Annotated in this window: 50 protein-coding genes, 6 tRNA genes and 1 pseudogene; 31 read left to right on the forward strand and 26 right to left on the reverse strand. The window is 57.9% G+C overall.

The annotated features are described in order from the left end of the window. From NOM06_RS08145 to cmoM, 9 genes and pseudogenes are all read right to left on the reverse strand, one after another. A pseudogene (locus tag NOM06_RS08145) lies at positions 1 to 507 on the reverse strand (hypothetical protein); the annotation flags it as partial. A 49-nt stretch (positions 508 to 556) separates the two neighbouring features. Continuing rightward, positions 557 to 1060 carry a peptide deformylase gene (def, locus tag NOM06_RS08150; protein WP_245132615.1) on the reverse strand — a complete coding sequence of 168 codons (504 nt, stop codon included), beginning with the start codon at positions 1058 to 1060 and terminating at the stop codon, positions 557 to 559. Beyond that, complete coding sequence (locus NOM06_RS08155) at positions 1060 to 1542, reverse strand: N-acetyltransferase (RefSeq protein ID WP_245132613.1); 483 nt, start codon at positions 1540 to 1542, stop codon at positions 1060 to 1062. Before NOM06_RS08155 ends, def begins: the two co-directional genes overlap by 1 nt. 306 nt (positions 1543 to 1848) lie before the next feature. Next, positions 1849 to 2160, reverse strand: coding sequence for a putative quinol monooxygenase (locus NOM06_RS08160; protein ID WP_255911008.1), 312 nt, complete (start codon positions 2158 to 2160; stop codon positions 1849 to 1851). A gap of 139 nt (positions 2161 to 2299) precedes the next feature. Beyond that, the gene (locus tag NOM06_RS08165; protein WP_255911010.1) at positions 2300 to 2686 is read right to left on the reverse strand and encodes a septal ring lytic transglycosylase RlpA family protein; all 387 of its coding nucleotides are present in this window, start codon (positions 2684 to 2686) and stop codon (positions 2300 to 2302) included. A gap of 260 nt (positions 2687 to 2946) precedes the next feature. Then, a complete protein-coding gene (gene mukB, locus NOM06_RS08170) occupies positions 2947 to 7374 on the reverse strand; it encodes a chromosome partition protein MukB (RefSeq protein ID WP_255911012.1) in 4428 nt (1475 codons plus the stop codon). Between the two features lie 3 nt (positions 7375 to 7377). Continuing rightward, a complete protein-coding gene (gene mukE, locus NOM06_RS08175; RefSeq protein ID WP_005345759.1) occupies positions 7378 to 8097 on the reverse strand; it encodes a chromosome partition protein MukE in 720 nt (239 codons plus the stop codon). After that, a complete protein-coding gene (gene mukF, locus NOM06_RS08180) occupies positions 8078 to 9412 on the reverse strand; it encodes a chromosome partition protein MukF (RefSeq protein ID WP_064335976.1) in 1335 nt (444 codons plus the stop codon). Before mukF ends, mukE begins: the two co-directional genes overlap by 20 nt. Positions 9413 to 9512: 100 nt before the next feature. Then, the gene (cmoM, locus tag NOM06_RS08185) at positions 9513 to 10289 is read right to left on the reverse strand and encodes a tRNA uridine 5-oxyacetic acid(34) methyltransferase CmoM (protein ID WP_151285951.1); all 777 of its coding nucleotides are present in this window, start codon (positions 10287 to 10289) and stop codon (positions 9513 to 9515) included. Positions 10290 to 10390: 101 nt separating this feature from the next. Here cmoM and elyC point away from each other — a divergent pair, with 101 nt between their 5' ends. From elyC to pfkA, 3 genes are all read left to right on the forward strand, one after another. Continuing rightward, a complete protein-coding gene (gene elyC / locus NOM06_RS08190; RefSeq protein ID WP_255911014.1) occupies positions 10391 to 11161 on the forward strand; it encodes an envelope biogenesis factor ElyC in 771 nt (256 codons plus the stop codon). A gap of 135 nt (positions 11162 to 11296) precedes the next feature. Next, positions 11297 to 12052 carry a triose-phosphate isomerase gene (gene tpiA / locus NOM06_RS08195; protein ID WP_255911016.1) on the forward strand — a complete coding sequence of 252 codons (756 nt, stop codon included), beginning with the start codon at positions 11297 to 11299 and terminating at the stop codon, positions 12050 to 12052. Between the two features lie 149 nt (positions 12053 to 12201). Next, complete coding sequence (gene pfkA, locus NOM06_RS08200) at positions 12202 to 13173, forward strand: 6-phosphofructokinase (RefSeq protein WP_005336840.1); 972 nt, start codon at positions 12202 to 12204, stop codon at positions 13171 to 13173. Positions 13174 to 14809: 1636 nt separating this feature from the next. Here the strand turns inward: pfkA and NOM06_RS08205 are convergent. Continuing rightward, positions 14810 to 16051, reverse strand: a complete 1242-nt coding sequence (locus tag NOM06_RS08205) for a dicarboxylate/amino acid:cation symporter (RefSeq protein WP_005352303.1) — start codon at positions 16049 to 16051, stop codon at positions 14810 to 14812. 270 nt (positions 16052 to 16321) lie between these two features. Here NOM06_RS08205 and NOM06_RS08210 point away from each other — a divergent pair, with 270 nt between their 5' ends. From NOM06_RS08210 to NOM06_RS08220, 3 genes are all read left to right on the forward strand, one after another. Further along, a complete protein-coding gene (locus NOM06_RS08210; protein WP_167556500.1) occupies positions 16322 to 16606 on the forward strand; it encodes a pyrimidine/purine nucleoside phosphorylase in 285 nt (94 codons plus the stop codon). A 151-nt stretch (positions 16607 to 16757) separates the two neighbouring features. Then, positions 16758 to 18143, forward strand: a complete 1386-nt coding sequence (locus tag NOM06_RS08215) for an L-serine ammonia-lyase (RefSeq protein ID WP_108541206.1) — start codon at positions 16758 to 16760, stop codon at positions 18141 to 18143. Positions 18144 to 18418: 275 nt separating this feature from the next. Then, positions 18419 to 19789, forward strand: a complete 1371-nt coding sequence (locus tag NOM06_RS08220) for an L-serine ammonia-lyase (protein WP_005336844.1) — start codon at positions 18419 to 18421, stop codon at positions 19787 to 19789. A gap of 855 nt (positions 19790 to 20644) precedes the next feature. On the opposite strand, the gene NOM06_RS08225 is transcribed toward NOM06_RS08220, so the two are convergent. Next, positions 20645 to 20923 carry a YcgL domain-containing protein gene (locus tag NOM06_RS08225; RefSeq protein ID WP_255911018.1) on the reverse strand — a complete coding sequence of 93 codons (279 nt, stop codon included), beginning with the start codon at positions 20921 to 20923 and terminating at the stop codon, positions 20645 to 20647. A gap of 107 nt (positions 20924 to 21030) precedes the next feature. Here NOM06_RS08225 and minC point away from each other — a divergent pair, with 107 nt between their 5' ends. The 5 genes from minC (at position 21031) to mtgA (ending at position 24149) form a co-directional block, all read left to right on the forward strand. Further along, the gene (gene minC / locus NOM06_RS08230) at positions 21031 to 21750 is read left to right on the forward strand and encodes a septum site-determining protein MinC (protein WP_255911020.1); all 720 of its coding nucleotides are present in this window, start codon (positions 21031 to 21033) and stop codon (positions 21748 to 21750) included. Positions 21751 to 21768: 18 nt separating this feature from the next. Next, a complete protein-coding gene (gene minD / locus NOM06_RS08235; RefSeq protein ID WP_005336847.1) occupies positions 21769 to 22581 on the forward strand; it encodes a septum site-determining protein MinD in 813 nt (270 codons plus the stop codon). 2 nt (positions 22582 to 22583) lie between these two features. After that, the gene (gene minE / locus NOM06_RS08240; protein WP_005336848.1) at positions 22584 to 22850 is read left to right on the forward strand and encodes a cell division topological specificity factor MinE; all 267 of its coding nucleotides are present in this window, start codon (positions 22584 to 22586) and stop codon (positions 22848 to 22850) included. 196 nt (positions 22851 to 23046) lie between these two features. Continuing rightward, positions 23047 to 23373 carry an HI1450 family dsDNA-mimic protein gene (locus tag NOM06_RS08245; protein ID WP_255911022.1) on the forward strand — a complete coding sequence of 109 codons (327 nt, stop codon included), beginning with the start codon at positions 23047 to 23049 and terminating at the stop codon, positions 23371 to 23373. Then, positions 23358 to 24149, forward strand: coding sequence for a monofunctional biosynthetic peptidoglycan transglycosylase (gene mtgA, locus NOM06_RS08250; protein ID WP_255911024.1), 792 nt, complete (start codon positions 23358 to 23360; stop codon positions 24147 to 24149). The genes NOM06_RS08245 and mtgA overlap by 16 nt, the downstream gene beginning before the upstream one ends. Before the next feature lie 3 nt (positions 24150 to 24152). Here the strand turns inward: mtgA and NOM06_RS08255 are convergent, their stop codons facing one another. Beyond that, complete coding sequence (locus NOM06_RS08255; RefSeq protein WP_019445852.1) at positions 24153 to 24281, reverse strand: hypothetical protein; 129 nt, start codon at positions 24279 to 24281, stop codon at positions 24153 to 24155. Positions 24282 to 24428: 147 nt separating this feature from the next. Here NOM06_RS08255 and NOM06_RS08260 point away from each other — a divergent pair, with 147 nt between their 5' ends. Continuing rightward, positions 24429 to 24752 carry an HI1450 family dsDNA-mimic protein gene (locus tag NOM06_RS08260; protein ID WP_005336851.1) on the forward strand — a complete coding sequence of 108 codons (324 nt, stop codon included), beginning with the start codon at positions 24429 to 24431 and terminating at the stop codon, positions 24750 to 24752. Between the two features lie 55 nt (positions 24753 to 24807). On the opposite strand, the gene NOM06_RS08265 is transcribed toward NOM06_RS08260, so the two are convergent. Together NOM06_RS08265 and NOM06_RS08270 are read right to left on the reverse strand one after the other, a co-directional pair. Continuing rightward, on the reverse strand, positions 24808 to 25119 hold the full coding sequence (locus NOM06_RS08265; RefSeq protein WP_108614012.1) for a DUF1289 domain-containing protein: 312 nt from the start codon (positions 25117 to 25119) through the stop codon (positions 24808 to 24810). Position 25120: 1 nt separating this feature from the next. Continuing rightward, positions 25121 to 25999 carry a S1 RNA-binding domain-containing protein gene (locus NOM06_RS08270; RefSeq protein WP_255911026.1) on the reverse strand — a complete coding sequence of 293 codons (879 nt, stop codon included), beginning with the start codon at positions 25997 to 25999 and terminating at the stop codon, positions 25121 to 25123. A gap of 231 nt (positions 26000 to 26230) precedes the next feature. On the opposite strand from NOM06_RS08270, the gene NOM06_RS08275 reads away from it, so the two are divergent. From NOM06_RS08275 to NOM06_RS08290, 4 genes are all read left to right on the forward strand, one after another. After that, a complete protein-coding gene (locus NOM06_RS08275; RefSeq protein WP_255911028.1) occupies positions 26231 to 27445 on the forward strand; it encodes a UPF0149 family protein in 1215 nt (404 codons plus the stop codon). Between the two features lie 170 nt (positions 27446 to 27615). After that, a complete protein-coding gene (locus tag NOM06_RS08280; protein ID WP_005336856.1) occupies positions 27616 to 28080 on the forward strand; it encodes a MarR family winged helix-turn-helix transcriptional regulator in 465 nt (154 codons plus the stop codon). Positions 28081 to 28082: 2 nt separating this feature from the next. Beyond that, positions 28083 to 28271: a DUF4250 domain-containing protein gene (locus tag NOM06_RS08285; RefSeq protein ID WP_019445848.1), complete on the forward strand. Its 189-nt coding sequence runs from the start codon at positions 28083 to 28085 to the stop codon at positions 28269 to 28271. A gap of 163 nt (positions 28272 to 28434) precedes the next feature. Continuing rightward, the gene (locus NOM06_RS08290; protein ID WP_043820293.1) at positions 28435 to 28614 is read left to right on the forward strand and encodes a hypothetical protein; all 180 of its coding nucleotides are present in this window, start codon (positions 28435 to 28437) and stop codon (positions 28612 to 28614) included. A 182-nt stretch (positions 28615 to 28796) separates the two neighbouring features. On the opposite strand, the gene NOM06_RS08295 is transcribed toward NOM06_RS08290, so the two are convergent. Further along, complete coding sequence (locus tag NOM06_RS08295; protein WP_005352326.1) at positions 28797 to 29384, reverse strand: FMN-dependent NADH-azoreductase; 588 nt, start codon at positions 29382 to 29384, stop codon at positions 28797 to 28799. Between the two features lie 226 nt (positions 29385 to 29610). On the opposite strand from NOM06_RS08295, the gene NOM06_RS08300 reads away from it, so the two are divergent. The 4 genes from NOM06_RS08300 (at position 29611) to NOM06_RS08315 (ending at position 33026) form a co-directional block, all read left to right on the forward strand. Continuing rightward, the gene (locus tag NOM06_RS08300; protein WP_101530832.1) at positions 29611 to 30501 is read left to right on the forward strand and encodes a DMT family transporter; all 891 of its coding nucleotides are present in this window, start codon (positions 29611 to 29613) and stop codon (positions 30499 to 30501) included. 85 nt (positions 30502 to 30586) lie between these two features. Next, a complete protein-coding gene (gene purT, locus NOM06_RS08305) occupies positions 30587 to 31765 on the forward strand; it encodes a formate-dependent phosphoribosylglycinamide formyltransferase (RefSeq protein WP_255911030.1) in 1179 nt (392 codons plus the stop codon). 126 nt (positions 31766 to 31891) lie between these two features. Further along, positions 31892 to 32551 (forward strand): hexitol phosphatase HxpB, encoded by a 660-nt coding sequence (gene hxpB, locus NOM06_RS08310; protein ID WP_255911032.1) that lies wholly within the window; start codon positions 31892 to 31894, stop codon positions 32549 to 32551. 271 nt (positions 32552 to 32822) lie between these two features. After that, positions 32823 to 33026 (forward strand): CPXCG motif-containing cysteine-rich protein, encoded by a 204-nt coding sequence (locus NOM06_RS08315; RefSeq protein ID WP_005336871.1) that lies wholly within the window; start codon positions 32823 to 32825, stop codon positions 33024 to 33026. 174 nt (positions 33027 to 33200) lie between these two features. On the opposite strand, the gene NOM06_RS08320 is transcribed toward NOM06_RS08315, so the two are convergent. Next, complete coding sequence (locus tag NOM06_RS08320) at positions 33201 to 33818, reverse strand: riboflavin synthase subunit alpha (RefSeq protein WP_255911035.1); 618 nt, start codon at positions 33816 to 33818, stop codon at positions 33201 to 33203. Positions 33819 to 33950: 132 nt separating this feature from the next. Here NOM06_RS08320 and NOM06_RS08325 point away from each other — a divergent pair, with 132 nt between their 5' ends. From NOM06_RS08325 to NOM06_RS08355, 7 genes are all read left to right on the forward strand, one after another. Further along, positions 33951 to 34157: a YaeP family protein gene (locus tag NOM06_RS08325; RefSeq protein ID WP_005345813.1), complete on the forward strand. Its 207-nt coding sequence runs from the start codon at positions 33951 to 33953 to the stop codon at positions 34155 to 34157. 150 nt (positions 34158 to 34307) lie between these two features. Beyond that, on the forward strand, positions 34308 to 35687 hold the full coding sequence (locus tag NOM06_RS08330; RefSeq protein WP_255911037.1) for an MATE family efflux transporter: 1380 nt from the start codon (positions 34308 to 34310) through the stop codon (positions 35685 to 35687). A gap of 218 nt (positions 35688 to 35905) precedes the next feature. Continuing rightward, positions 35906 to 35982, forward strand: a tRNA-Val gene (locus tag NOM06_RS08335). A gap of 12 nt (positions 35983 to 35994) precedes the next feature. Further along, positions 35995 to 36071: transfer RNA gene (locus tag NOM06_RS08340), tRNA-Val, on the forward strand. Between the two features lie 18 nt (positions 36072 to 36089). Then, a tRNA-Val gene (locus NOM06_RS08345) sits at positions 36090 to 36166 on the forward strand. A 34-nt stretch (positions 36167 to 36200) separates the two neighbouring features. Continuing rightward, positions 36201 to 36277: transfer RNA gene (locus NOM06_RS08350), tRNA-Val, on the forward strand. Positions 36278 to 36315: 38 nt separating this feature from the next. After that, positions 36316 to 36392 (forward strand) — tRNA-Val (locus tag NOM06_RS08355). A 170-nt stretch (positions 36393 to 36562) separates the two neighbouring features. On the opposite strand, the gene NOM06_RS08360 is transcribed toward NOM06_RS08355, so the two are convergent. The 6 genes from NOM06_RS08360 to fadR all read right to left on the reverse strand — a co-directional run bounded on the left by NOM06_RS08360 (position 36563) and on the right by fadR (position 42083). Beyond that, positions 36563 to 38398, reverse strand: a complete 1836-nt coding sequence (locus tag NOM06_RS08360; RefSeq protein WP_255911039.1) for a sigma 54-interacting transcriptional regulator — start codon at positions 38396 to 38398, stop codon at positions 36563 to 36565. A gap of 283 nt (positions 38399 to 38681) precedes the next feature. Next, complete coding sequence (locus NOM06_RS08365; protein WP_042080858.1) at positions 38682 to 39146, reverse strand: hypothetical protein; 465 nt, start codon at positions 39144 to 39146, stop codon at positions 38682 to 38684. 175 nt (positions 39147 to 39321) lie between these two features. Next, positions 39322 to 40206, reverse strand: a complete 885-nt coding sequence (locus tag NOM06_RS08370; protein ID WP_255911041.1) for an AEC family transporter — start codon at positions 40204 to 40206, stop codon at positions 39322 to 39324. 12 nt (positions 40207 to 40218) lie between these two features. Beyond that, positions 40219 to 40776 carry a YaeQ family protein gene (locus NOM06_RS08375; RefSeq protein ID WP_005336887.1) on the reverse strand — a complete coding sequence of 186 codons (558 nt, stop codon included), beginning with the start codon at positions 40774 to 40776 and terminating at the stop codon, positions 40219 to 40221. Positions 40777 to 40963: 187 nt separating this feature from the next. After that, positions 40964 to 41104: a TIGR02808 family protein gene (locus tag NOM06_RS08380; protein ID WP_005345965.1), complete on the reverse strand. Its 141-nt coding sequence runs from the start codon at positions 41102 to 41104 to the stop codon at positions 40964 to 40966. Between the two features lie 265 nt (positions 41105 to 41369). Next, positions 41370 to 42083 carry a fatty acid metabolism transcriptional regulator FadR gene (fadR, locus tag NOM06_RS08385; protein ID WP_026034983.1) on the reverse strand — a complete coding sequence of 238 codons (714 nt, stop codon included), beginning with the start codon at positions 42081 to 42083 and terminating at the stop codon, positions 41370 to 41372. Positions 42084 to 42416: 333 nt separating this feature from the next. Between fadR and nhaB the strand changes: the two genes are divergently transcribed. Together nhaB and dsbB are read left to right on the forward strand one after the other, a co-directional pair. Then, positions 42417 to 43997, forward strand: coding sequence for a Na(+)/H(+) antiporter NhaB (gene nhaB, locus NOM06_RS08390; RefSeq protein WP_255911043.1), 1581 nt, complete (start codon positions 42417 to 42419; stop codon positions 43995 to 43997). 98 nt (positions 43998 to 44095) lie between these two features. Next, positions 44096 to 44617 (forward strand): disulfide bond formation protein DsbB, encoded by a 522-nt coding sequence (gene dsbB / locus NOM06_RS08395; RefSeq protein WP_005336895.1) that lies wholly within the window; start codon positions 44096 to 44098, stop codon positions 44615 to 44617. Positions 44618 to 44696: 79 nt separating this feature from the next. Here dsbB and NOM06_RS08400 read toward each other — a convergent pair whose 3' ends face one another. The 3 genes from NOM06_RS08400 to uvrB all read right to left on the reverse strand — a co-directional run bounded on the left by NOM06_RS08400 (position 44697) and on the right by uvrB (position 47790). After that, positions 44697 to 45344, reverse strand: coding sequence for a DedA family protein (locus NOM06_RS08400; protein WP_040069761.1), 648 nt, complete (start codon positions 45342 to 45344; stop codon positions 44697 to 44699). A gap of 179 nt (positions 45345 to 45523) precedes the next feature. Then, positions 45524 to 45781: a YkvA family protein gene (locus tag NOM06_RS08405; RefSeq protein ID WP_139410420.1), complete on the reverse strand. Its 258-nt coding sequence runs from the start codon at positions 45779 to 45781 to the stop codon at positions 45524 to 45526. Next, a complete protein-coding gene (gene uvrB / locus NOM06_RS08410) occupies positions 45778 to 47790 on the reverse strand; it encodes an excinuclease ABC subunit UvrB (protein ID WP_255911045.1) in 2013 nt (670 codons plus the stop codon). Before uvrB ends, NOM06_RS08405 begins: the two co-directional genes overlap by 4 nt. A 132-nt stretch (positions 47791 to 47922) precedes the next feature. Here uvrB and NOM06_RS08415 point away from each other — a divergent pair. Beyond that, a tRNA-Asn gene (locus tag NOM06_RS08415) sits at positions 47923 to 47998 on the forward strand. Between the two features lie 138 nt (positions 47999 to 48136). Here the strand turns inward: NOM06_RS08415 and NOM06_RS08420 are convergent. Continuing rightward, on the reverse strand, positions 48137 to 48634 hold the full coding sequence (locus NOM06_RS08420) for a hypothetical protein (RefSeq protein ID WP_255911047.1): 498 nt from the start codon (positions 48632 to 48634) through the stop codon (positions 48137 to 48139). Between the two features lie 137 nt (positions 48635 to 48771). On the opposite strand from NOM06_RS08420, the gene NOM06_RS08425 reads away from it, so the two are divergent. After that, positions 48772 to 50457: an aspartate:alanine antiporter gene (locus NOM06_RS08425; protein WP_005336899.1), complete on the forward strand. Its 1686-nt coding sequence runs from the start codon at positions 48772 to 48774 to the stop codon at positions 50455 to 50457. The last annotated feature ends 174 nt before the right edge of the window (positions 50458 to 50631 follow it).

Here is a 50631-nt window from a genome sequence, read left to right on the forward strand (position 1 = left end):
TCCACCTTGCGTTACTGACGCTGGCTTGCGCCGTGATCTGCTCGCGCTTCGCTGAGAGGTTTTGTTAGCGGCTCTAATACCGATCACCTTGCCATCAAAATCCATCCAGACCTCGCCACTGCCCAGCATGATGCCGCGCCAGCCCATGGTCTGCCAATCCTGCCCGACCCGGGATGTAGCGATGCTTGTTAAAATGACGTCATCAAATACCTCGTCAAAACGGGTCAGCATCTCCGCCGGGGTTTTGATGGCAGGAATGGGATACTCCTGCTTGAAGGGATACTTCATCTGGTTGGCAAGGGCCTGATGATCCCGGGCTTCTGCCGCATCGACCAACTGCTGCACAAAGGGGCGATATTCGGCCGGCAACTGCTCCTCATCGGCTGATACGGGAAGTGCGACCCACAATGTTCCCAGCAGCAACGCAGCCCATAAGCCATAACGCCCCTGCTCTCCTTTGTTATTGCGGCTAAACAGTGCCCTGACATTCCATTTTGCCACTTTCATTCTGCCTGCTCCCCACATAACTAAAACGGCCAGCCACTATCCGCAAACATTAGCTGGCGGACTTGAGAGATTTTTTAACGTGTTTGAGTGCCATCTGCCGCTTGAGCGGTGACAGGTAATCAATGAACAGGTTGCCATCCAGATGATCAATTTCATGCTGCATGACAATGGCCAAAAAATCGCTGCTCTCGATGGTGATCGGATTGCCTTTTCGATCCAGTGCAGATACCACCACCGAGCTGTAACGCTCGACATCCGCGTAATAATCCGGCACGGAGAGACAACCCTCTTGTCCAAGCACCTTTTCAGTACCGCTTATCACTTGTGGATTAATCAAAACCAGCGGCTGATCCCTGCTCTCGGACAAGTCGATAATAACGACTGCTTCTTTGCGCCCGACTTGAGTCGCGGCCAAGCCAATCCCGTTTTCCGTCGCATACAGGGTCTCCAGCATGTCATCGATCAGCCCCTGTACGGCAGCGATATCCTCAACCCGCTCGGCCTTGAGCCTCAATTTGGGGTCGGGAGCCGTCAAAATATTCAAAATTGCCATCACAACTCTCCATTAACCACTTTTTTCAATCCGAGGTCACAGCCCAACGGCCGGGACATGGAGACAAACTCTTGATCCTCTTCGACCACGTTGTAACCAAGGCGCTCATAAAACCGTATCGCCCTACGGTTCTCTGTGAAGCTGGACAAGGTGACCCGGCATTTGCCCTCACGCTCAGCCTCCTGATGCAGCCGTTCCATCACGGCAGCGCCAAGATGTCGCCCCTGATACTGAGGGAAAATGATCAGCAGATGAACATGCTGGGCATCCTCATATGGCTTGCTACATAACAGACCAATTCGCTCTCCCCCATGCTGGATCCACGAAAACCATTGCGGCAGATAGGAGCTGGCTAGCCGTTCGCGTTGAAATTGGTCATCCCAGCCAAAGAGCGACTCAACATAGGGAAAAATCCCCTGTTTCACGGCAGTAAAGACCTGCTCAAATTCACTCTGCGGTACATCTACAAGCTCAATACCCATTCTCGTCCTCCCTGCCCACCTCATATCGACGCGCTGATGGTCAGCACCATCGTTTGGTATGCCTTCCTGCGATAGCAGGTTATACCACTACCACTGAACTTGAGCCCAAATTAAATTCTCATTTGGATATCTTATCCGTTAACAGGAAGATGAAAACATCTTGGATATAAAGAGGAGAGATTAATTAAAAATCAGAGGATTAGTAGATGCAGGCTGGCAAAAGACTGGCGTGATAACTTGCTTGAAACGCATCTTATCTCGCACTTGAGATATGAATAAAAAATCGGCCCCCCTGGCCCGAATGGATTAAGAGTAGCTGACCTCATCCAGGAAAATAAGCTGCAGTGGCTCTGCAAGCAGAGACTCAGCCTGCGCGGCAAAGGCCTGAAAATAGTCAGTCTGACAATGGCTATCCAACGCGGCTTGGCTGACGAATGCCTCACGCATGTAAAAGGTGCCTGGCTCATCCCGCGATTCAAACAGCACATAGTCCAAGTTACCCGGTTCGTGCCGAGTAGGCTCAATAAGCTTGATCAACTCCCGGCGCAGCTGCTCCCTCATACCGGCTCTAGCTTTAAGCACTGCGATGGACACCAGTTTCTCTTCATTCATCTTCATCTGCTCCGTTATCAGATCAACCATTCAAGTATTTCGATTGGGTGTACCTCTTGGATACGGAGCAGTGTAAGAGGGCAGACTTGCAGGATATAGCCATACAGAACGGACACTCTGTTCACGCCACTGAACAAGTGGACTGCTAGAGCACCTCTATTTTTACTTTGATAATCCCGTCGCTAATATTGCCGATGGTGCTAAAGGCCGATTTGGAGAGATCGATAATACGCCCTTTTTTAAAGGCGCCACGATCATTGACCTTGACTACCACGCTCTTGCCGTTGGCGAGGTTGGTGACCCGCACCATGGAGCCAAAGGGCAATTCCATATGGGCGGCGCTATTGAGGTTGTTGCGATAGAGCTCGCCGCTGGCGGTCTTTTTGCCGTGATAACGGTCGGCATAATAGCTGGCATAGCCGGTCTCGCTATAGCCGCGCCAGCTGCCGACGTGGCTCTCGTCATAACGGCTGCTACAGGCCGCCAACAGCAGGCAAAGAGATAACAGCAGCCCTTTCTGGATATGTTGCACCTTTCCCCCCTCTCCTCTCTTCTTCTTTCCACTCTGCGCAATTTTTCTTCTTCGATACGGCCGGTGACGCTGGCGACACACTTGCAGGCGGGAGCTCTCACCTTGCCATAGCTCCAAGGCACTCACCATGTTACTCGCCTTGTTGTCAGGCAGCAGCGACGGTGCGGCTACTTTGCCATATCTTCCATGTAAAAAGGGAGGCAAATGCCTCCCTTTCAACTAGTTACCGGTCATCCCGTGTCGGATGGGCCAGAGACTTCTCAGGCAATCAGCTTGTCATCGGCAAAGCCGAAGCCACGCAGGCCGACCACATGCACATGCTCGTGCTTGCCCTGTACCTTGCGGATGAGCTTGTAGGTGGTGCCCTTCTCGGGACTGATGTTCTCGGGCGCCGCGATAAGCAGCTGCATATCCTGCCGCTCGCACAGCTCGAACAGGGTGGCGATGGATTTGCCATCCAGACGAGCCGCTTCGTCGAGGAACAACAGGCGGCACGGGGCGATATCCTTGCCGCGCAGACGGCGGGACTCCTCCTCCCAGCTGATCAGCACCATCAGAAGGATGGCCTGACCGGTACCGATCGCCTCGCCGGTGGAGAGCGCACCGCTCTCGGCACGCAGCCAGCCATCGGCCCCGCGCTGCACCTCGATCTCCAGCTCCAGATAGTTGCGATAGTCGAGCAGTACGTCGCCCATCACCTGATAGCTGCGATCCCCCTGCTCTACTTGCGGGTTCAGGCGCTGGAACAGCTTGGCCATCGCCTCGGAGAAGCTGAGCTCCTTGTCGGCGAACAGATCGTTGTGCATGGCAGTTTGATCGGCCAGCGCTGTCAGCAGACGGGTATGGGCCTCGCGGATATTGACGTTGAGGCGCACACCGCGCACCAGACCAAAGGCGATATTCTGCAAGCCCTGGTTGAGCACCCGGATGCGGTTCTGCTCGCGGCGGATGATGTTGGTGATCTTGGCCGCCACCTCGTGGGAGGAGAGCGACAGGTGGGTTTCCCGCTGCTTGAGCTCGTCAGCCAGACGCGCCAACTCGATCTCCATCTCCTCGATCGCCTCAACCGGATCATCGGAGCGGATGATGTCGTTGCGGATGCGATCCTTGAGGTAACGGTAGACCTGCACGTAGAAGGCCACTTTCTGCTCGGTGCTGCGATTGCCCTCGGAGAGACGCAGCGCATCGCGCAGGGCCTCGTCGTGCGCCACCGCCACCCGCAGGGCGCCGAGGGCCTTGTCCGACATGGAGCGCAGCTCGTCGCTGTCCAGATACGCCAGCTCGCGCTTATTTAAACGCTTCTCGACGTCGGTCTCCCGCGCCAGCCGCACCACCCGCGACCAGCTCGCCTTGTGGCCCACCAGGGATTTACGGGCGCTGAAGTAATCCTTGCCTTCCAGCTTGAGACGACCACCGAGGGATTCGATCTCGCGCTTGGTCACCTGCAACTGGGCCTCGGCGCTGGTGCGACGGGAACGGGTGCGGATCAGCAGCTCTTCAATCTCTTTCTTGTGGGCGCGCGCCTTCTCTTCCATATCGTCAGACAGGGTCAGCCCCATGGCCGCCAGCTCCTGCTCGAACTCGGTCAGGGTCTGGCGCTTCGCCTCGACGCTGGAGTTCAGCGCGGTGCGCAGTTGCAACGCCTCGGTGTGACGCTGGGCAATCTGCTTGTGCTGCTCGCCGGCAGTGCGGGCAGCCAGCTCGGCCGCCTTAAGCTTCTCTTTGAGCCGCTCGCTCATCTCGGACGCCTTGCCCAGCAGGTCTTGCGCATCCTGATAGGCAAAGTGCGGCAGGCGGGCCACCAGCTGATCGAGAGCGTAGCAACGGCGCTTCTGCTCGGCCAGCAGGTCGCTCACCTCATCATAGGCAGCCTGCAGCGCGGCCAGATCCTGCGGATCCTGACGCAGCACCTGCACCATGGTTTCCAGTTTTTCCAGCGATTTCCCGTGTTTGGCGATAAAGGCTTCGGCCTGCTTCAGCGCTTCCACATCGGCGTGTGCCGCCTCGAGGCGAGCCGCCAAATCGGCTTCGGCAAACAGGTGGGCAAACGGCAGCATCCCCTGCACCAGCTGGATATGGCGGGTCAACTGGGCGGCCGCAGCTTTGGCTTCAGCCAGCTGCTTGTCGCACTCACCGATGGCCCCTTGCAGCGCGCGCAGTTCGGCCTGCTTGGCCTGCACTTCGGCTTCGGGGTCGGGGCGGAAGGCGATATCCAGATGCTGGCCGATAAAGTCGCGGAAGTGACCGTAGAGACGGTGGTACTTCTGCTGCTCGAAGGCCGCCTTGGCGTAACCCTCGATCAGCCCTTCGCGTTCAAGGTCGAGCTGCTCGATCCGCTTTTCCCGGGCGGCGCGACCAAACAGCGGCAGTTCGGGGTAGCGGGAGAAGCGCACCTGACGCTTGCTGGTGCGCACCAGCACGGCGTCCCCCAGCTCGTCCGCTTCCACCAGATCCTCGTCAAAGGAGTCGGGGTTGCCCTGAATCAGGTAGATATCTTCCGGGCAATCTTCCAGCTTTTTCAGCCGCTCGATGGCGCCTTCGAGGTCGAGCACCACCAGGGCGCTGCGAGCCGGGCCGTAGAGCGCGGAGTAGTAAGGGGCATCGTCGATGGATATATCGTCATAGACATCGGAGAGCAGCACGCCCCCCACCTGCTCGGCGATGCGGGCAAGACGGGGATCCGCCTCGCCGGCCCCCAGCTGCAGATTGCGAATTTGCAGCTCCAGCGCCTGTTTCTGCGCCGCGATGCGATTGCTCTCCTGCTCGAACTCGCGCTCCTTGTCGAGCACAGTCTGCATACCGGCCGAAAGCTCTTCGGCGGTGGCGAGCGGCAGCCCACTCTGCTCGCGCAATTGCTCGAGTTTTTCAAAGGATTTGAGCCAGCGCGGGGCAAGCTTGGTGAGCTCCGCGATATCGCGGCCGAGCTGAGTGCCCTGATGCTCGAGGCTGGCGCGGCGCTGATTGACTTCAGCCTGCTGCTCGGAGAGCTCCTCCTGACGGGAGCGCTGAGCTTCGAGGAAGATCTCCAGCTCATCGCTGCTGGCAATCAGCTGGCCAGAGGCCTGCTGCAGCTCGTCACGCAACTTGAAGAGACTCTTCTGGCTTTCGCTCTCTTTCTCGAGGCGAGCCAGCGCGGCGCGCAGCCCCTGCCCCTGGGCGATACGGGCCTTGTCTTCGATATGACGCTTGAGCAGCGCCTGCGCGGTGGGCCAGGCGGCCTCGCGCACTGTTTCCGGAGCGATGCTGAGCAGCAGTGCCAGTGCCGCTTCGTGCTCGGCCACTGCCGCCTTGGCCAGTGCCAGCTGTTGCTCGGCCCCCAGCACTCGGCTGGTGAGGCTCTGCTCGGCTGCGCGGAACTGATGCAGGGTGTCGCTCGCCTGTTCGGCGGTGAGCCCCGGCAGCTCGCACTGCTCTCGGGCTGCATCGAGGGCCAGCACCGCCTGACGGTACTGGATGGCGCGGGTCTGCTGGATATCGAGCGCCTGCTGATAGTCGGCCAGCTGGGTCTTGAGGCTGTCGACTTCTGCCTGCGCCAACTCCTTGCGCTCTTCCACCTCCAGCAGCTGGCTGTGGATCTCTTCCACTACCGCCTGCTGCTGCTCGAGTTTGTCAGAGAGATCCGCCAGATCGGCGCGGTACATCTCGATCTTCTTCTGCAAGCTGACAGCCGCCATCACCTTGGCCAGATGCTCGGAGGCAGACTCCAGCTCGTCGGTCAGCAATTTTTCGCGGTTGGTGAGCTGCTCCACCTCGTCGGCCAGATAGATGGCGCGCTGTTTCTCTTCGGCCAGAATACGGCGCTTGTCGGCCAGCTCCTGGCGCGCCTTGAGGGCCAGCTCGGAGAGGCGGCTCTTCTCGGCGGCATTGCGCACATAGTCAGCGGCCACATAGTGGGTGGTCTCGGTGATCAGGTTCTTGAACAGATCCCGCTGACCCTGGGTCTCCTTGATGGCCTCCAGCGTGCGGCGGTTTTCATAGATGGCCGCCTCCATGTCTGCAAACGCCTTGCGCACCCCGGAGTTCTCCGGCAGCAGGTATTCACGCAGAGAACGGCTGATGGACGAGGAGATGCCGCCGTAGAGGGATGCCTCGATCAGGCGATAGAACTTGCCGCGATCTTTTTGATCACGCAGTTTCTTCGGGGTGATGCCGAACTCGAACATGAAGTTGTGATAGTCGGTCACCGTATTGAACTTGGCGACTTTCAGCGCCCCCAGCTCGGCGGCCGCCCCTTTCAGGTCGGTAAAGGCGCGCACCCGCCCCTTGCCGCCATCGAGCTTCTCCAGCAGCAGATCGGTCGGAGCCAGATTTTCCGGCACATCCACCAGCGCAAACGGGGTGATGTTGACCTTGTTGTCGCGGTTGGCCACCTGCTCGAGGTGGACGCCGACCCAGATCCGCTGTTCGCGGCTGTTCATCACTTCCAGCAGGGAATAGCAGTGGCCGCGCTGCAGCTTGCCGTAGAGTCCCTTGTCACGGGAGGCGCTGCTCGATCCCGCTTCCGTGGTATTGCGGAAATGGAGCAGTGACTGGTCGGGGATGAGCGCCGCGATAAAGGCCGCCATGGTGGTGGACTTGCCCGCGCCGTTGCCGCCAGAAAGGGTAGTGACCAGCTGGTCGAGATCGAAGGTCCGGGCAAAGAAGCCGTTCCAGTTGACCATGGTCAGGGATTTGAACTTGCCTCGCACCGGTTATACCTCCAGATCCAGTTGTTCTTCATCGAGATCCGCCTCGATGTCATCAAAGAGCGAGTCGCTGCTCGGCATTTCGTCGTCGTGGAAGATGGCTTCACCCTCCTGGATCATCCGCAGCTGAACGGCGCGCGGATCTTCATCGGAACGCACGTCGGCGGCGAAACGGAACACCGATTCGTTGACCCGGAATTTATCTCCGTTGCCAAGAGCGGTGATCATGCCAAGGCGGCGCAGACGGCGCATGGAGGTACGGATCTTTTCGAGCAACTTCTTCTTGTCGAGATCGGTACCGCCGGAGCGGCTGTTGACCATCCGCAGCAGCTGCTTCTCGTCGGCGAGGCTCAGCACCTCTTCCTGCAGCTCGGCCATGGCGAATACCCCTTCCGAAGCCAGACGATCCGGGCTCAGGTAGAGGTAGCAGAGCACCTTGCCCACCAGCATATCGAGCTCGGAGAGCACAGTGGTGCCGATGTCGGAGCTCGGGCGCGGACGCAGGTAGAAGAAGCCTTCCGGCGCCTTGATCAGCTCCACCTGATAGCGGCCGTAGAAGATCTCCAGCTCGCTGTGATATTCGACCAACGCCGAATGCTGCTCGAACTCGTCGGCACTGATGTGGCGACCGGAGCGCAAGGCGGTGTCGATGCGCGGAAACAAGGGGTTGGCAATCGCCTCTGCAAGGCGCAGCGGCAAGGGAAACTCAGTATTGATCAATGACATAGGCCTGAACCTTGGATCCAGCTTGGTTAATGGGTTTCCATGCGGGTTGGCGATGCAGCTCGCGCTCGCCGCTGGCATGGCCCAGGCGCACGGCCTGGTCGATCAGAAGACGCGCCACATCGAAGTGGGCATGGGCCGGGTAGTCCAGCAGGTATTCGCGCAGCACATCGGCCAAGTCCAGCTGTTGCCCCTGCTCGGGGTAGCGGGCCAGATAGCGCTCGATGCGCTCGGCCAGCTCCTGGTTGATGTCCACCATCTCGACGTACTCCATCTCGAGGGGCACCTCACCGGTCACCTCCTCGTCGTGGATGGCGATGGTCTCGTCGCGCAACTCCAGCAGACGGGGCTCTTCGGCCACCCGCAGCTGCCAGTTGTGCTGCTCGAAATTGCGGATGGACTCGCGCAGCCGCTGGCTGAAGGCACGGTTCTTGTCCATGTCGATGGCGTTGCGGATAAATTTGTGGACGTGTCTGTCGTAGCGGGACCAGAGCTCGATGCACTGCTGACCCCAGCTGGTGATGACGTCAAGGCGCCCCTGCAAGGCGTGAGTCAGCTCCTCGACGTGAAACAGGTCATCGCGCCCCTGCGCCGCTTCCTGAATGTTGAGCAGCCCCGCCTGCAGGCGGTGGCCGGCAGCGTCCAGGGTATCCTGCAGCTCGCGCAGGGTCTGGCCGGTCTCGTGCAGCAGCTTTTCGCAACTGTGAATGGCATCGACCCAGTTCTGGGTCAGCAGGGCCGCAATCTCGCTTTTGACCTGATTCTGCTGCTCATCCATGGCGCGCTGGGTGAGATCGATCCGCCCCAGCGTCTCTTCCAGCGAGAAGGTGAGGCGCGGCAGCACCTCGGCATCCCACTGCTCGCGGGTGTTGGTCTCGAGCGCCGCCTTGCGGGCGGTGTCGAGCTCGGAAGCCAGGTGCTCGAGCAGAATGGAGAGCTTGATGGAGTCAACCTGACGCTGATCCATAAAGAAGTCGACGATGCTCACGCCCAGGCGAGACAGGCGGTAGAGGCTCTCCCCCGCCACCATGTCGGTGTTGAAGCGCGACAGCAGCTGCTGGCGAATGAGATCGTTGATGGCGTTGTTGGCGCGACCGGTGAGGGTCTCGTCCATCTGGCCGAAGGCGCTGCTGACATAGCCGAAGGCATCGTGCAGCGCCGCTTCCGACAGGTCCGACTCATCTTCGGACAGGGTCTTGATTGCAATCAGAAAGGCCAGCCGGTCGGTTGGCAGGCTCAACGCCAACCCCTCCTGCCTGACCCACCCTACTAGCTCCGGCAAAGAACGCTCTGGCAGGGTACGGGATGTACTCATCATGATGTTGTCATCTCGTTGTTGTATTGGGCGCAAAATCGTGCCCGCGGCTACATCCGGTAGCATCGAAAACATGGTTCACATCGACGTGAACAGCGAGCAATCAGCTGGCCGGCTTCTGGGCCATCACATGGATATAGCGACCGAGGGAGACAAAAGGCTCCTGACGGCAATATTGCTGCTCCATGGCCAGCAGATCGTCGAACTTCTCCACCTGATCCTGCTTGTGACGCATATAGTCGTGGATCACCCGCACCCCGGTCTTGCCGATGATGCGCAGCCCCCCGCGACCAATCCAGTCATAGACCTGCTCCGGCAGCTGCGGGTTGGTGGGCGTAAGCGCAGTCTGGCGCTTCTTGCGAAGGCCAAGGCGCACATAGTCAAAATTGCCCACCACCAGGCTCTGGAACAGCAAACCATGACGGTTGTAGAAAAGCAGCGACAGTATGCCCCCGGCATTGACGAAAGGGAACAGACCCAGCAAGGTCTGGCGCGGCTCGGCAAGCCACTCCAGCACCGCATGGCAGAGCACCAGATCAAAGGTCCCGGTCACGTGTTGCTTCAGATCCTGAATGGGGCAATGGATGAGACGGATTTTGTCTTCCAGCCCCTTCTCGGCGATCTGGCTGCGGGCCAGGTCCAGCATTTCTGCTGACAGATCGCACAGCTCCACCTGATGGCCCATGGCCGCCAGCTTCTGGGCGAAATAGCCAAAACCGCCCCCCGCATCGAGGATGCGCAGCGGTCGGTTGCCAAGGCGGGCCAGGCAGGCTTCGATGTCGCTCCAGACAATGGTGGTGCGGATGCGCCCCTTGGTGGAGTCGTAAATGTTGCGGGCGAACTTGTCCGCGCGCCCGTCAAAACTCTGATCGTGCTTCAAGGAGAAACTCAACATTAGCGCCACAGGGTTGTGGCCATCCCAAAAAAGAGAGGTATTCTGTCACATCCCGAATTTGCTGAAAACTCAAGGAAGTGTCTGCCGTGTTTGTGCTCAAAAAGTGGCTTGGTCAACTGTTGATGCCGCTCCCCTTCTCCCTCTCCCTGCTGCTGATCGCCCTGCTGCTGCTCTGGTTCACCCGTTTTCAGAAAGCCGGCAAGCTGCTGGCCACTCTCTCGCTGCTCATTGTGGCGCTGATGGGGATGCGGCCGATGAGCTATGAACTGGCCCGCGGCCTGGAGCAGACCTTCCCGCCATTCGAGGTAAGCCAGCATCCAAACATCGACGCCATCGTGGTGCTCGGCAATGGCCATGTCAGCGATCCGGCGGTGCCCGAGCGCTCCTGGCAAAACAATATCTCGCTGGCACGGACTCTCGAAGGGGTTCGCCTCGCCCAGGCCTATCCCGAAGCCGAACTTGTTTTCTCCGGCTATGTGTCGGGGGATACCCTCTCCAATGCCGAGGTCAATGCCCGGATGGCCGAGAGCCTCGGCATTCCCCGTTCGCGGATGACGTTGTTTGAAAACAACAAAGACACTCATGATGAGGCGGTCAGTATCAGTCGTCACCTAAAGGGAAAAGAGGTGGCGCTGGTCAGTTCTGCCACCCACCTGCCACGCGCCATGGCCCTCTATCAGGGTCAGGGACTCAAGGCCGTGCCGGCCCCCACCGATTACACCGCCAAGCAGAGCCAGGTACCCCAGCCGCTCTACAGTTATTTACCCAAAGGGCGTTATTTGATGTATTCCGAAGCTGCCATCCACGAATGGATTGGGGTATGGTGGGCTCGCTTGCGGGGGCAGGTTAACGAATGAGCGATCAAGCGTTTCATTCCTGATTTGGATCAGGAAAGCGAAAAAAAATTACGTCATTTGCCGCCGGGTCAGCTATCTTGGGCTCGGTTCAATTCATATAATGTCGCGCAATCAAATGCCTAGGAGATATACAAGATGAGACAGCACCTGGTAATGGGTAACTGGAAACTGAACGGCACCAAAGCTTCTGTAGAAGCTCTGATCAAAGGACTGACCCCGGCTGCTGCCGCTCATCCTTCTGTGCAAGTCGCCGTCTGCCCGCCGGTTATCTTTTTGGGTCTGGTTGAGCAACTGACCGCTGGCAGCACGATTGCCTACGGTGCCCAGAACGCTGACGTTCACGAGTCTGGTGCCTTCACCGGCGAAAACGCCCCCTCCATGCTGAAAGCCTTTGGTTGCACCTACTCTCTGGTCGGCCACAGCGAGCGTCGTACCCTGCACGCAGAGACTGACGACGTGGTTGCTGCCAAGTACGAAGCGATCCAGAAAGGCGGCCTGATCCCGGTTCTGTGCATCGGTGAAACTCTGGAGCAGTTCGAAGCCGGCGTGACCAAGAACGTAGTTGAGACCCAGCTGAAAGCTGTTATCGACCGTTGCGGCATCGCCTCCTTCAACAACGCCGTTATCGCTTACGAGCCGGTATGGGCCATCGGTACTGGCAAGACTGCCACTCCGGAGATCGCTCAGTCCGTTCACGCTCACATCCGTCAGTACCTGGCCGGTTTTGATGCCGCCGTTGCTGCCAAAGTACAGATCCTGTACGGCGGTTCCGTCACTGGCGCCACTGCTGCCGACCTGTTCGGTCAGCCGGACATCGACGGTGGCCTGGTCGGTGGTGCGTCCCTGAAAGTGGACGACTTCTCCCAGATCATCGCTGGCGCTGCCAAGTAATCGCTGATTACGGCAAAGAGAGGGGCTCGTCCCCTCTCTTGTATCGCTTTTCCTATGGTGGCCCCCGCATCCCATATGAAAGCCGATATAGTAAAAGTGGCTTGTCTATTTAAACATTCGTATTTGACAACTCAGATCCAGAGGCACTCATGACCAAACAAATCAAACGTATTGGTGTTTTGACCAGTGGTGGCGACGCACCGGGTATGAACGCAGCCATTCGCGCCGTGGTTCGCGCCGGTTTGCATCATGGCCTGGAAGTTTACGGTATTTATGATGGCTACCTCGGTCTGCACCAGGATCGCATCGTCAAGCTGGAGCGTCACAGCGTCTCCGACGTGGTGAACCGTGGTGGTACTTTCCTCGGCTCCGCCCGTTTCCCTGCTTTCAAAGACCCCGCAGTGCGCGCCGAAGCGATCGAAAACCTGAAAAAGCACGGTATCGATGCGCTGGTCGTCATCGGTGGTGACGGCTCCTACATGGGTGCCAAGAAGCTGACCGAAGAGGGTTTCCCCTGCATCGGCCTGCCGGGCACCATCGACAACGACATCGCCGGTACCGACTTCACCATCGGTTTTGATACCGCTCTGAACGTGGTGGTTGACGCCATCGACCGTCTGCGCGACACCTGCAGCTCCCACCACCGTATCTCAGTGGTCGAGATCATGGGCCGCCACTGTGGCGATCTGGCCATGTCTGCCGCCGTTGCCGGTGGTGCCGAGTATGTGATCGTGCCGGAAGTAGCCTTCGACAAAGAGAAGCTGCTCAAGCAGATCAAGGAAGGCGAAGCCAAGGGCAAGAAGCACGCCATCATCACCATCTGCGAGCATGTGACCGACGTGAACGCTCTGGCCAAGGACATCGAAGCCCTGACCGGTCGTGAAACCCGCGCCACCATCCTGGGCCACATCCAGCGTGGCGGAGCACCGACTGCTCGTGACCGCATCATGTCCAGCCGTATGGGGGCTTACGCCGTTGAGCAGCTGCTGGCTGGTCACGGTGGTCGCTGCGTCGGTATCCAGCGCAACGAGCTGGTACACCACGACATCATCGACTGCATCGAGAATATGAAGCGTCCGTTCGATCAGGAGCTGTACAACCTCTCCACCACCCTGTTCTAAGCCTCGCGGCTTTTTACCGGCTGTTGATGACAAAAACCCTCCATCGGAGGGTTTTTTAATATCTTGCAAAAACTGGTGCATCCTCACGCTGTGTGCCCCTCACCATACGGGTTGCCTGATTCCCAACCCTTGCGCCATCAGACAGATCACTAGCCTTCCCCTCCTCACACCAACCGGCATCAGCCTACGACTACGAACAGAGTTCCGGTATCGTCGTGGATGTGTTTTATTACTGCGAACCGGATTGCGTTGACCTGCGCTCTGTCGCCCCTGAAACGAGCTTGTTCAGCCTCCTCGTCATACGCCGCTTTTTATATCTCAATCTTGCAGAAGGGATTCAGATATCTTCCCCAACCATGCTCCGGCCCTGCTTTCGTATTACAAGCACATGACTCACGCAGATTCACCGGCTACACAAATCGCTACTCGCGCCCAGCCCAGCCCAGCCCAGCCCAGCCCAGCCCAGCCCAGCCAGAGAGTACGCCTCTGGCCTATTGCGCACCTCACTCTTGCTGCGGCCATGTCTATTCCGAGACCGACGGGAAAATTGGCGGTGATAAAACAGCCAGCTGCTACTCTGTATCACCCCGATGCACGGCTCTCCTCCCTATGAACCCATTGTAATGCTGTAAAAATGCGGAGAATCCGGACTGATAAAGTGATGGTACGACAAGGGTTGGCAACCAGATTGTCTCCATAGACTTCTATTGGATGGGCTATCTACGTCAGGAATCGTCAAATCATTGCCTCACACACTTTTTATGACCTTAATGACGCTATTACGAGGAGGAAAACTTATAAAATGCCATTTGAGCCCCATACAAAACCCATTACCAAGCCAACCGATAACACACCAACCAATTGAATTTAAATGAAATATTCATAAAAACAGAATCTTGAATGCCTAACATGCCATAGCAGGTGATAAAATCAGCTCAACATTACAAAAATAGCCATCTCAACCAACCTAACAAACAAAGAAGCTGTTTTATCAACTTACACCTTGTTTTACCCCCTTGTTATGGTATCTTGACTACATCAACCAACAACTTAGGGAGAGAAAAATGAAAGAGTTTGTCGTTACTGCCGTTTTTACGGTGTTTTTCACCCTGGTTGCTGTCTCTCTGCCCTCACTGTCACAGTTCTGAGCCGGATAGAGAGGCATCAATCCGGACCGACCCTCTTTGTCATGTCTGTTTAATCGCCACCAACTGGCGCTTTTCAGTAATAATGCCGAGATGGTCAACATAGATATGATTTCATCACGTTGACGCTGTTTCTTTCGCCACAAGGGTGTAACCAGGATGGTTTAACCATATGGCCTGATGGAGTAGAACCAGCAGCAGATCATATCCGAGGGGAGCAAGGCTCCCCTTTTTGTTACCCCCCGTTTGACAATCCCCTACCCCGACATCTACGACAGGCCGGTTGACGCCACACGGCCCATGCCCACAACTGATGTTTTCCCCTCCTGTACTCTCCATTCAACACAGGTAAATCCGTCAGCAATCTCTTGTGCACACCTTTGCTCTGATACTTGTCTGGCAGATATAAAAAAGCCCCCGCCATCATGGCAGGGGCTCGCGTTACGCAGTGTCAGCTTAGGGCTGTTACATCTCAGCCCAGTTCAAAGCAGTTATGCCTTGTTCCAACGCTGTGGGTCATATTCCGGGCTGAAGCGGTCAACAATGACAGCACAGGCCGCATCGCCGGTGATATTGAGGGAGGTGCGGATCATATCGAACAGTCGATCCAGCGCGAACAGCAGCGGCAACCCTTCGATGGGGATCCCGGCCGCCAGCAGCACTGCAACCACCAGGAAGCTTGGGCCCGGCACACCGGCCTGGCCGATCGCCCCCAGAGTGGAGGTCACAATGATGGCTGCCCAGGCACCGACGCTCAGATCGATGTTGTAAACCTGCGCGAAGAAGATGGCGACCAGACCGTAATAGATGGCGTTGCCACTCATGTTGATGGTGGCACCCAGCGGCAACACGAAGGAAGCGGTCGCGTTGGTCACTTTCAGATCATGCTCGCAGGTCTCCATATTGACCGGCAGGGTCGCCATGGAAGAGGCGGTGGAGAAGGCCACGATCTGTGGCTTCTTCATGGCAGAGAGGTACTTCATTACCGGCGTGTTGGAGAACATCATCACCAGCAGCGGGTAGACCACAAAGCCGAAGATGAGAATGGCAGCCACATAAACCACGAACAGCTTGAGCACCAGGGTCAGCACATCGAAGCCATAGGTACCGATGGCTTCCGCCATCAGACCGAACACCCCGAGCGGCGCGATGATCATCACCTTGTTGATCATCCAGACGAAGGCATCCACCAGGGTATTGAGCCCATCGACCAGTGGCTTGGCCCGCTCGCGCGGCTGTTTGGCCAGCGCAATGCCGAGGAACATGCAGAACACCAGGATCTGCAGGATGTTAGCCTCGTTGAGGGAGTTGAAGACGTTGGTGGGGATCATGCCAAGCAAGGTGGCGACTGCATCCGGCAGCGCCCCTTTATCGGCGTAGTCACCACCAAACATGGAGGCGACGGAAGCGAAATCGACCCCGACACCCGGTTTGAAGATCTGCCCCATCACCAGTGCCAGCAACACGGCCAACGCTGAGGTCACGAGGAAGAAAGCCAGCGTAGCCGCACCGATCTTGCCCGCAGCCGGGCTGGCGCCCAGATTGGCGGCGCCGGAGAGGATGGCAACCGCCACCAGCGGGATCACCAGCATCTTGATCAGCTGGATAAACAGGGTACCGAGCGGTGCAAACACGGTGGCTTGTTCACCCATGAACGCGCCGACCACTGCGCCCAGTACCATGGCGACCACAACCTGGAAGCCGATGTTTTTAATGAGTCCTTTAGTTAACACAATATGTTCCTTTATGTAGCAAAATTCACACTTTTCCCAGTGCAATTAACCAAACAGGGGAATGAGCGGCTGCCCATTCCCCTGTTTGCGCGTGTTATCTCACATTTAATTGCTGTTTTAAATCAGCAAATCATTAACCTTGGCTATTAATAAGTTTGCGAAAAAGTGAAGATTCAAAGCGGTCTCGGCGATTTTTACCTCATCCCCCATGACAACTGGCAAAAGATTGTGCTAGTTTGGCTGCACAAACGTACACACAGGGATGTAAAGATGCTGAAAGTTAACGAGTATTTCGACGGAAATGTAAAATCCATCGGTTTTGAGCAAAAAGGCGAGAAATCAACCGTCGGGGTGATGAACGTCGGTGACTACCTGTTCAACACCGCCGCCCCCGAACGGATGACAGTGATCAAGGGCGCCCTCACCATCCAGCTGGCTGATGAAGATGAGTGGCACACCTACAGCCAGGGTGAATCCTTCCTGGTGGCCGGTCACTCCTCCTTCAAACTGGAAGTGAAAACCCCCACAGCTTATCTGTGCGAATTTCTCGACTGATCAGGCCGGTTGAAGGGGATCAGCCCCTTCAACCTTATTGGCCCCCCAGCCCCATTATCTGTGTCCATGTCACAGCACCGCACATCCCCGCTTCCTATCCATGGCAAAAATCCTAGAATAAACAGACATAAACCATCACCGGATTGATGTCATGATCAGCGTGTTTGACCTGTTTTCCATCGGAATTGGCCCCTCCTCTTCCCATACCGTCGGCCCCATGCGTGCCTCTTATGCCTTCGTCCAGCAGCTCAAGCTTCAAGGGCATCTGCCACAGGTCACGCGGGTCGAAGTGGAGTGTTACGGCTCGCTGGGCCAGACCGGCAAAGGACACGGCACTGGCAAGGCGATCATTCTGGGGTTGTCGGGCTTTGAACCGGAATCGGTCGATATCGATGCGATTCCCGCCATTCTGGCTCAAGTGGAAAATGAGCAGAGCCTGCAGTTGGCAGGCGAGCAACCAAGCCATTTTCCCCGCACCGGTGCCATCATTTTCAACCGTCGCAAAACCTTGCCGGCCCACACCAACGGCATGACTCTGCGGGCCTTTGATAAAGAGGAAAACCTGCGCTTCAGCCAGACCTACTACTCCATCGGGGGCGGCTTCATCATTGAAGAGAGCCACTTTGCCACCGCCAAAGAAGAGGCTGCCAAGTCCGATGCCGAGCACCCTGTCCCCTACCCGTTCGACAGCGGGGCCCAACTGCTGGCCCACTGTCAGGAGAGCGGCCTCTCCATCTCGGGGCTGATCCTCGCCAATGAGCGGGTATTTCGTAGCGATGAGCAGATAAAAGCGGGGCTGCGCAAGATCTGGCAGGCGATGCAGGGCTGCGTCGAGCGAGGCTGCAAGAGCGAAGGGGTGCTGCCGGGCGGCCTCAAGGTTCGGCGCCGCGCCCCGGGGCTGTTCCGCCAGCTAAGCTGCGAGACCAACTTCAACAAGGATCCGCTGATGGTGATGGAGTGGGTCGACTTGTTTGCGCTGGCCGTCAACGAGGAGAACGCCGCCGGTGGCCGGGTGGTGACCGCCCCCACCAATGGCGCCGCGGGCATCATTCCCGCCGTGCTGCACTACTACGATCGCTTCGTCCACAAGGTGGATGACGAGACGCTGATCCGCTACTTCCTCACCGCGGCTGCCATCGGCATCTTATATAAGAAGAACGCCTCCCTCTCCGGCGCCGAAGTGGGTTGTCAGGGAGAAGTGGGAGTCGCCTGTTCCATGGCGGCTGGCGCGCTGACCGAACTGCTGGGTGGCAGCCCGGCCATGGTGGAGAACGCCGCCGAAATAGGCATGGAGCACAATCTCGGCCTCACCTGCGATCCCATCGGCGGACTGGTGCAGGTGCCCTGCATCGAGCGCAACGCCATGGGGGCGGTCAAGGCGATCAATGCCGCCCGCCTCGCCCTGCGCGGCACCGGCGAGCACAAGGTGTCGCTCGACAAGGTGATCAAGACCATGTGGGAGACCGGCAACGACATGAAGACCAAATACAAGGAGACAGCCCGTGGCGGCCTCGCCGTTAACATTACCGAATGTTAAAAAACGGCAAATGACTCCATTTGGTTCCGAAATGCCCGGCATCGCCGGGTATTTTTATGGGCAAACGCTTAACAAAATGGATAAGCACAAAAATAAATTTTATACTCGCGCCTCAGATTCAACAAAAATAGATCTATTTCAACTTTTTTTAGGTCTGGAGCCGTTACACTACGGTTATCTGGTTCTGTGACCTGCGCTGACAAGCGCGTTCCATGGATCTCCCAAATTTCTGTGAGTGGGCATGCCGCCCCCTTCTACCCTGAGGTAATAGTGACATGATCAGCGTTTTTGATATCTTCAAAATCGGTGTAGGCCCCTCTTCTTCCCACACTGTTGGCCCGATGAAAGCGGCCAAACAGTTTGTTGACGAGCTGCGCGCGGGCGGCAAGATCCGCGATGTAACCCGGATCAATGTCGATGTCTACGGCTCCCTCTCCTGGACTGGCAAAGGCCACCATACCGACACTGCCATCATCATGGGCCTGGCTGGCAACCTGCCGGAAAATGTCGATATCGATGCCATCCCCGAGTTTATCTCCCGTGTTGAGCAGACCGAGCGCCTGCCGATCGGCCTGCACTGCCACACCGTCAGCTTCCCGCGTGACGCCATGGTATTCCACGACGAAGCCCTGCCGCTGCACGAAAACGGCATGAAGCTGACTGCCCTGATCGAAGATGAAGTGGTTTACAGCAAGACCTACTACTCCATCGGTGGTGGCTTTATCGTTGACGAAGAGAACTTCGGCAAGGCTGACAGCGGCGACATGTCCGTACGCTATCCGTTCAAGAGCGCCGCTGAGCTGGTTGCCCATTGCAGCCAGACAGGTCTCTCCATCTCTGCCCTGATGATGGAAAACGAGAAGTGCTTCAACACTCCGGAAGAGATCTACAAGAAGTTCGGCAAGATCTGGAACACCATGCGCGAAGGTATCGAGCGCGGCTGCCGTACCGAAGGTGTTCTCTCCGGCCCGCTGCGCGTCCCCCGTCGTGCCGCGCCGCTCTACCGTCAGCTCAACACCAACGAGAACCTCTCGAGCGATCCGATGAACATCGTTGACTGGGTCAACATGTTCGCTCTGGCCGTGAGTGAAGAGAACGCTGCCGGTGGCCGCGTGGTCACTGCACCGACCAACGGCGCTGCCGGTATCATCCCAGCCGTACTGGCTTACTACGACAAGTTCATCCAGCCGGTTGGCCGCGACGAGTACACCCGTTTCTATCTGGCTGCAGGTGCCGTCGGTATCCTCTACAAGATGAACGCCTCCATCTCCGGCGCCGAAGTGGGCTGTCAGGGTGAAGTGGGTGTCTCCTGCTCCATGGCCGCTGCCGGTCTGACCGAGCTGATGGGCGGTAGCCCGGAGCACGTCTGCGAAGCCGCCGAAATCGGCATGGAGCACAACCTGGGTCTGACCTGTGATCCGGTTGCCGGTCAGGTACAGGTGCCTTGCATCGAGCGTAACGCCATCGCAGCCATGAAGGCAGTCAACGCCTCCCGTATGGCCCTGCGTCGTACCTCCAAGCCGCGCGTCTCTCTGGACAAGGTGATCGAGACCATGTACATCACCGGCAAGGACATGGACTCCAAGTACCGTGAAACCTCCCGTGGCGGTCTGGCCATCAAGGTGATGCAGGTTGCTTGCGAATAAATAAGGGTTGCGACCCTCATCTGAACAAAGGCGGGATATCCCGCCTTTTTTATTGCCCGAATGGGATGCAGGGCACTTATACCGGCATACCGACCATTTCACTGTAGGGCGTTGCTGATATACCCCTGCTACGCCACCACAATGCGGATTGCCTTGTCTAAATGCCTCTCTAATTACATCCCTTGATTAACTCTTCTCAATGCATTGAAAGGGACATTACGCCCCAACATGAAACCTTTACCCGCTATCTTGCCCCGGTCACGATTCCACAACTAATCGATATCGAGATGGCCCCTCAGCTCAATCCCCTCCACTTTGGGCATACCCTTGTTTGGCAAGACGCGGTTACCACTCCCCCTGCGGATTATCACGCCGCCACATTGATTTCCACCTATGTGGCACTTTCGTGATCAGGGCAAACAATCAAGCACACAAACAGGGGGTTAGCTCATCATTTTGGCCACAGCGCATCGCACAAACTGGTTTTAGCATCGTTATCACCGCCCTCTTTACGCGCCCTTTGATGGACAACTCATCACGCAGTGGAGGCCAAAAAAGCGCCCAAGGAAGAGGCTGAAAATAATCGATGAATGAGCCAATAGCGTTGAAATGGAGGATATGAGCGGGCGCCACTCGCTATTTTTGTGAGCGCCAGCAAAGGTTGAGGATATGGTGTTGGGAGCAGATTGACTTTCTATTTAAACAGCGAAAAGTGAATATCACCAAAGGGAGGGTTTAATTTGGCCAGATCCTGTCACGGGATTATCGCAAGCTACCTCACCGGGGCCGGAATGCGTCATGCAGAGTCACAAAGAATTAGCCCCGCTGGGCAGAACGCACCACGGGGCTGGATATTCAGGATGGTTTTTTCAGGCTGGCCTTGTGCTGCTCCAGCAAATTCTCAGGGGGCGGCGGCACCTGCAGGTAGAACCCCTGCTTGGTCAGCGCGGCCATCACCTTGCCGGCATCAGCCAGCCCCAAGGGCTTGGCCGGATCCAGCTTGGTCATCAGCACCAGCTCGGGACGCCCGAATGCGCTCAGCAGTGGCTCGGGAACGCGGGAGAAATCCTCTCTTTTTTCAACAAAAAGGTAGGTCTCGGCTTTTTTGCGACTTTTATAGACTGCACACAACATGGAAATTGATATAATCCGACGAGTTTATTGCCTCTGATGGGGGCAAACTATAACATCAGGAATTGAATAACAATAACGGATTAGCATCTCTGCCTCGGGGAAGATTCATGGTTGAGCGCGATAACGAATTGAAAGGGACCACCTTCACTATTTCTGTGTTGCATATCAGCGATGGCGAGCCTGAGCGGATACGTCAGTTGTTGGCCGAAAAAGTGGCCCAGGCACCCTACTTTTTTAATTGTGCGCCGCTGGTGATCAATGTTTCCCGACTGGAACATATTCCCGATTTCGAACAGCTCAAGGAGCTGGTGGAGTCCGAAGAGTTTGTGCTGGTCGGCATCACGGGGGCGCGCAGTGAAGAGATGAAGACGGCCGCCAAGGCGGTGGGACTGGCCGTGATGGCCTCGGGCAAGAGTCGCAAGAGCGAACCGGAACCCGAGCCTGCCCCCGCGCCAGCCGCCCCTGAGGTGGTTCCCGAGCCCGAACCCGCCCCCTTGATCCCGAGCAAGGTACATGTGGGACCGGTTCGTTCCGGCCAGCAGATTTACGCCGCCGGCACCTCGCTGGTGGTGCTGGGGTCCGTCAGTCCGGGAGCCGAAGTGCTCGCCGACGACAGCATTCATATTTATGGCACCCTGCGTGGCAGAGCCATTGCCGGTGCCCGGGGCAACACCCAGGCCCGGATCTATTGCCAGCAATTACAGGCCGAGCTGCTCTCCATCGCGGGCACATTCCAGCTGAGCGATGCATTGCCGGCAGACCTGATCCAGCAACCGGTACACGTCCGGCTGGACAACGAACAACTCCGAATAGACCGTATCAAATAGAGTTACAAGGAAGCGAGAATGGCGCGAATCATAGTCGTTACATCGGGTAAAGGTGGCGTTGGCAAGACCACAACCAGTGCGGCCCTGAGCACCGGCTTAGCCCAGCGTGGTCACAAGACAGTGGTCATTGACTTTGACATCGGTCTGAGAAACCTGGATCTCATCATGGGCTGCGAGCGGCGCGTGGTGTATGACTTCGTCAACGTCATCAATGGGGAAGCAAACCTCAATCAGGCGCTGATCAAGGACAAACGCTCGGAAAATCTGTTTATCCTGCCCGCCTCCCAGACCCGGGACAAAGATGCCCTCACCCGTGAGGGGGTCGAGAAGATCCTGGATCAACTGGCGGAGATGAAGTTCGATTACATCGTCTGCGACTCCCCGGCGGGGATCGAGGCGGGCGCGCTGATGGCGCTCTATTTTGCCGATGAAGCGATCGTCACCACCAACCCGGAAGTCTCTTCCGTGCGTGACTCCGACCGCATCCTTGGCATCCTGGCCTCCAAGTCCCGCCGCGCCGAGCGTGGCGAAGACCCCATCAAGGAGCACCTGCTGCTGACCCGCTACTGCCCGACCCGCGTCAACCGCGGCGACATGCTGAGCGTGCAGGATGTGCAGGAGATCCTGGCCATCCCGCTGCTCGGGGTGATCCCGGAGTCCCAGGCGGTGCTGCGCGCCTCCAACTCCGGCGAACCGGTCATTCTGGACAAGGAGTCCGATGCCGGTCAGGCCTACGAAGATGCGGTGTCCCGCCTGCTGGGCGATGCCAAGGAATTTCGTTTTCTGGAAGAAGAGAAGAAGGGCTTCTTTAGCCGACTGTTCGGGAGTTAAACATGTCATTATTGGATTATTTTCGTTCCAACAAGAAACAGAACACCGCACAACTGGCCAAAGAGCGGTTGCAGATCATTGTTGCTCACGAGCGTTCATCCAGAGGGGGGCCGGATTACCTGCCCCAGCTCAAGCAGGATATCCTCGATGTGATCCGCAAATACGTCAACATTGATCCGGAGAAGATAACCGTCCAACTGGATCAGAAGAGTGATGAGCTGTCGGTACTGGAGCTCAACATCACCTTCGCCGATGACAAGAAGGGATGAGCTGACGCCCTATGCGTGACCCCTTCCCCCAATGAAGACCGGATCCTGTCACTGGATCCGGTTTTTTATTGGCACAAAAACAGGTCACAGCGGCTCGCCTCATCTCGCCAAGGGGTCTGCCGACCGCTAGAATAGCGCCGCCCCGCAGGCAGTGATCTGCGCGGCACCTTTTTCTCTTTTCTGGAACAGACCGCTTATGTCTATGAATGACGAAATGCACAGCGTCGAGGAACTGCTCGATACCGCCCTCGAACTCTTTATGGAGCTGGCCTCTGACAACCTGCCGGAGCAGGAGATCATCCGCTTCAATCAGGAGTTCAACGATCGCGGCCTGCTGGCCGAAACCGATCCGGCCGATGACTGGGAAGCGGACGTGGGTTTTGCGGTGAGCGACACCGACTATGCCGAGATCTGGGTCGGCCTTGGCAACGAAGAAGAAGAGTATGAGCACCTGTTTGCCCGCATGCTGCTCTCCCGCCGTGTTGACGAGAAGTTCTGCCACATCGAATGGCTGCCCCAATAATTCCGGATCCCGATGATCCCAGCCACTATCAGTGGGAGTCTGACCCTGACGCCGTGGCCCCTGAGCGTCCATCTGCATCGTTTGGGCGCCGGGTGTTGAGGTGGGCAGGCAAGATCGCGCTGGCCGGGCTGCTCTGCTCGGTCGGCTCGGTCGCCTTGCTACGTTTTATCGATCCGCCGATGTGGAGCTGGCGTATCGAGCGGGCCCTCTTTCCGCCCGCCAAGATCACCCAGGTGCGCCATCAATGGGTAGATCTGGAGTCCATCTCCAAGGAGCTGCAACTGGCGGTGATTGCCGCCGAGGATCAGCGCTTTGCCGATCACAACGGCTTTGACATGGATGCCATCAACGCCGCGCTCAAGCACAACCAGCACAGCGAACGGGTGCGCGGTGCCAGCACCCTCAGCCAGCAGACCGCCAAGAACCTCTTTATGTGGAGTGATCGCAGCTTCCTGCGCAAGGGGCTGGAGGCCTGGTTTACCCTGCTGATGGAGCTGGGCTGGGACAAGGCCCGCATTCTCGAGGTCTATCTCAATATCGTGGAGTTCGGCCCCGGCATCTATGGCGCCGAAGCCGCGGCCCGCACCTACTTTGGCAAACCGGCCAGCCGCTTGACCCGCTACGAGTCATCACTGCTGGCCGCCGCCCTGCCCAATCCGTGGCGCTATCGGGTCAAGCCCCCGTCACCCTATGTGCAGAAGCGTTCGGTCTGGATCCGCCGTCAGATGGGGCAACTGGGCCAGATCACGCTCAATCGGGTGCATCAGGCCGACTGATCCTCAGGGCTCATCGGGTTTCTCCGGTGGGCCCAGATGACCGCCCACCGTCTCGCGGTGAAGCGGCAGATAGTGCCACCACCAGGCCTCGCGCCGTCGCTTGATCTGTTGCCGCCGTCCCCGCTGCTTCATCCCCTTACTCCCTGCCAGATGATCCGCGCCTTAACCATACTCCCCCAACGGCAACTTGGACAGGTCAGGCACGCCCGGCGCACTGGTCTGGCCGCCACAGCCAATAATTGTTACAGTAGCGAACCTCGATGTATCTGGAGTGATTTCATGGAACAGCGTACCCCGGATCAGCTGGTCGAATGGGCCTATGATCAGTTTCTTGAGCAGGCCGCCGATATGCTGGCCCCCGAACAAATAGTCGACATCACCCTGGAGTTTGAGCAGCGTGGCGCCGTGGAGGCGACTCTGCCCAATGCCGACTGGTCGACCGAGCTGGGTGAGCCGGTCGATATGGAGCGCTGGGTCGAAGTGTGGGTCGGTTTGCTGGATCATCAGGATGAGTTTGAGGTGATCTTCGCCACCTTCCTGCTGCCCCGTCTGCTGACCGAAGATCAAGTGCATGTGCGCTGGCATCGCCAGCAGCAGGCATAAAAAAGGCGCCATCGGCGCCTTTCTTGTTTCTATTTTCACTTAATTCAGTTCTCTGCTAATCCTGCGCCGCGATGGCCTTGGCCAGACAGCGGCGGCACCAGCAAGCGCTGGCCTCCTGCATCGGCAGTACTGGCAACTGGCTGCACCAGCACTGCGCAATGGTCTGACCGGCAGAGACGGCGCAATAGGCCGGTTCGCCACAACCCGGACAGCGGTGGGTGCTTTTCGAGCCATCCAACTCGGCCATCACCGCCAGCTGGGCCTTGCTATCCATCGCCGACCAGTGGCCGATCTCGCTCAGGGTGCGGCCACAACCAAGGCAAAGCCCATCTTTCGCCTTGCAGAGGCCAACACAGGGGCTCGGCATCTTATTCGCTATCCTGCGCCTGCTCGCCTGCTTGTACCTGCGCGGCACCGGCGTCGGTCAAGGTAATGGCGTTATCTTCGATGACAATCTTGCCCTGCTTGTAGAGGCCGCCGATCGCCTTCTTGAAGGTGCCCTTGCTCATGCTGAACAGCTTGTAGATGAGCTCGGGTTCGCTCTTGTCACCCACCGCCAGACTGCCGCCCTGCTTTCTCATCCGGCTCAGAATGCGCTCACCGGCATCATCGACCCGCGCCAGACCCGGCTTTTGCAGGGTCAGATCGAGCTTGCCATCTTCGCGCACCTGCTTGACCCAGGCGGTTTGCGGCCGACCGGTCATCACTCGGCCAAACACTTCGTTCTTGAACAGCATGCCGGGATACTGACCGTTGACGATCACCTTGATGCCAAGGGGCGAGTGCTCCCCCGGCAGCGCGGTCACTTCGTCACCGACCTTGAAGTTGCTGCCGGCCGGGGTCAGGAAACGCTCGATGCGGCTGGTGCCGACCATGCGCCCTTCGTTATCCAATTGCAGACGCACCAGATAAACGTGGCCCACCTGCATCGGCTTGTTCTGCTCGCGGCTGGGCACAAACAGATCCTTTTTCATGCCCCAGTCGAGGAAGGCACCAATCTTGTTGGCATTGACCACTTTCAGACCGGCAAATTCGTCCACCATGGCAAATGGCTTGTCGGTGGTGATCACCGGCTCGCAGTCGGCATCCAGATAGAGGAAGACCTGCACGCTATCCCCCTCTTTCACCCCTTCCGGCAGTTGACGCTTGGGCAGCAGCAGTTCACCGTACTCATCGGCCGCAAGCCAGGCGCCACGGTCTTCGAGTTCAACAACGGTGAGGGTGTTCATCTTGCCAATCTGTATCATGGTGCTCTCTTTTTTCATTACCCGGATGGGCCAACTGAACATGGCCCCTATGGGCGCGCATGTTACCTCAAGAGCGGTGATCCGGCCTAGTCCCCAAGCCACCACGAGCCGCCCTTTCGCCCCTATCTTATCCGCCAATGGTGATTAAATCGCCAAACAGGCGGCCATTTGCTGCAAATAACCCCACTTTTAGGTAGACTTCGCGGCTGTTCAAATCCAGAGGAACTGTCGATGAACCCATCCACTCGTACCCGCCATCTTAATCAATGGATCCAGAGCCACAGCGATCAGGACATGACCTACCCGGCCCTGCACGGTTTTCTCTGTGCTCGTCTGGTGGGGCCGGAAAGCCCTGACTGGCAACGCCCACTGGCTGGTTTGCTGGAACAGGATGCCGAGCTGGATGAAAAAAGCGCAGAAGCCCTCAACCACCTGATCGCCGAGCTGGAATCCCAGGCCGACGACGCCCAGCTGGCCCTGCCCAGCCAGTGCCGCCTGCCCAGCGATAACCCCGAGCAGGTGTTCGAACAGAGCCACCCCCTCGGTCAATGGTGTTATGGCTTCAGCATGGGTTTTGCCACCTGGCCCAAGCCGAAGGATTTGAACGACCCGACCACCCAGTACCGCTTCAGTCTGGCCGCCGAGCTGAGCCTGTTTCGCGACAAGCAGATGGCCCAGATGCTCTATAGCGCCGCCGCCAGCGAACTCCCCTTTGTCGAGTTCTGCAAGCGCCAGCGCCAGAATATGAAAACCGCCCTCAACCAGTTGCTCAACCTCGACCAGTATCAGGCCACCCCCAGTGCCGATGTGGCCCTCAATGGCGAGCAGGCCCAACAGTGGCAGACCTGGTTCGAGCTGGCCGACAGCTGCCGCGATCATCAGGCCCGCCTCGGCTGGTTCGAGAAGATCATCGCCGATGCCACCCCGCTCTTTGATGAAGCCTTCTGGCAGCAAATCGCCGGCCACGGCTGGAGTGCCCCCGAACTGCGCCCCCTGCTGGCCGCCAGAGCCGGCCGCGCCGACTGCCTGTTGCGCCTTGGCAAGCTGGGCGAGGCCAAAGCGGAGTATCTGGCGCTGCTGACAATCTGCGTGGCCGATGAGCTGGGTTGCCGCTACAACCTCTCCACCCTCTATGCACTGCAAGGGGATTGGCAGGCGTTGGCCGCCCTGCTGGTGCGCTTCGATGAAGCCTCCAGCTGGTTGCTCTACAACAAGGCGCTGATGCTCTTTGCCACCGAGGGAGCCGAGGCAGCCAAGCCCCATCTGCTGATCGCCATCGAGGCCAACCCGCACATTCCGGCCTGCCTGCTGGGTCAGCGCAAGCTGCCCAAACAGGAGCCACAAAGCTGGCAAGCGGGCAGCCGCGACGAGGCCGCGCTCTACGCTATCCACACTCGCGAGGCCTGGCTCAAGCAGAACGCCCTCATCTGGTTGCGTAAAGGCTGAACAGCGTTGGCTTAAAATCCCGTCGGTCAGACCCGGTTTTTCCTTGAGGGCGTGCGCCACCGCACATTTCATCGCAACCGGGTCAGACAAATCAGCTTGAGTTTCGTATCATCAATGTCAAAGTATCAAAAGAAACTGCATCTGATGCAGCCGTCACAGCAGGGTGTAATATGTCAAAAATCATAGCGTTACTCGCTCACTACCCGCCCTATCAGTTGGTACATGCCGCCGAGATGCTACGGGATACCTTCGAACAGTTTTATGAACAGCGTTACCAGCTGACCGTGCCGCAATGGCGCCTGATGATGGTGCTCGGCCCCAACTACCCCATCAGCCAGAAAGAGCTGGTCGAGGCGAGCGGCATGGACAAGGTGCGCATCTCCCGCGAGATCCGCCGTCTGGTCGAAAAAGGGATCATCTTTACCGAGAGCAGCGAGCAGGATAAACGCATCAGCCTGGTCTCCCTCACCAATGCCGGGCTCGCCCTCTTCCTGCAGCTCAAGAGTGAAGCGGGCAGTTGGCAACATACCCTGACCGACTATCTGCCTAGCGAATCCCGCGAGGCGATCCGCCAGCACCTGCACAGCGTCAGCGCCGCCATCGAGCAGCTGCAATCACTGGATCGGGAGAAATAATCATGGATTTGAAAAAGTTCGCCACCATGGACATCAATATGCTGCTGAGCGTCGTCAATATGCAACTGCGTGATCGCTATGACGATCTGGATGATCTCTGCAAGGCGCAGGAGATCGATCAGGCTGCACTGGAAGCGCGGCTTGCCAGCGGCGATTTTCACTACCAGCCAGCGCAGAAACAGTTCAGATAAAGAGAGCTAGCGGGATCGGGATCACAGCGCCAGTGATGGCGCTGGCTCTGCGGTAAAAACCTGATATGGTCTGAAGAGCCCCAACAGGGTGATGCACGGATACATCACCCTGTCACAAGAGGGCATTAAAATCGTTTCAGGTGAGCAAACCAAGGATGACCCCATGATATTGATGACCCGACAGAGCCTGTTGATCACGCTCTGTACCCTGTTGATGATCAGCCTCTTCACGCCCCACATGCCGCAAAGTACCGAACAGTGGCTGACCACCCTCTTGCTTGGCCTGCTGGTCGCGGTGGCATTGATGCTGGTGCGCGGTTGTCGCCGTTTTATGATGGAGTAGTGACTCCGCAGGAACATCTATACCAACCGCTTGCCGCGATATTCTCTGTAGCAGCAACGTCTGTCGCATTCATATCTAGCCCAAAAACAAACGCAGCCTGATGGCTGCGTTCTTGTATCTGGCGGGGCAACCCCTGAAGAGATAACCCCTGACGGGATAGATAGCCCTTATAGAGAGAGCCCTTAGATAGCCAGAGCCTCAAGCTGCGCTTTGGCCGCTTCCATCCCCTTGCTCTGGGCATCCGGGCCCATACCCATCCCCTCGGCGTAGATGAAATCCACCTCTTTGATACCGATGAAACCGAGCACGGTACGCATGTAGGGAGTGACCAGATCGGTGGCGCTGCCGACGTGCATGCCGCCGCGGGGGCTGATCACCAGCGCGCGGGTATTTTCAACCATACCGACCGGACCGGTCTCGGTGTAGCGGAAGGTGACGCCAGCGCGAGCAACCAGATCGATCCAGTTTTTCAGCTGGGTCGGGATGTTGAAGTTGTACATGGGGGCGGCAATTACCACCAAGTCGCTCGCCTTGAGCTCGGCGATCAGCTCGTCAGACTGGGCGATCACCGCCAGTTGGCGTTCATTGAGGTTGTCACCACCGCGCAGGCCGGAGGCCAGCTCGCCATCCAGCACCGGCAGGTTGAGTGCTGCCAGATCACGCACGGTGACGGCATCATCCTGATGGTCAGCCAGGAAGCCGTCGATCAGGGCGTTGGATTGGGAATATTGACCCAGGATGCTGGATTTGAGTACGAGGATATTGGCCATGGTGAAACTCCATTTGGTTGTCGGTTGAACAGCGTTGCTGTCGATGGAGGTCACTCTAAACATTGTGCTTATTTGCTGATAGCGAAAATAGATGCTCAACTTGTTCAAATTTTTTGATGCAAGGCCACTTCCTCGCCAGCCAGCCCCGCGGCCGCGCTTCAACCCTTGGCAGAACAAACGATTGCCGTTATGATCCGCCGCACTTTTTTCCAGCGACCCGGATCCCATGATACCCTCGCGCAGGCACTCTCCTCTGGCCGGTGCAGTCTGGATGATGGTGGCAGGACTCTGCTTCGCCGCCGTCAACAGCCTGAGCCAGTATGTTAGCTTCAAACTCGGCCTTGCCTCTACTCAGGTCGCCTTTCATCAATACCTGATCGCCCTGATCTGCCTGTTGCCCTGGCTGGTTCGCCATGGCTTGCGCCAATCCCTGATGACCAATCAGTTCCGGTTGCACCTGTTGCGGGTATTGCTGGCGGTGATCGGCATCCAGCTCTGGCTCTGGGCACTGGCGTACCCCGTCCCCATCTGGCAGGGGATCGCCCTGCTGATGACCTCACCGCTGTTTGCCACCCTGGGCTCCGCCCTGCTGCTCAAGGAGCAGGTGAGCCGCGCCCGCATTCTGGCCACCCTGGCGGGCTTTGCCGGCGCCATGCTGATCCTCGCCCCCTGGACTGACGAATTCAACTGGGCCTCCCTGCTGCCGGTGGCGGCGGCGCTGTTCTGGGCAGGTTACTCCCTGATGGTGCGCTATCAGGCAGCCAACGAATCATCCCACACCATTGTGGTCTACCTGCTTATTTTCAGTACCCCGTTCAACGTCATGCTGGCACTGCCGGAGTGGCAGTGGCCGAGCGAGAGCCAATGGCTGCTGGTAGCCGCCTCCGGCGTGCTGACGGCACTGGCACAGATGTCCATCGCTCGCGCTTACAGCGTGGCAGAGGCCTCCTTCGTGCAGCCTTTCGATTTTGCCAAGCTGCCGATGAACGTGCTGGCGGGCTGGCTGGTATTTGGCTGGGCGCCCCCCGGACGTCTGTGGCTTGGCGCCGCCATCATCATTGGCGCCATTACCTTGCTGACCCATCTGGAGCAGCGCGCTCACAAACCCGTTTCCTGAGGTACGCCATGCGTGCCTCTTTTTTTGTCCGCTATTTGTGTAATAGCGATCATCAACAATGACCATCGACATCAGGAGAGATCGTATGTTTGGAACCGCAACCCGCCCCGGCGCCACCCGTGCCCTGCTGCTGGGCTCCGGCGAACTTGGCAAGGAGGTCGCTATCGAGTTGCAACGCTTCGGCATCGAAGTGATCGCCGCCGACCGCTACCCCAATGCCCCCGCCATGCAGGTGGCCCACAAAGCCCATGTACTAGATATGCTCGATGGCAACGCCCTGCGCGAGCTGGTCGCCGAGGTAAAACCCGACCTCATCATCCCCGAGATTGAAGCGATCGCCACCGATACCCTGGCTGCCCTTGAGCAAGAAGGGGTCAAGGTAGTGCCCAACGCCCGCGCTACCCAGCTCACCATGAACCGGGAAGGGATCCGCCGCCTCGCCGCCGAGACCCTGGGTCTGCCCACCTCACCCTACCGCTTTGCCCAAAGCAAAGAGGAGTTTGTCGCCGCCGTCGAGGCTATCGGCCTGCCCTGCGTGGTGAAACCTGTGATGAGCTCGTCCGGCAAGGGACAGAGCGTACTGCGCGATCTCGCCAAGCTGGATGACAGCTGGACCTACGCCCAGGAGGGTGGCCGCGCCGGCCGTGGCAAGGTGATCGTCGAGGGCTTCGTTCCCTTCGAGTACGAAATCACCCTGCTCACGGTACGCGCCGTCGATGGCATTCACTTCTGCGACCCTATCGGCCACCGGCAGGAAGATGGCGACTACCGCGAATCCTGGCAGCCACAGGTGATGAGCGAGCTGGCGCTGGCCCGCTCCAAAGAGGTAGCGGCCAAGGTGGTCGAGGCCCTCGGCGGTTACGGCCTGTTCGGGGTCGAACTCTTCATCAAGGGGGATGAGGTGTGGTTCAGCGAAGTCTCGCCGCGTCCTCACGATACCGGCATGGTGACCCTGATCTCGCAGGATCTCTCCGAGTTCGCCCTGCACGTGCGCGCCATTCTGGGGCTGCCGGTCGGCACCATCACCCAGTATGGGCCGAGCGCTTCTGCCGTGGTACTGCGCGAAGGGCACAGCCAGGACATCCGCTATCAGGGAATTGGTGAGGCATTGGCGCTGGTGCCGGGCGCCCAGCTGCGGCTGTTTGGCAAGCCGGAGATCGCCGGTCGTCGCCGTCTTGGCGTGGCGCTGGCCCGCGCAGCGGATTGCCAGGATGCGGTGGAAAAAGCCAAAGCCGTGGCCGCCAAGGTCGAAGTACTGTTCTAAGGGCTTTTTTGCCACAGCAAAACAAACGTTTGCCGATGTGATCGGGCGCAAGGGGCATGGCAATGCCCCTTTTGCATTTCCCCGTCAGGCTTATAATCCCCTCTTCAAATTTGTCAGGAGTACAAGATGTTAGCTGCCGTGATCTTCGATATGGATGGTGTTCTGATCGACTCGGAACCCTTTTGGCAACGGGCCCAGATCGCCCTTTTCTCCGAACTGGGTCACCCCCACACCGTCGAGGATTGTGAATCGACCATCGGCGTGCGCATCGATCAGCTGGTCGCCCACTGGTATCGCCTGCGCCCGTGGAGCGGCCCAACTCAGGAAGAGGTAGTACAGCGCATTCTGGATCGGGTCAACGCCCTGATCCTCTCCGAAGGTCAGGCCAAAGCCGGTGTGCTGGAGGCGCTCGACCTTATCGAAGCCCGCGGCCTGAAAGTGGGTCTGGCCACCTCTTCCCCCTTTGCGATGGTAGAAGCGGTGCTCGGCAAACTTGGCATTCGCGATCGCTTTATGGCGGTTCACTCCGCTGAAGTAGAGCGTTTCGGCAAACCGCACCCGGATGTCTACATCCACGCCGCCGAAAAGCTGGGGGTGGAACCGGTACACTGTCTGGCCATCGAAGACAGCTTTACCGGCCTGCTGGCGGCCAAGGCGGCCTCCATGACAGCGCTGATCGTGCCGGATCCGGCTTTAGTCGGCGACCCACGCCTTGCCATCGCCAACTACCAGCTCGGCTCACTGGCCGAGCTGAATGCCGACATGTTGGCCAGCTGGGTCAAGTAGCGCCTATCGGCGCCTTGCTGCGCTCGAGTTCTCATATCCGCAGGGGGCTCCAGCCCCCTGTGATTGCCAAACAACCGTTGGCAATCCCCCTCTGTTCACCCGTCATTCGCAACCAGATTGCCCTTCTCGCACACGACCAGTCCAACCGGTTTCACCTTGCCATCCCTCAGGCTTGATCTCTGTCATAAACGTGCGTTTGCTCGCGGTTAACCCTCTGCTGCCCGACTAGAATCAGGGTAGATAGGCGGCCTCAGGGCCCGAGGAGGTTATCATGATCGAGTACACCAGCAAACGCATCGTCTGCCCTCACTGTGGCCACCATACCCGGGTCGAGCTGGATGCCAGCCAGGGTGATCAGGAGTTTTACGAAGATTGCATGGCCTGTTGCAATCCGATCCATCTGCGGCTTCACCGCGACGAAGCACGCGACTGTTTGCAGTTGTTTGTGGATGCGGATGACGAGCAACTGTTTTGATTGTGAGTCTCAAAAGGCCGAGCAGCTGTTTTGCCTGCAAGTCGCAAAGAGCTGAGCAGATGTTGTGACTGCGAGTCATAAAAAGTTGAGTGGATATTTTCACCATATAAATAACAAGGGCCTGCACACTGCAGGCCCTTGCTTATGAGGCGATTGAAACCGAGCCGTTTCCTTTCAGTGACCCCCGCGTGCCGCCAGCACCCGCTCCACCGTATCGACGATGGCCTGGGTCTGGGGATCGATCTCGATATTGGTCGGCCAGCCCGCCTTGACCCAACCCAGGTTGGTGCGAGCCAGGGTCTCGGGGATCAGGTGGACGCAGAACTCCCGCTCGCGCACCTCGCCGATGGTCAGGCTAATGCCGTCGATGCCGATATACCCCTTGGTCAGTACATATTTCATCAGCTCAGGGGCGAGGCGATACCACACCTGACGGTTGTTGGGTGTGTCGATCACCGAGGTAACCTCCGCCATGCCGATGATATGGCCAGACATGGCATGACCGCCGATCTCGTCGCCAAAGCGGGCAGCCCGCTCCACATTGACCTTGTCCCCCACCTTTAACAGGCCTAGGTTGGTGAGACGCAGGGTCTCCTGCATCAAATCGAAGCTGACCAGCTCCCCCTCGACCCGGGTGACGGTCAAGCAGCAGCCGTTGTGAGCGACCGAGGCGCCGAGGGCCAGCCCTTCCCCCCACGCCGGGCTTGGCATGCGGATCACATGGGTACGGAAGTTGGGTTGCTCCTCGATGGCCACCAGTTCGGCGGTCCCCTGCACTATGCCAGTGAACATCTCTCGTCTCCTGCTACGGCAAAAAGGGCAGGTTAACCTCGGGCAGAGGGTGAGACAAGGGTACAGGCTGACAAGCTTGCGCCCGATCGCTATAGTGACGCCGTTCACATCCGGGTAAACAAGGAAAAAGAAATGCAGGTATATCAATGTTGTGAAGCGATCCGCATCGCCTATAACCAGATTGGCTCCGGCGAGCAGGGCTATGTGCCAAACGCCATCGCCGCTACTATCCGCGCCCTCAACGCGGTCGCCGCCGATGAACGGGTGCCCGCCGAGCTGCGCGAGCAGGCTGCCTATGCTGCCGCCAACCTGCTGATCAGCGATCACGAAGACGCCTGATCCTGCCCCTCGGGGTGGCAACTATTTCGTCATGGCTGAATTTCAGGCTAGAATGCCTCCCCCACCCTTTGCACTTTCGTCCGAAAGTGCAAAGGCTCTTCCCGATTTCCGCTCTTTATTTACTCTTATCTGATCCACTCGGAGGTGTCAGTGCAACGTTATTGGTCCGAGGCGAAGCAGTTAGTCCGTCTAGCCAGCCCCATTCTGGTCGCCCAAGTGGCCCAGGTCGCCATGAACTTCGTCGATACCGTGATGGCGGGTCAGGTGAGTGCGGTCGATCTGGCCGCCGTGTCGGTGGCGTCCAGCTTCTGGCTACCGGTGATCCTGCTGGTGCAGGGGATCATCATGGCGCTCACCCCTATCGTCTCTCAGCTAAACGGCGCCCGTAAGCGGGACCAAGTCCGCCCGGCCGTCCATCAGGGCTTCTGGCTGGCGCTCATCGTCACCCCGCTGGCGATGGTTGCGCTCTACTACAGCCCGCTGGCGCTGCAGCTCATGGATGTGGAACCTGTGATGGCGGCCAAGACCACAGGCTACCTGCACGCCATCCTGTGGGGTCTGCCCGCCTTCGTGATGTTCCAGGTGCTGCGCAACTTCAGCGAGGGGCTCTCCCACACCATGCCTACCATGGTGATCGGTTTTGTCGGGTTGGCGGTCAATATTCCCGCCAACTACATCTTCATCCACGGTCACTTCGGCATGCCCAAGCTCGGCGGGGTCGGCTGTGGCGTCGCTACAGCCATCGTGCTGTGGGCCATGCTGCTGGCGATGATCCTCTACGTGAAGCTCTCCCGTCACTTCACCGAGATCCGTCTCTTCTCCCAACTGGCTCGCCCCAACGGCAGCCGGATCTGGCGGCTGTTTCGCTTGGGCTTCCCCATCGCCATGGCCATCTTCTGCGAGGTGACCCTGTTTGCCGTAGTGGCCCTGATGCTGGCCCCCTTCGGTGCCGAGACGGTGGCGAGCCACCAGATTGCGCTGAACTTCTCCAGCCTGGTCTTTATGCTGCCCCTCTCCATCGGGGTGGGTGTCACCATCCGGGTCGGTCACAGCATCGGCGAAGGTCAGCCCCATCACGCCCGGGTGGCAGCCCGCACAGGCCTGCTGCTGGGGGTCAGTGTCGCGGCACTTACCGCTGCATTTACTGTGCTGCTACGGGAGCAGATCTCCTCCATCTATACCGATGATCTGCAGGTGATCGCCCTTGCGTCCACCTTGCTGTTCTTCGCTGCCATCTATCAACTCTCCGACTCGGTGCAGGTGGTCGCGGCGGCTGCGCTGCGCGGTTACAAGGATACCCAGGCGATCTTCTACGTCACCATCGTTGCTTACTGGGGCCTGGGGCTGCCGACCGGCATGATCCTGGGTCTCACCGACTGGATAGTACCGCGGATGGGGCCACAGGGCTTCTGGATTGGCTTTATCGTCGGTCTCACCAGTGCCGCGCTGATGCTGGGGGCTCGCCTGCGCCATATCTATGGCCGCTTCGCGACGCCGGAGGCGTGCACCACCCTGTCGCGGGCCCAGTAAAAGTGGCAACTCGCCTGCAAAATCAACAGGCTGCGCAAGAACTGGGCAAACAGTCTCCTTTGTGCATTCGGCCTGTTGACAGCCTTGGGGGGCATGGGTAGTATGCCGACCACGCCAGCAGTGCTGGCGTAGTGAAACGGGTTTGTTGCTCGGTTGGTCAGAGCATCACCTTGGCATGGTGAAGATTGTGTCGTTGGTTCGAATTCATTTCATCTAGTGGGTTTATAGCTCAGTTGGTTAGAGCACTACCTTGACATGGTAGGGGTCGTTGGTTCGAATCCAATTAAACCCACCACTTTTCTGTGATGCGTCCTTAGCTCAGCTGGTTAGAGCACCACCTTGACATGGTGGGGGTCGGTGGTTCGAATCCACTAGGACGCACCATTACAGAACACTGATTATGCGTCCTTAGCTCAGCTGGTTAGAGCATCACCTTGACATGGTGGGGGTCGGTGGTTCGAATCCACTAGGACGCACCATTCAGTTTCAATACTTTGCAGTTATTCCATATGTGGGTTTATAGCTCAGTTGGTTAGAGCACTACCTTGACATGGTAGGGGTCGTTGGTTCGAATCCAATTAAACCCACCACTTCTGCATAAAGAAATAAAAGTCGCATTGCGCACCCTGCGTCCTTAGCTCAGCTGGTTAGAGCATCACCTTGACATGGTGGGGGTCGGTGGTTCGAATCCACTAGGACGCACCAGATTAAAAAAGCCCGCTCATCGAGCGGGCTTTTTGCATTCTGCCATGCAGCCACTCCCCAGCCCCGCCACTCCGTTCAGCACAATTCGGCAATGGCGCAAAGCCTTGTTCCCATAAAAAAACCCGTGCCATCCGATAAACGACACGGGCCGGATAGATGCCGCCAGCGCCTCAGCTCTGCACGGCAATCTCGTACTTCTTTATCTTGCGATAGAGGGTGGCAATCCCAATCCCCAGCGCCTGTGCGGCCAGTTTTTTGTTGCCGAGCCGCTGCAGGGTCTCTTCTATCATCTGTTTTTCCATGCTCTCAAGGCCGCTCTCACCCGGAACGGGTTCAGGCAGCTTCTCCGGCGTGGCGGCGAGCGGAGCTGTGGCAGGCACATTGAACGACGCATCCAGATTGGTCACCGGGATCGACTGGGCCGCCACGCGATGGGGCTCCTGATTGCGGATGATGTTGGGGGGCAGCAGGCTGGAGTCAATCACCTCGCCCGCCTGGCTGACGTTGACCAGATATTCGATGAGATTGCTGAGCTCGCGCACGTTGCCCGGCCAACGATACCCCTTGAGCAGCGCCATCACCTCGGGAGCCAAACCAGGATAGACAATGCCAATGCGGCTGGTGTGCAGGTTGAGGAAGTAGTGGGTCAGCAGCTCCACGTCCCCTTCCCGCTCCCGCAGCGGCGGCAGGTTGAGGGGGATAACGTTGATGCGGTAGTAGAGATCTTCACGAAACTTCCCTTCGGCGATGTATTGATCGAGATGCTGGTGAGTGGCGGCGATGATGCGAATATCCACCGGCACCGGTCGGCTGGCCCCGATGGGGGTCACCTCCCGAAGCTCCAGCACCCGCAGCAGCTTGGCCTGCATGGTGAGCGGCATGTCGCCAATCTCGTCAAGGAACAGGGTGCCCTGATGGGCCGCTTGGATCAGGCCCTGTTTGCCACCGCTGGAGGCACCGGTAAAGGAGCCCTTCACATAGCCAAACAGCTCGCTCTCCAGCAGTTGTTCGGGAATGGCGGCACAGTTGATGGCAATAAAAGGCTTGTCCTGACGCGGACTCAGGCGATGGACAGCGCGGGCCACCACCTCTTTACCGGTGCCGCTCTCGCCACAAATCAGCACGCTGGAGGGACTCTGGGCGATGCGGTGCAGCAGCCGCTTGAGGGTGCGCATCGGCTTGCTCTCGCCGATCAGCTGATCGATCCGCACATCCGGATCCGGCTCCTGAACCTGACCGGAGTGGGACTGGTGAAAGGCCATCAGAAAGAGCTGCTGGCCCTGCACATGGTGTAGCTGGCCGATGATCAGCTCCTGACGACCTTCAAAGGTGATGATGTGCTGAAGATGACCACTCAGCCCCTGTTGGGAGAAGGTGAGCGGGCGGATCCCCACTTCGCGCCCCTGCAGCTGTTCCTGCTGGCAACCCAGATGATGGAGCGCCGCCTCGTTGGCGTAGAGCAGTTGACTCTTGTCATCGAGCAGCAGGCAACCCTGATCCATGTTGGTCATCAGATTGAGGAACACCTTGTTGACCCCGTCCGACAGCCCGCGTGAATCGAGCAACTTGGCTACAAAGATGGTAGAGATATGGCGCACATAGTCACACACATCCTGCAAATTGTTGTTGAGGCGCGCCTGCTGCTCGTCGCTGAAGGCCACCAGACTGATCACCCCGATACAGCGCTCGTCCACCATGATGGGCACCCCGAGGAAGGCGCGCTCACGGCAGCTCTCCTTGCAGGTACAACCGTCACACACGGGATCATCGCTGGTGTGGGTAACGATCTTCTCCCTTTGGTTATCAATCACATAGCGCAGCAGGCGGGAGTCGCCCTCCAGCTGACGTCCAAAGAATTTGCCATAGGGCCCGGTGCCAGCCACCCGAACCATATCGGCATCCACAATCTCGACCTCAAGCTGCAGCACACTCGCCAGCATCTTGGCAAAGCGCAAGATGGTCGGCTGGATCTGCATCAACAGACACTGGTTGCTCACGGATCTCATCCATCATTCCTTTTTGTTCTTGTTATCCCCCCCCTAAAGGGAGTCATGCTGGCCAGATACTAAGGGATATCAGGGGGAACTACTTCGGGGGGGATCACGAAAAGGGAAAATGATCCGTATCCTCCGTGACTTCAGAGGCACAGATAAAATTCAATAAAAACATGAAGATGAAAACACATGCAGCAAGATAAACCACTCGGGACAGCCAAGCCTGCTGATCTGCGGAATCCATCGACAAATCATGCTGAAGGTGGGGAAAACAGCCACTGAAATGGCATCTGGCTCACGCGCCGCGTACCTGTTTCAAGACTTGGCACTCATGGTCGAAATCCGCTTTATCTTGCGGCTGAATGTAACTTTGCCAGCGGGCAAACAGCTCAGCCGTTGGATAACGATGCAGACGAATACCGGTGCGATAGAGTTTGGGAAAGAGTGGGTCTGGCTGGGATCTCACGACCAGACCGCGCAGTTTCTCGCCAGAGGGAATGGCAATCACCAGCTCATCCCCCTCTTTCAACCGTATGGCCCCCAGAATACCGATGCCGCCGATGGCTATGTCGCGCACTACCACATAGGGCACCGGGTTGAGCAACTCCAGAAACCAGTTGCGACGGCGACATTCCGCCTTGTAACCACCACCACTGAGGATAAAACGGCGGTGTCTGCGCCAGTCATAACCGGTAGGCAATGCCGGGTCATAGCGCGATTTTGCCTGCCCCACAGGCTCAGATTGCTCACTTGTGCTCATCCGGTTTCCCTCACTGGCATTGGTTAAACAGTGTCAGTCAGCTCTTTTTCATACTATAGCTGTCGCCGTTAGCCCTGGGGCTCAGGGCCGGATACGGGGACGACAGATGTATCACGGAGGCAATGATTTGGTACGAACCGTTTCCACGAGAAGAGCCGCAGCGATGCAATCTGGCTTAGCCGGGCAGATGAAGTGCCAGCCAGACCGCCAGCGGGATCACTAGCACAGAGAGGGCATTGCCGCCGAGCACGATACTGGCCACCTTGTCCGGCTGACAGTGATACTGCTCGCAGAGCATGTAATTCAACACCGCAGGGGGCAAGGAAACCGACAACATCAACAGCTGGATCCACTCCGTCTTGAGCGGCAACAGCCAGATCGCCAGCAGCAGCGACAATCCCCCCGCCAACAGATAGAGCAGGTTGCACTTGAGCGCGAGGCCAAGGTGATCAAGCTCTCCCTCCATCAGGCGAATGCCCAGCGCAAAGAGCATCAGGGGCACCGAGATCTGGCCGAGTAGCGAGGCCGTGGTCACCACATATTCCGGCAGCGCAATGTTCAGGTTGGCCACCAGCAAACCGGCCAGCGCGGCCCACAGTACCGGGCTGCGCAGCCACAGCCAGCGGGAGGTATTGGCCGAGAGGATAAACATGCCGACCGAAAAGTGCAGCAGATTGGAGAGTACAAAGAGGATCACGATGGCCCCCAGTTGCTGCTCGCCAAACGCCAGCACCATCAAGGGGATACCGAGATTGCCGGTATTTCGGAACATGGCGGGCAAGATCAGCGCTGCCCGCTCAATTCCTTTGAGTTTGAGCAGCGCGAGCAGCAGACCGGGTAACAGAATAACCAGCGCCCCCGCCGCAATCAGCGGCATATGCTCCGCCAGCGCCAGCGGATACTTGACCAGCGCGGAGAAGACCAGCGCCGGGGTAAACAGCTCGATATTGGCCCGATTGACGTAACCGAGTGCAGCCCCCGGTCGCAATCGCCCGTAGAGGGCGCCGAGCCCGACCACACCGAACACCGGAATGACGATATTGAGCAGGGCGCTGAACATGGGCGGCGTCCGTTACAGTTCGCGGGCCGGCTTGCCCATCAGCACCACCGGATCCAGCGTCACTTCCAGTGCGCCGTTACTGACCCAGAGCTGACCATCGGAAATAGTGCAGGTGAGCTGCATGGTGCGCTCGACCATGGCGGTGAGCGGCAGAGTCTGGCTGTCGGAGAGTTCGATGATGCTGAGGTTGTCATGCTGGCTCAGCTTGCCCTGGTTCTGCTTCCACCAGACGCTGGTGCCACGACCGCCGTAGAGGTAGAGCACCACCTGACGGGCGCGGTTGCAGGCTTTTTTGAGCCGTTTTTCATCGGGTTGGCCCAGCTCGATCCAGAGCTCTATTTCGTCCGAGTAGTTCTTGCACCAGAGCTCGGGTTCATCATCGGCGCTCAATCCCTTGGTGAACTCCAGTCGCTCGGCGGCGTGCCAGGCAAAGGCCGCCAGCCGGATCATCATCCGCTCATCGGTTTCGGAGGGGTGGCGCGCCAGCGTGAGGGAGAAGTCCTGATACAGATTGCGATCCATATCAGACAAACTGATCTGGGCCTTGAATACGGTTGCCTTGAGAGCCATAGAAAACCTTGAACACCTGATAAGAGAAGGGTGAGTGGGAAATACGGGCGCCAGTGTAATCAAAATCGGCGGCAGGTTCGACCATCCTGACCAAAGATTTCCCCTTCCCAGCCGGGATAAGTGCTTTAAAAGACACAAAAAACAAATGCCAGTCCGAAGACTGGCATTTGGCGGCATGAGAAGCGACTCACTTCTCGGCGGACTGTACCCCGAACGCGTTCAGCAGCATGCAACAGGTCACTGCCACCGCCACGAATCCGCTCAGAAAGATAAAGGGCATGGCCCCGTATCCCAGTACTGTCCAGATGGTGTGTTCAAGAAGACTCATTGTTGTGTCCTTCATCCGGTGAAAGGTGTGTTCCTTCTGGCGGATATTGGCTCCGCTCTTGATGCCTCCATTTGACCTCAATCAGCGGTTGGGTCCTATGCCACCAAAGTGATAAATGCAGGGTTCATTTGCGCTGGATCAAGCTTTTTGGCCAAATATCCATGCAGTTCAAGCAATTACCACCGCCAATCAAGGATAGACACAAACACGGCAGAATAAAAAAACGCGCCGGATGGCGCGTTTCTTGGACAGCACAGGCAAGTGATCAATTATCGCACAGATCGCTTGGCATGTCCTGACGCAGGCGGGTCCACAGCTTGCCGGACTCGATACCGTACTGACGCACCGTCATGAACACGGCTTCGTGGTTCTTGGTCTCCGCCAGATTGAGCAGGGTCTTGTAGTAGGCATCTGCGGTCTCGCGGGCCTGCTTGTCGGAGAAGTAGTAGCTGCCGACCCGGCTGTACAACCCTTTGAAACCGTTCAGGATCAGGGCGTAAATCGGATTGCCGGAAGCAAACGCCAGCTGGTGGTGCAGGCGATAATCGAACTCGGCATAAGCCTGTGCGTTGTTCTCGACCCCATCGGCACCACGCAGGATCTCGGCGGCCTGTTCCGGATTGTGACGGATCGCCCCGCGGATAAAGATGGTGCAGATATGGGTACGGGCTGAGAGCAGCTGAGCTATCAGATCAGGTACCTTGTCCTGATCCAGACGAGCCAACGTCTCCAGAATATTGAGGCCGGAGGTTTCCCAGAAATTGTTCACCTTGGTCGGCTTGCCATGCTGTATGGTCAACCAGCCATCACGGGCCAGTCGCTGCAGCACTTCGCGCAAGGTCGTCCGCGTCACCCCGATCAACTCGGATAATTCACGCTCGGCGGGCAGAATAGATCCGGGAGGAAAGCGATTGTTCCAGATGGACTCGATGATGTATTCCTCGGCAAACCCAGCTGGGCTCTGCGCTTTTATAACCATGAATTGACTCTGTTGTAATGCGTAAAAAGGCTGACGAATGATATCAAAGCGATGATGGCTGGCAAGCATAAGGTCAGTCCTCTGCTCACATATGGCAAATATAGTGTTGGGAATATGTATCTAATCGCCGCGAGGGAGCCAGCCAACCCCGACAAGGTGGTTATAAAACAGACACATGGGCAGAGATCCATCGGCTATCATTTATAATCGTCACGCTTTTTGATTAAAATCACGAGGAATCAGACAGATAAAGGCCAACATCCGGAGGCACAGGTCGAATCATCCTTGACTGCATAGAAGCAGATCCTAACAACAAAGTTGAGACCCATTATCATGCCAATAAGCCTAGGGCAGGCATTCGCCAAGAACTTCTTGGGCAATGCACCACAGTGGTATAAAAGCGCCATCTTGCTATTTCTGGTGATCAATCCGATTGCCTTCCACCTTGATCCTTTCATTGCGGGCTGGTTACTGGTCGTTGAGTTTATCTTCACCCTGGCCATGGCCCTCAAGTGCTACCCCCTGCAACCGGGTGGCCTGCTCGCGATCGAAGCCGTGTTGATCGGCATGACCTCCGCCGATCAGGTCAAACACGAGCTGGTCGCCAATATCGAAGTGCTGTTGTTGCTGGTGTTCATGGTGGCAGGCATCTATTTCATGAAGCAGCTGCTGCTCTATGTCTTCACTAAGCTGCTGATCGGCGTACGCTCCAAGATCCTGCTCTCCCTCTCCTTCTGTCTGGTGTCCGCCTTCCTGTCAGCTTTTCTCGATGCCCTGACCGTGATTGCCGTGGTGATCAGCGTCGCCACCGGCTTTTACGCTATCTATCACAAGGTCTCGTCCGGCAAGGAGTTTGGTCACAGCCATGACCATACCGATGATAAGGAAGTCGCCGAGCTCAATCGCCAGGATCTCGACGATTTTCGCGCCTTCCTGCGCAGTCTGATGATGCATGCCGCCATCGGTACCGCGCTGGGTGGTGTCTGCACCCTGGTGGGCGAACCGCAAAACCTCATCATCGGCGAGCAAGCGAGCTGGAACTTCGCCGAATTTGCCATTCGCATGTCCCCCGTCACCGTCCCCGTCTTTATCTGCGGTCTGCTGACCTGCGTGCTGGTAGAACAGTTCCGCTGGTTTGGCTATGGCGCCCGCCTGCCAGACACGGTGCGCGCCATCATGGAGGAGTACAACCGCTACGAAGAGGCAAAACGCAGCCCGCAAGACAAGGCCAAGCTGATCGTTCAGGCATTTATTGCGGTCTGGCTGATCGTCGGTCTGGCCATGCACCTGGCAGCCGTTGGTCTGATTGGCCTCTCGGTCATCGTGCTGGCCACCTCCCTGACCGGGATCACCGAGGAGCACTCGCTGGGTAAAGCCTTCCAGGAGGCACTCCCCTTCACCGCCCTGCTGGCGGTCTTCTTCAGCGTGGTCGCCGTCATCATCGATCAGCAGCTGTTCAAGCCGGTGATCCAGCTGGTACTGGCAGCCAAACCGGAGAACCAGCTGGCCCTCTTCTATTTGGCCAACGGGGTGCTCTCCATGGTCAGTGACAACGTCTTTGTCGGCACCGTCTACATCAATGAGGTGAAGACGGCCATGCTCAATGGTGCCATCGACCGCGCCCAGTTCGATCTGCTGGCGGTAGCCATCAACACAGGTACCAACCTGCCGTCGGTCGCCACCCCCAATGGTCAGGCCGCCTTCCTGTTTATGCTCACTTCGGCATTGGCGCCGCTGCTGCGTCTCTCCTATGGCCGCATGGTCTGGATGGCGCTGCCCTACACATTGGTACTGGGGCTGATCGGCTTTTTCTCTGTCGAATTGCTGCTTGGTCCTGCCACCGAGTGGTTCTATCAGCATGGATGGCTGGTGATGGAGAGTGCGCTGCCAGCGGTACAGCCGGCGCTGCATTAATCCGCTGCAACGGAACCCGAGGGCCCTTTCAGGGCCCTTTTCTTTTCGGTTCCGCTCTGCTCTAATTCAGCCACTGTTTTTTCTGAGAGATCAATGAGATGATCGAGTTTCTCCGCCGTATCGCCGCCCATCGGCTGGCCTGGGGTCTGTTGGCAGCATCAGCCCTGTTCCTCGAGTTGTGCGCCCTCTTCTTCCAGCATGTGCTGGGCCTCTCCCCGTGCGTGATGTGCGTTTACGAACGGTTGGCGACCCTGGGTGTGCTGGCCGCTGGTCTTCTCGGCATGGTGGCGCCGGATAAGTGGTATGTTCGCTGGAGTGCCATGTTGCTGTGGGGCTACAGTGCCTTCCGCGGCTTCCAGCTGGCCCTCAAGCATGTGGACTATCAGGTTAACCCCTCCCCGTTCAACGTCTGCAGCCCGTTTGCCGACTTCCCGAGCTGGGCTCCGCTCGATCAGTGGCTCCCCTGGCTCTTTATGCCGGAAGGGGATTGTGCCCAGATCACTTGGCAGTTCTTCGGTTACTCCATGCCCCAGTGGCTGGTTGTCATCTTCGCCGCTTACCTGTTGGTCTTCACCGTGGTGGCCATCGGCAATCTGGTGAAAGGGCGCTGCTGCAACTGAGTGTCATGCCCACGTGGAGATAAAAAGGGGGGAGCCATGATGGCTCCCCCTTTCTCGTTCTGGTTGACCGTATTTCTGGTTACGCCCTGGCTGTGCTCATCTTGGCCTTGACCGCGCCAATTACCATGGGCAACAGGGAGATACCGATGATGCCGAAGATCAGCAGGGTAAAGTTGTGACGCACCACCGGCAGATTGCCAAAGAAGTGACCGGCATAAACGAAGGAGAGTACCCACAGCAGGCCGCCAACCAGGTTGAACGCCAGGAAGCGCGGATAGGTCATGGCCCCCATCCCTGCCACGAACGGCGCAAAGGTACGCACGATGGGCAGGAAGCGGGTGATGATGATGGTCTTGCCGCCATGCTTGGCGTAGAAAGCATGGGTCTTCTCCAGATAGTCGCGGCGGAAGATTTTGGAATCCGGGTTGCGGAACAACTGCTCGCCGAAGAAATGGCCAATGGTGTAGTTGACCACGTTGCCCAGCACGGCAGCGATGATCAGCACGGCCGCCAGGGTATGGACGTCCAGCACGCTGCCCACGGTAAGCGCACCGGCGGCAAACAGCAGGGAGTCACCCGGCAGGAACGGCGTCACTACCAACCCGGTTTCACAGAATATGATGAGAAACAGGATGGCGTAAACCCAGACGCCATAGTTCTCGAACAGCTCTTTCAAATGCACATCAACGTGCAGGATAAAGTCGATTGCAAAGAGGATCAGATCCATTTTTTCCATACCCATAAAGTGAACGGCGTGGAGTCTACGCCAATGCCATCCGGGCGACAATCACCGGGCCAGCCTCTTTTTCATCCTGCAGTGCCCACCTTCAAATGAAACCGTTTTTCCGCTTCCTTCGAGGGTGAGGGCACAAAGAGAGATGCCGAGCATGGTCTTGAAAAGGTGAACTAGGGGGCCTGTTCCAGATCGCTGCGCACTGCGGGGGGCAGGCAACGCTCCCAGCCCCATAGCAACACCAGCAGCAGGGTCACATCATCGAACCAACCCAGCAAGGGCACCACGTCAGGGATAAGATCCACCGGACTGATGCCATAGAGCAGGATAAGGATCACCAGTCCCCTCGCCCACCAGGGGGTACCGGGATGGCGAAAGCCCTGATAGAGACGACGAAGTCGTTGCCAAATCAGCCAGCGTTTACGGCTCATGATTCGATCAACTCGCTGCGCAGCCGCTGGATCTGATCCCGCAGTGCCGCCGCCTGTTCGAACTCCAGATCCCGGGCATGCTGGAACATCTGCTCCTCCATCCGCTTGATCTCTTTGGCAATCTCGCTGGCTGAGCGGACATGGTATTCCCCTTGCTGCTCGGCTGCCTTGCGCATCCCCTTGCCTGGTTTGCCTGTCGTGCGGCTGCCCCCCATGTCCATCACATCGCCAATGGATTTGTTGAGCCCTTTGGGGGTGATCCCATGCTTGAGGTTATGGGCATGCTGCAAGGCGCGGCGCCGCTCGGTCTCCTCAATGGCTACCTTCATCGAGTTGGTGATGGTATCGCCGTAGAGAATGACCTTGCCGTTGAGGTTACGCGCCGCCCGGCCGATGGTCTGGATCAGCGAGCGGGTCGAGCGCAGGAAGCCCTCTTTATCTGCATCGAGAATCGCCACCAGCGACACCTCCGGCATGTCGAGGCCTTCCCGCAGCAGGTTGATACCCACCAGCACATCGAACTTGCCAAGGCGCAGATCGCGGATGATCTCCACCCGTTCGACCGTATCAATATCGGAGTGGAGGTAGCGCACCTTGACGTCGTGCTCAGCCAGATACTCGGTCAAGTCTTCCGCCATACGCTTGGTCAGGGTCGTGACCAGCACCCGCTCCTCCACCGCCACCCGCTTGCGGATCTCGGAGAGCAGATCGTCCACCTGAGTGGTCACCGGACGCACCTCGATCTCCGGATCGAGCAGGCCGGTTGGGCGCACCACCTGCTGCACCACATCGCCGCCGGACTTCTCCAGCTCGTAGGGGCCGGGAGTCGCCGAGACAAACACCGTCTGCGGCATCAGCGCTTCAAATTCGTCGAACTTGAGCGGCCGGTTGTCCAGCGCCGAGGGGAGCCGGAAACCGTACTCCACCAGGGTCTCCTTGCGGGAGCGGTCCCCTTTGAACATGGCGCCGATCTGCGGCACCGTGACGTGAGACTCGTCGATGATGAGCAGACCGTCCCCCGGCAGGTAGTCAAACAGGGTGGGCGGCGGCTCCCCCGGCGCACGGCCGGAGAGGTAGCGGCTGTAGTTCTCTATGCCGGAGCAGTAACCCAGCTCCTGCATCATCTCCATGTCGAACTGGGTGCGCTGGCTGATGCGCTGCTCCTCCACCAACTTGTTGAGGGACAACAGCTGCTCGCGGCAGCTGCGCAGCTCCTCCTTGATATGCTCGATAGCCCCCAGAATGGTCTCGCGCGGGGTGGCGTAGTGGGTCTTGGGGTAGATGGTATAGCGCACTACCGTCTGCTCGATAGCGCCGGTCAGCGGGTCGAACAGGGAGAGCCGCTCCACCTCTTCATCAAATAGCTCTACCCGCAGGGCCAGCTTGTCAGATTCGGCAGGGTAAATATCGATGACTTCACCGCGCACCCGGAAGGTGCCGCGCTGGAACGCCATGTCGTTGCGGGTGTACTGCAGCTCGGCGAGGCGACGCAGGATATCCCGCTGGTTGATCACATCCCCCACTTTCAAGTGCAACATCATGCTCAGATAAGCTTGGGGATCCCCCAGACCATAGATGGCCGACACCGAAGCAACGATCACCACGTCGCGCCGCTCCAGCAACGCCTTGGTGGCCGACAATCGCATCTGCTCGATGTGATCGTTGATGGAGGCATCCTTCTCTATAAAGGTGTCGGTGGTCGGCACATAGGCTTCGGGCTGGTAATAGTCGTAGTAGGAGACGAAATACTCCACCGCATTGTCGGGGAAGAACTCCTTCATCTCACCATAGAGCTGGGCGGCCAGGGTCTTGTTGGGAGCCAGGATCATGGTCGGGCGGTTCAGGGTGGCGATGACGTTGGCCATGGTGAAGGTCTTGCCCGAACCGGTCACCCCGAGCAGGGTCTGATGGGCCAGCCCTGACTCGATGCCATCCAGCAGTTGGGCAATCGCCGTGGGCTGATCCCCGGCGGGTTGAAACTGGCTGGCTAACTTGAACAATTTGCTCATGAACACTCCCGACACAAAACAGCAGAGGAGCAGTGTAACCGAGGGTTTGGCAACGGTACACCCGTGCCATCATCCCGCGAATGGCTTGACCACACCGGACACCTTCTGTATGATGCTCCTCCTTGCCCATGTTCCCCCGTAGTTCAGTCGGTAGAACGGCGGACTGTTAATCCGTATGTCACTGGTTCAAGTCCAGTCGGGGGAGCCAATTCCTCACCATCTCGGTGCAAGTTATCCACTTTAGTGCCCTCGCCTGCCAATTTTAATGCACAAGATCCTTCTTGCTGCTGACGCTCCCTTTTGTTACCCGTCCCGGCTCGACAGAGTTTTCTCCTGCCGCACCTAACTATTTGATTTTTATACAAACATTTTTATTCCGGTATTTTTTGAACAGCCCTTGCATCCCAGTGCTGACGCGGCTTTCAGGGCAATGAACAAGTTTCATGAACAGGGTTATCCACAGATTCTGTGGGTAAGTAAAGCAAACCCTGTCAGGACGCGGGATTGCCCTTGATGGCCCCCGGCAAAGAGTCATTTTGCTGGCCAACCTGATTTTATGCTGTTTTTTTGCCCCCTCAGGAATAGCGGGGTGACAGGCTCTATTGGCACTTTTCAGAGGCATCTTTTTGCCAACCCTTTTCCCGTGGGCGAACGGGCAAATATCAAGCTGACTTGTACCTCTATCCACCATGACGGCTGTCGGTTGAATCTGCTGAAACTGATCCCCGCCAAGCGGTCGAACAGCAGAATCTAAAATATCGGCCTGCGCCAGAGCGCTTCGGTCGCGGACAGCAGATTTCACTAATTGACAACAGCGGTTACAGCAAAAATTGCCAGATTTCATCCGCTTGTCTCCCTATCACGCCGCCGGCTCCACAAATAGCGTCCGATAACGTCCGATTAATCGCTCCCTTGCGCTTCTTTATTGGGGATAGATCCGGCACAATATCGACCCCACTTTTTTCCTCGGTTTTTCCGGGCATGACCATAGATTTCGTGACACTGCTACATCAAAGCGACTCCCTGCTGCTGTTCGTGGTATTGGCCTTCGGCCTGCTGCTTGGCAAGGTGCGAATTGGCAACTTTCAGATTGGCAACACCATAGGTGTGCTGTTTACCGCCCTGCTGTTCGGCCAGATGGGCTTCGAATTTGCAGCCACCACTGAAAACGTCGGCTTTATGCTGTTCATCTTCTGTGTGGGGATCGAGGCGGGCCCTCACTTCTTCAGCGTCTTCCTGCGCGACGGCATCCACTACATCACCCTGACCCTGGTGATCTTGCTGACCGCCCTGCTGCTGACGGTGGGGCTGGCCAAGTTCTTCAATCTGGGGCCGGGCATGGCGGCGGGGATCCTGGCGGGTTCCCTCACCTCGACCCCGGCGCTGGTGGGTGCCCAGGATGCCTTGCGCAGCGGTCTGCTCAACCTGCCTCATCAAACCGATATGCAGGCGGTGCTAGACAACATGGGCATCGGCTACGCCCTGACCTATCTGGTGGGTCTGGTGGGCCTGATGCTGGTGGTGCGCTATCTCCCATCGCTGGCACGCCTCGACCTCAATACCGAAGCGCAAAAAATCGCCCGTGAGCGGGGTCTCTCCGACAGCGAGAGTCGCAAGACCTATCTGCCCATCATCCGCGCCTATCGGGTGGGTCCCGAACTGGCAGCCTGGATCGGTGGTCGTACCCTGCGGGAGACCGGCATCTATCCCCATACCGGCTGCTATGTAGAGCGGATCCGCCGCAACGGCATTCTGGCCAGTCCCGATGGCGATGCCGTCATTCAGGAAGGGGATGAGATCGCCCTGGTGGGCTATCCCGAGAGCCACGAAAAGCTGGACGTCAACTATCGCAACGGTAAAGAGGTGTTTGATCGCAACCTGCTCGACCTGCAGATCGTCACCGAAGAGATAGTGGTAAAGAATGACTCCGTGGTAGGCCGCCATCTGGTGGAGCTCAACCTCACCGAGAAAGGGTGCTTCCTCAACCGGGTAGTACGCTCCCAGATCGAGATGCCGTTCGATCGCAACATCATGCTGCAAAAGGGCGACGTGCTGCAGATCAGCGGCGAGAAGCAGCGGGTCAAACTGCTGGCCAACAAGATCGGCTTTATCAGCATCCACAGCCAGACCACAGATCTGGTGGCATTCACCACCTTCTTTGTGCTTGGCCTGCTGATCGGCTCCGTTTCGCTGGTGTTCGGTCAGATCGAATTCGGTCTCGGCAACGCCGTCGGCCTGCTGTTGGCGGGCATTCTGATGGGGTACCTGAGGGCCAACCACCCGACGGTCGGCTATGTGCCGCCCGGCGCGCTCAGATTGGCCAAGGATCTCGGTCTGGCGGTCTTTATGGTGAGTACGGGTCTGAAAGCCGGTGGCGGCATCCTCGACCACCTCAGCGAGGTGGGTACGGTAGTGCTCTTCTCCGGCATGCTGGTGACCACCTTGCCGGTGCTGGTCGGCTATCTGTTCGGGGTCTGGGTGCTCAAGATGAACCCGGCGCTGCTGCTCGGTGCCATCACAGGTGCCCGTACCTGTGCCCCGGCGATGGATGTGGTCAACGAGGCAGCCAACAGCTCCATTCCGGCGCTCGGCTATGCCGGTACCTATGCGGTGGCCAACGTGATGCTGACCCTGGCGGGCTCCTTTATCATCGGCTTCTGGTTCTAGCCAGCAGCCATCACATTACCGCTGACAAAGAAGGGAGCCTCAGGCTCCCTTCTTGCTATCTGCCCCGCTAGAGAGATGTAGGTCCGGCTCATTGGTGTGGCGTCACCTTCCCCCTCCCACCATCTGCGCTGAAATCTGCCACTAACCCACTCTTCCTATTCCACAATGGCCGAT

It is taken from the genome of Aeromonas sp. JL9, assembly GCF_024436075.1.
Taxonomy (GTDB): domain Bacteria; phylum Pseudomonadota; class Gammaproteobacteria; order Enterobacterales; family Aeromonadaceae; genus Aeromonas; species Aeromonas veronii.

What these genes read in the sequence shown, in the direction of transcription:
- def (WP_245132615.1), bottom strand. Translation starts at nt 1,060, where the DNA reads ATGGCAATTTTGAATATTTTGACGGCTCCCGACCCCAAATTGAGGCTC.
- NOM06_RS08155 (WP_245132613.1), bottom strand. Translation starts at nt 1,542, where the DNA reads ATGGGTATTGAGCTTGTAGATGTACCGCAGAGTGAATTTGAGCAGGTC.
- NOM06_RS08160 (WP_255911008.1), bottom strand. Translation starts at nt 2,160, where the DNA reads ATGAAGATGAATGAAGAGAAACTGGTGTCCATCGCAGTGCTTAAAGCT.
- mukE (WP_005345759.1), bottom strand. Translation starts at nt 8,097, where the DNA reads ATGTCATTGATCAATACTGAGTTTCCCTTGCCGCTGCGCCTTGCAGAG.
- mukF (WP_064335976.1), bottom strand. Translation starts at nt 9,412, where the DNA reads ATGATGAGTACATCCCGTACCCTGCCAGAGCGTTCTTTGCCGGAGCTA.
- tpiA (WP_255911016.1), top strand. Translation starts at nt 11,297, where the DNA reads ATGAGACAGCACCTGGTAATGGGTAACTGGAAACTGAACGGCACCAAA.
- pfkA (WP_005336840.1), top strand. Translation starts at nt 12,202, where the DNA reads ATGACCAAACAAATCAAACGTATTGGTGTTTTGACCAGTGGTGGCGAC.
- NOM06_RS08210 (WP_167556500.1), top strand. Translation starts at nt 16,322, where the DNA reads ATGCTGAAAGTTAACGAGTATTTCGACGGAAATGTAAAATCCATCGGT.
- NOM06_RS08215 (WP_108541206.1), top strand. Translation starts at nt 16,758, where the DNA reads ATGATCAGCGTGTTTGACCTGTTTTCCATCGGAATTGGCCCCTCCTCT.
- NOM06_RS08220 (WP_005336844.1), top strand. Translation starts at nt 18,419, where the DNA reads ATGATCAGCGTTTTTGATATCTTCAAAATCGGTGTAGGCCCCTCTTCT.
- NOM06_RS08225 (WP_255911018.1), bottom strand. Translation starts at nt 20,923, where the DNA reads ATGTTGTGTGCAGTCTATAAAAGTCGCAAAAAAGCCGAGACCTACCTT.
- minC (WP_255911020.1), top strand. Translation starts at nt 21,031, where the DNA reads ATGGTTGAGCGCGATAACGAATTGAAAGGGACCACCTTCACTATTTCT.
- minD (WP_005336847.1), top strand. Translation starts at nt 21,769, where the DNA reads ATGGCGCGAATCATAGTCGTTACATCGGGTAAAGGTGGCGTTGGCAAG.
- minE (WP_005336848.1), top strand. Translation starts at nt 22,584, where the DNA reads ATGTCATTATTGGATTATTTTCGTTCCAACAAGAAACAGAACACCGCA.
- NOM06_RS08245 (WP_255911022.1), top strand. Translation starts at nt 23,047, where the DNA reads ATGTCTATGAATGACGAAATGCACAGCGTCGAGGAACTGCTCGATACC.
- mtgA (WP_255911024.1), top strand. Translation starts at nt 23,358, where the DNA reads ATGGCTGCCCCAATAATTCCGGATCCCGATGATCCCAGCCACTATCAG.
- NOM06_RS08255 (WP_019445852.1), bottom strand. Translation starts at nt 24,281, where the DNA reads ATGAAGCAGCGGGGACGGCGGCAACAGATCAAGCGACGGCGCGAGGCC.
- NOM06_RS08260 (WP_005336851.1), top strand. Translation starts at nt 24,429, where the DNA reads ATGGAACAGCGTACCCCGGATCAGCTGGTCGAATGGGCCTATGATCAG.
- NOM06_RS08265 (WP_108614012.1), bottom strand. Translation starts at nt 25,119, where the DNA reads ATGCCGAGCCCCTGTGTTGGCCTCTGCAAGGCGAAAGATGGGCTTTGC.
- NOM06_RS08270 (WP_255911026.1), bottom strand. Translation starts at nt 25,999, where the DNA reads ATGATACAGATTGGCAAGATGAACACCCTCACCGTTGTTGAACTCGAA.
- NOM06_RS08275 (WP_255911028.1), top strand. Translation starts at nt 26,231, where the DNA reads ATGAACCCATCCACTCGTACCCGCCATCTTAATCAATGGATCCAGAGC.
- NOM06_RS08280 (WP_005336856.1), top strand. Translation starts at nt 27,616, where the DNA reads ATGTCAAAAATCATAGCGTTACTCGCTCACTACCCGCCCTATCAGTTG.
- NOM06_RS08285 (WP_019445848.1), top strand. Translation starts at nt 28,083, where the DNA reads ATGGATTTGAAAAAGTTCGCCACCATGGACATCAATATGCTGCTGAGC.
- NOM06_RS08290 (WP_043820293.1), top strand. Translation starts at nt 28,435, where the DNA reads ATGATATTGATGACCCGACAGAGCCTGTTGATCACGCTCTGTACCCTG.
- NOM06_RS08295 (WP_005352326.1), bottom strand. Translation starts at nt 29,384, where the DNA reads ATGGCCAATATCCTCGTACTCAAATCCAGCATCCTGGGTCAATATTCC.
- NOM06_RS08300 (WP_101530832.1), top strand. Translation starts at nt 29,611, where the DNA reads ATGATACCCTCGCGCAGGCACTCTCCTCTGGCCGGTGCAGTCTGGATG.
- purT (WP_255911030.1), top strand. Translation starts at nt 30,587, where the DNA reads ATGTTTGGAACCGCAACCCGCCCCGGCGCCACCCGTGCCCTGCTGCTG.
- hxpB (WP_255911032.1), top strand. Translation starts at nt 31,892, where the DNA reads ATGTTAGCTGCCGTGATCTTCGATATGGATGGTGTTCTGATCGACTCG.
- NOM06_RS08315 (WP_005336871.1), top strand. Translation starts at nt 32,823, where the DNA reads ATGATCGAGTACACCAGCAAACGCATCGTCTGCCCTCACTGTGGCCAC.
- NOM06_RS08320 (WP_255911035.1), bottom strand. Translation starts at nt 33,818, where the DNA reads ATGTTCACTGGCATAGTGCAGGGGACCGCCGAACTGGTGGCCATCGAG.
- NOM06_RS08325 (WP_005345813.1), top strand. Translation starts at nt 33,951, where the DNA reads ATGCAGGTATATCAATGTTGTGAAGCGATCCGCATCGCCTATAACCAG.
- NOM06_RS08360 (WP_255911039.1), bottom strand. Translation starts at nt 38,398, where the DNA reads ATGAGATCCGTGAGCAACCAGTGTCTGTTGATGCAGATCCAGCCGACC.
- NOM06_RS08365 (WP_042080858.1), bottom strand. Translation starts at nt 39,146, where the DNA reads ATGAGCACAAGTGAGCAATCTGAGCCTGTGGGGCAGGCAAAATCGCGC.
- NOM06_RS08370 (WP_255911041.1), bottom strand. Translation starts at nt 40,206, where the DNA reads ATGTTCAGCGCCCTGCTCAATATCGTCATTCCGGTGTTCGGTGTGGTC.
- NOM06_RS08375 (WP_005336887.1), bottom strand. Translation starts at nt 40,776, where the DNA reads ATGGCTCTCAAGGCAACCGTATTCAAGGCCCAGATCAGTTTGTCTGAT.
- NOM06_RS08380 (WP_005345965.1), bottom strand. Translation starts at nt 41,104, where the DNA reads ATGAGTCTTCTTGAACACACCATCTGGACAGTACTGGGATACGGGGCC.
- fadR (WP_026034983.1), bottom strand. Translation starts at nt 42,083, where the DNA reads ATGGTTATAAAAGCGCAGAGCCCAGCTGGGTTTGCCGAGGAATACATC.
- nhaB (WP_255911043.1), top strand. Translation starts at nt 42,417, where the DNA reads ATGCCAATAAGCCTAGGGCAGGCATTCGCCAAGAACTTCTTGGGCAAT.
- dsbB (WP_005336895.1), top strand. Translation starts at nt 44,096, where the DNA reads ATGATCGAGTTTCTCCGCCGTATCGCCGCCCATCGGCTGGCCTGGGGT.
- NOM06_RS08400 (WP_040069761.1), bottom strand. Translation starts at nt 45,344, where the DNA reads ATGGATCTGATCCTCTTTGCAATCGACTTTATCCTGCACGTTGATGTG.
- NOM06_RS08405 (WP_139410420.1), bottom strand. Translation starts at nt 45,781, where the DNA reads ATGAGCCGTAAACGCTGGCTGATTTGGCAACGACTTCGTCGTCTCTAT.
- uvrB (WP_255911045.1), bottom strand. Translation starts at nt 47,790, where the DNA reads ATGAGCAAATTGTTCAAGTTAGCCAGCCAGTTTCAACCCGCCGGGGAT.
- NOM06_RS08420 (WP_255911047.1), bottom strand. Translation starts at nt 48,634, where the DNA reads ATGAAATCTGGCAATTTTTGCTGTAACCGCTGTTGTCAATTAGTGAAA.
- NOM06_RS08425 (WP_005336899.1), top strand. Translation starts at nt 48,772, where the DNA reads ATGACCATAGATTTCGTGACACTGCTACATCAAAGCGACTCCCTGCTG.